The sequence below is a fragment of the Enterobacter sp. 22499 genome (assembly GCF_052044815.1).
GTDB classification, from domain to species: domain Bacteria; phylum Pseudomonadota; class Gammaproteobacteria; order Enterobacterales; family Enterobacteriaceae; genus Enterobacter; species Enterobacter bugandensis.
In genome coordinates this window covers 1-57,671 of record NZ_JBQENR010000002.1, presented here as the reverse complement: position 1 = coordinate 57,671, position 57,671 = coordinate 1, and the positions used below count along the sequence as shown (strand labels likewise).

56 protein-coding genes (1 of these 56 running past the window's edge) are annotated in these 57,671 nt (G+C 56.4%); 39 read left to right on the top strand and 17 right to left on the bottom strand.

Translation table 11 applies throughout. The annotated features are described in order from the left end of the window. The 4 genes from ACTJI7_RS08195 to ACTJI7_RS08180 all read right to left on the bottom strand — a co-directional run. A protein-coding gene (locus ACTJI7_RS08195) for an ATP-binding cassette domain-containing protein (RefSeq protein WP_045260336.1) crosses the window boundary here: on the bottom strand, positions 1–798 show its 5' portion. The gene continues 78 nt to the left of window position 1, outside the view; 798 of the gene's 876 nt are visible here — the first part of the coding sequence; its start codon is at positions 796–798; the stop codon falls past the left edge of the window. Further along, on the bottom strand, positions 795–2,069 hold the full coding sequence (livM, locus tag ACTJI7_RS08190) for a high-affinity branched-chain amino acid ABC transporter permease LivM (protein WP_248177128.1): 1,275 nt from the start codon (positions 2,067–2,069) through the stop codon (positions 795–797). The genes ACTJI7_RS08195 and livM overlap by 4 nt, the downstream gene beginning before the upstream one ends. Before the next feature lie 11 nt (positions 2,070–2,080). Then, a complete protein-coding gene (locus ACTJI7_RS08185) occupies positions 2,081–2,995 on the bottom strand; it encodes an ABC transporter permease subunit (protein ID WP_048959822.1) in 915 nt (304 codons plus the stop codon). Between the two features lie 99 nt (positions 2,996–3,094). Next, positions 3,095–4,216, bottom strand: coding sequence for a branched-chain amino acid ABC transporter substrate-binding protein (locus ACTJI7_RS08180; RefSeq protein WP_232928108.1), 1,122 nt, complete (start codon positions 4,214–4,216; stop codon positions 3,095–3,097). A gap of 415 nt (positions 4,217–4,631) precedes the next feature. On the opposite strand from ACTJI7_RS08180, the gene ACTJI7_RS08175 reads away from it, so the two are divergent. Then, on the top strand, positions 4,632–5,300 hold the full coding sequence (locus tag ACTJI7_RS08175; RefSeq protein ID WP_028013666.1) for a YecA/YgfB family protein: 669 nt from the start codon (positions 4,632–4,634) through the stop codon (positions 5,298–5,300). 34 nt (positions 5,301–5,334) lie between these two features. On the opposite strand, the gene tyrP is transcribed toward ACTJI7_RS08175, so the two are convergent. From tyrP to yecR, 3 genes are all read right to left on the bottom strand, one after another. Beyond that, the gene (gene tyrP / locus ACTJI7_RS08170) at positions 5,335–6,546 is read right to left on the bottom strand and encodes a tyrosine transporter TyrP (protein WP_041909407.1); all 1,212 of its coding nucleotides are present in this window, start codon (positions 6,544–6,546) and stop codon (positions 5,335–5,337) included. Between the two features lie 244 nt (positions 6,547–6,790). Beyond that, entirely contained in the window at positions 6,791–7,288 is a 498-nt protein-coding gene (ftnA, locus tag ACTJI7_RS08165; protein ID WP_028013664.1) for a non-heme ferritin, read from the bottom strand. Between the two features lie 203 nt (positions 7,289–7,491). Then, the gene (gene yecR / locus ACTJI7_RS08160) at positions 7,492–7,830 is read right to left on the bottom strand and encodes a YecR family lipoprotein (protein WP_063154944.1); all 339 of its coding nucleotides are present in this window, start codon (positions 7,828–7,830) and stop codon (positions 7,492–7,494) included. 254 nt (positions 7,831–8,084) lie between these two features. Between yecR and ACTJI7_RS08155 the strand changes: the two genes are divergently transcribed. The 3 genes from ACTJI7_RS08155 to ACTJI7_RS08145 all read left to right on the top strand — a co-directional run bounded on the left by ACTJI7_RS08155 (position 8,085) and on the right by ACTJI7_RS08145 (position 9,285). Next, positions 8,085–8,723, top strand: a complete 639-nt coding sequence (locus ACTJI7_RS08155; protein WP_028013662.1) for an RpiB/LacA/LacB family sugar-phosphate isomerase — start codon at positions 8,085–8,087, stop codon at positions 8,721–8,723. A gap of 118 nt (positions 8,724–8,841) precedes the next feature. Next, entirely contained in the window at positions 8,842–8,925 is an 84-nt protein-coding gene (gene azuC / locus ACTJI7_RS08150) for a stress response protein AzuC (protein ID WP_014884364.1), read from the top strand. 108 nt (positions 8,926–9,033) lie between these two features. Then, positions 9,034–9,285, top strand: coding sequence for a DUF2766 family protein (locus ACTJI7_RS08145; RefSeq protein ID WP_008500405.1), 252 nt, complete (start codon positions 9,034–9,036; stop codon positions 9,283–9,285). Between the two features lie 40 nt (positions 9,286–9,325). Here ACTJI7_RS08145 and ACTJI7_RS08140 read toward each other — a convergent pair whose 3' ends face one another. Together ACTJI7_RS08140 and ACTJI7_RS08135 are read right to left on the bottom strand one after the other, a co-directional pair. Beyond that, positions 9,326–10,669 (bottom strand): anaerobic C4-dicarboxylate transporter, encoded by a 1,344-nt coding sequence (locus ACTJI7_RS08140; RefSeq protein WP_028013661.1) that lies wholly within the window; start codon positions 10,667–10,669, stop codon positions 9,326–9,328. 163 nt (positions 10,670–10,832) lie between these two features. Further along, positions 10,833–11,336 carry a non-heme ferritin-like protein gene (locus tag ACTJI7_RS08135; protein ID WP_028013660.1) on the bottom strand — a complete coding sequence of 168 codons (504 nt, stop codon included), beginning with the start codon at positions 11,334–11,336 and terminating at the stop codon, positions 10,833–10,835. Between the two features lie 787 nt (positions 11,337–12,123). On the opposite strand from ACTJI7_RS08135, the gene araF reads away from it, so the two are divergent. From araF to otsA, 5 genes are all read left to right on the top strand, one after another. Then, positions 12,124–13,113 (top strand): arabinose ABC transporter substrate-binding protein AraF, encoded by a 990-nt coding sequence (araF, locus tag ACTJI7_RS08130; RefSeq protein WP_008500409.1) that lies wholly within the window; start codon positions 12,124–12,126, stop codon positions 13,111–13,113. 71 nt (positions 13,114–13,184) lie between these two features. Continuing rightward, on the top strand, positions 13,185–14,699 hold the full coding sequence (araG, locus tag ACTJI7_RS08125; RefSeq protein ID WP_063154943.1) for an L-arabinose ABC transporter ATP-binding protein AraG: 1,515 nt from the start codon (positions 13,185–13,187) through the stop codon (positions 14,697–14,699). Positions 14,700–14,713: 14 nt separating this feature from the next. Continuing rightward, positions 14,714–15,694 (top strand): arabinose ABC transporter permease AraH, encoded by a 981-nt coding sequence (araH, locus tag ACTJI7_RS08120; RefSeq protein ID WP_032644894.1) that lies wholly within the window; start codon positions 14,714–14,716, stop codon positions 15,692–15,694. Between the two features lie 176 nt (positions 15,695–15,870). Then, on the top strand, positions 15,871–16,674 hold the full coding sequence (otsB, locus tag ACTJI7_RS08115; RefSeq protein WP_028013657.1) for a trehalose-phosphatase: 804 nt from the start codon (positions 15,871–15,873) through the stop codon (positions 16,672–16,674). Further along, on the top strand, positions 16,649–18,073 hold the full coding sequence (gene otsA, locus ACTJI7_RS08110; RefSeq protein ID WP_028013656.1) for an alpha,alpha-trehalose-phosphate synthase: 1,425 nt from the start codon (positions 16,649–16,651) through the stop codon (positions 18,071–18,073). Before otsB ends, otsA begins: the two co-directional genes overlap by 26 nt. Before the next feature lie 16 nt (positions 18,074–18,089). Here the strand turns inward: otsA and uspC are convergent, their stop codons facing one another. Beyond that, complete coding sequence (uspC, locus tag ACTJI7_RS08105; RefSeq protein ID WP_063437716.1) at positions 18,090–18,518, bottom strand: universal stress protein UspC; 429 nt, start codon at positions 18,516–18,518, stop codon at positions 18,090–18,092. A 795-nt stretch (positions 18,519–19,313) separates the two neighbouring features. Here uspC and flhD point away from each other — a divergent pair. From flhD to cheW, 6 genes are all read left to right on the top strand, one after another. Beyond that, positions 19,314–19,664 (top strand): flagellar transcriptional regulator FlhD, encoded by a 351-nt coding sequence (flhD, locus tag ACTJI7_RS08100; protein ID WP_028013654.1) that lies wholly within the window; start codon positions 19,314–19,316, stop codon positions 19,662–19,664. Between the two features lie 2 nt (positions 19,665–19,666). Beyond that, on the top strand, positions 19,667–20,245 hold the full coding sequence (flhC, locus tag ACTJI7_RS08095) for a flagellar transcriptional regulator FlhC (protein WP_013096051.1): 579 nt from the start codon (positions 19,667–19,669) through the stop codon (positions 20,243–20,245). A 123-nt stretch (positions 20,246–20,368) separates the two neighbouring features. Then, positions 20,369–21,256: a flagellar motor stator protein MotA gene (gene motA, locus ACTJI7_RS08090; protein WP_008500417.1), complete on the top strand. Its 888-nt coding sequence runs from the start codon at positions 20,369–20,371 to the stop codon at positions 21,254–21,256. Then, positions 21,253–22,182, top strand: a complete 930-nt coding sequence (gene motB / locus ACTJI7_RS08085; protein WP_028013653.1) for a flagellar motor protein MotB — start codon at positions 21,253–21,255, stop codon at positions 22,180–22,182. Before motA ends, motB begins: the two co-directional genes overlap by 4 nt. Positions 22,183–22,186: 4 nt before the next feature. Further along, positions 22,187–24,223 carry a chemotaxis protein CheA gene (cheA, locus tag ACTJI7_RS08080; protein WP_136485487.1) on the top strand — a complete coding sequence of 679 codons (2,037 nt, stop codon included), beginning with the start codon at positions 22,187–22,189 and terminating at the stop codon, positions 24,221–24,223. A 19-nt stretch (positions 24,224–24,242) separates the two neighbouring features. Then, on the top strand, positions 24,243–24,746 hold the full coding sequence (gene cheW, locus ACTJI7_RS08075) for a chemotaxis protein CheW (protein ID WP_014884351.1): 504 nt from the start codon (positions 24,243–24,245) through the stop codon (positions 24,744–24,746). 105 nt (positions 24,747–24,851) lie between these two features. On the opposite strand, the gene ACTJI7_RS08070 is transcribed toward cheW, so the two are convergent. Then, on the bottom strand, positions 24,852–26,111 hold the full coding sequence (locus ACTJI7_RS08070; RefSeq protein ID WP_028013651.1) for a dicarboxylate/amino acid:cation symporter: 1,260 nt from the start codon (positions 26,109–26,111) through the stop codon (positions 24,852–24,854). A gap of 431 nt (positions 26,112–26,542) precedes the next feature. Between ACTJI7_RS08070 and ACTJI7_RS08065 the strand changes: the two genes are divergently transcribed. The 16 genes from ACTJI7_RS08065 (at position 26,543) to bglB (ending at position 44,910) form a co-directional block, all read left to right on the top strand. Beyond that, positions 26,543–27,115, top strand: coding sequence for a Csu type fimbrial protein (locus ACTJI7_RS08065; protein ID WP_028013650.1), 573 nt, complete (start codon positions 26,543–26,545; stop codon positions 27,113–27,115). Between the two features lie 8 nt (positions 27,116–27,123). Next, on the top strand, positions 27,124–27,672 hold the full coding sequence (locus tag ACTJI7_RS08060) for a Csu type fimbrial protein (RefSeq protein ID WP_028013649.1): 549 nt from the start codon (positions 27,124–27,126) through the stop codon (positions 27,670–27,672). Between the two features lie 17 nt (positions 27,673–27,689). Continuing rightward, complete coding sequence (locus tag ACTJI7_RS08055) at positions 27,690–28,451, top strand: fimbrial biogenesis chaperone (protein ID WP_045260435.1); 762 nt, start codon at positions 27,690–27,692, stop codon at positions 28,449–28,451. Continuing rightward, complete coding sequence (locus tag ACTJI7_RS08050) at positions 28,427–30,811, top strand: fimbria/pilus outer membrane usher protein (protein ID WP_136431193.1); 2,385 nt, start codon at positions 28,427–28,429, stop codon at positions 30,809–30,811. Before ACTJI7_RS08055 ends, ACTJI7_RS08050 begins: the two co-directional genes overlap by 25 nt. Next, a complete protein-coding gene (locus ACTJI7_RS08045) occupies positions 30,808–31,770 on the top strand; it encodes a Csu type fimbrial protein (protein WP_045260325.1) in 963 nt (320 codons plus the stop codon). The genes ACTJI7_RS08050 and ACTJI7_RS08045 overlap by 4 nt, the downstream gene beginning before the upstream one ends. Before the next feature lie 84 nt (positions 31,771–31,854). Then, complete coding sequence (tar, locus tag ACTJI7_RS08040; protein ID WP_063154939.1) at positions 31,855–33,522, top strand: methyl-accepting chemotaxis protein II; 1,668 nt, start codon at positions 31,855–31,857, stop codon at positions 33,520–33,522. Between the two features lie 44 nt (positions 33,523–33,566). Then, the gene (gene tap / locus ACTJI7_RS08035; protein WP_041909430.1) at positions 33,567–35,168 is read left to right on the top strand and encodes a methyl-accepting chemotaxis protein IV; all 1,602 of its coding nucleotides are present in this window, start codon (positions 33,567–33,569) and stop codon (positions 35,166–35,168) included. A gap of 19 nt (positions 35,169–35,187) precedes the next feature. Then, complete coding sequence (gene cheR, locus ACTJI7_RS08030) at positions 35,188–36,054, top strand: protein-glutamate O-methyltransferase CheR (protein WP_014884342.1); 867 nt, start codon at positions 35,188–35,190, stop codon at positions 36,052–36,054. Beyond that, positions 36,051–37,100 carry a protein-glutamate methylesterase/protein-glutamine glutaminase gene (locus ACTJI7_RS08025; protein ID WP_014884341.1) on the top strand — a complete coding sequence of 350 codons (1,050 nt, stop codon included), beginning with the start codon at positions 36,051–36,053 and terminating at the stop codon, positions 37,098–37,100. The genes cheR and ACTJI7_RS08025 overlap by 4 nt, the downstream gene beginning before the upstream one ends. 17 nt (positions 37,101–37,117) lie before the next feature. After that, positions 37,118–37,507, top strand: a complete 390-nt coding sequence (gene cheY / locus ACTJI7_RS08020) for a chemotaxis response regulator CheY (RefSeq protein ID WP_008500431.1) — start codon at positions 37,118–37,120, stop codon at positions 37,505–37,507. A gap of 10 nt (positions 37,508–37,517) precedes the next feature. Then, positions 37,518–38,162 carry a protein phosphatase CheZ gene (gene cheZ / locus ACTJI7_RS08015; protein WP_028013643.1) on the top strand — a complete coding sequence of 215 codons (645 nt, stop codon included), beginning with the start codon at positions 37,518–37,520 and terminating at the stop codon, positions 38,160–38,162. 148 nt (positions 38,163–38,310) lie between these two features. Then, positions 38,311–39,459: a flagellar biosynthesis protein FlhB gene (gene flhB / locus ACTJI7_RS08010; RefSeq protein ID WP_041909432.1), complete on the top strand. Its 1,149-nt coding sequence runs from the start codon at positions 38,311–38,313 to the stop codon at positions 39,457–39,459. Further along, positions 39,452–41,530, top strand: a complete 2,079-nt coding sequence (flhA, locus tag ACTJI7_RS08005; protein WP_045631222.1) for a flagellar biosynthesis protein FlhA — start codon at positions 39,452–39,454, stop codon at positions 41,528–41,530. Before flhB ends, flhA begins: the two co-directional genes overlap by 8 nt. Next, a complete protein-coding gene (flhE, locus tag ACTJI7_RS08000) occupies positions 41,527–41,919 on the top strand; it encodes a flagellar protein FlhE (RefSeq protein ID WP_028013640.1) in 393 nt (130 codons plus the stop codon). The genes flhA and flhE overlap by 4 nt, the downstream gene beginning before the upstream one ends. A 263-nt stretch (positions 41,920–42,182) precedes the next feature. Then, the gene (locus ACTJI7_RS07995; RefSeq protein ID WP_048960034.1) at positions 42,183–43,766 is read left to right on the top strand and encodes an MFS transporter; all 1,584 of its coding nucleotides are present in this window, start codon (positions 42,183–42,185) and stop codon (positions 43,764–43,766) included. A 4-nt stretch (positions 43,767–43,770) separates the two neighbouring features. Then, positions 43,771–44,910 (top strand): beta-galactosidase BglB, encoded by a 1,140-nt coding sequence (gene bglB, locus ACTJI7_RS07990; RefSeq protein ID WP_194385834.1) that lies wholly within the window; start codon positions 43,771–43,773, stop codon positions 44,908–44,910. 33 nt (positions 44,911–44,943) lie between these two features. Here bglB and argS read toward each other — a convergent pair whose 3' ends face one another. Continuing rightward, entirely contained in the window at positions 44,944–46,677 is a 1,734-nt protein-coding gene (gene argS, locus ACTJI7_RS07985) for an arginine--tRNA ligase (protein WP_440670268.1), read from the bottom strand. A 239-nt stretch (positions 46,678–46,916) separates the two neighbouring features. Between argS and ACTJI7_RS07980 the strand changes: the two genes are divergently transcribed. Next, positions 46,917–47,477 (top strand): VOC family protein, encoded by a 561-nt coding sequence (locus ACTJI7_RS07980; RefSeq protein WP_045631220.1) that lies wholly within the window; start codon positions 46,917–46,919, stop codon positions 47,475–47,477. 78 nt (positions 47,478–47,555) lie between these two features. After that, a complete protein-coding gene (cutC, locus tag ACTJI7_RS07975) occupies positions 47,556–48,299 on the top strand; it encodes a copper homeostasis protein CutC (protein WP_440670270.1) in 744 nt (247 codons plus the stop codon). A 120-nt stretch (positions 48,300–48,419) separates the two neighbouring features. Here cutC and cmoB read toward each other — a convergent pair whose 3' ends face one another. The 5 genes from cmoB to ACTJI7_RS07950 are packed head-to-tail and all read right to left on the bottom strand — an operon-like array spanning position 48,420 to position 52,001. Continuing rightward, entirely contained in the window at positions 48,420–49,391 is a 972-nt protein-coding gene (cmoB, locus tag ACTJI7_RS07970; protein ID WP_028013632.1) for a tRNA 5-methoxyuridine(34)/uridine 5-oxyacetic acid(34) synthase CmoB, read from the bottom strand. Further along, positions 49,388–50,131: a carboxy-S-adenosyl-L-methionine synthase CmoA gene (gene cmoA / locus ACTJI7_RS07965; protein WP_045260318.1), complete on the bottom strand. Its 744-nt coding sequence runs from the start codon at positions 50,129–50,131 to the stop codon at positions 49,388–49,390. The genes cmoB and cmoA overlap by 4 nt, the downstream gene beginning before the upstream one ends. Before the next feature lie 40 nt (positions 50,132–50,171). Further along, positions 50,172–50,567, bottom strand: coding sequence for an MAPEG family protein (locus ACTJI7_RS07960; protein WP_028013630.1), 396 nt, complete (start codon positions 50,565–50,567; stop codon positions 50,172–50,174). Positions 50,568–50,619: 52 nt separating this feature from the next. Next, positions 50,620–51,438 (bottom strand): DUF72 domain-containing protein, encoded by an 819-nt coding sequence (locus tag ACTJI7_RS07955; protein WP_063154938.1) that lies wholly within the window; start codon positions 51,436–51,438, stop codon positions 50,620–50,622. Next, positions 51,435–52,001, bottom strand: a complete 567-nt coding sequence (locus tag ACTJI7_RS07950) for a hydrolase (protein ID WP_063154937.1) — start codon at positions 51,999–52,001, stop codon at positions 51,435–51,437. The genes ACTJI7_RS07955 and ACTJI7_RS07950 overlap by 4 nt, the downstream gene beginning before the upstream one ends. 264 nt (positions 52,002–52,265) lie before the next feature. Between ACTJI7_RS07950 and aspS the strand changes: the two genes are divergently transcribed. From aspS to ruvB, 6 genes are all read left to right on the top strand, one after another. Further along, on the top strand, positions 52,266–54,038 hold the full coding sequence (aspS, locus tag ACTJI7_RS07945; RefSeq protein ID WP_028013627.1) for an aspartate--tRNA ligase: 1,773 nt from the start codon (positions 52,266–52,268) through the stop codon (positions 54,036–54,038). Between the two features lies 1 nt (position 54,039). Next, entirely contained in the window at positions 54,040–54,483 is a 444-nt protein-coding gene (gene nudB, locus ACTJI7_RS07940; RefSeq protein WP_059353978.1) for a dihydroneopterin triphosphate diphosphatase, read from the top strand. A 27-nt stretch (positions 54,484–54,510) separates the two neighbouring features. Further along, entirely contained in the window at positions 54,511–55,251 is a 741-nt protein-coding gene (locus tag ACTJI7_RS07935; RefSeq protein WP_003859747.1) for a YebC/PmpR family DNA-binding transcriptional regulator, read from the top strand. A gap of 34 nt (positions 55,252–55,285) precedes the next feature. Continuing rightward, a complete protein-coding gene (gene ruvC, locus ACTJI7_RS07930) occupies positions 55,286–55,807 on the top strand; it encodes a crossover junction endodeoxyribonuclease RuvC (protein WP_003859749.1) in 522 nt (173 codons plus the stop codon). Positions 55,808–55,887: 80 nt separating this feature from the next. Continuing rightward, positions 55,888–56,502, top strand: a complete 615-nt coding sequence (gene ruvA, locus ACTJI7_RS07925; protein WP_028013624.1) for a Holliday junction branch migration protein RuvA — start codon at positions 55,888–55,890, stop codon at positions 56,500–56,502. An 8-nt stretch (positions 56,503–56,510) separates the two neighbouring features. Next, a complete protein-coding gene (ruvB, locus tag ACTJI7_RS07920) occupies positions 56,511–57,521 on the top strand; it encodes a Holliday junction branch migration DNA helicase RuvB (RefSeq protein WP_028013623.1) in 1,011 nt (336 codons plus the stop codon). Positions 57,522–57,671 lie beyond the last annotated feature (150 nt).

Genomic DNA, 57,671 nt, shown 5'->3' with positions numbered 1-57,671 from the left:
CCCTCTGGCAATAACATCGCCGTGGTCGAGCACGATAATGTCGTCCGAAATCTCCATCACCATCCCCATATCATGTTCAATCAGTAAGACCGTGATGTCATGACGATCGCGCAGGAAACGAATAATGCTGCTCAGCTTATGCGTTTCGACCGGGTTAAGTCCGGCGGCAGGCTCATCGAGACAGATCATCTCGGGCCCGGTACACATTGCCCGCGCGATCTCCAGACGCCGCTGCTGCCCGTACGACATCTCTCCCGCCAGGCGATTGGCGCACTCCACCAGGTCCACCACCTCCAGCCAGTAGAAGGCCCTGTCCAGGGCATCGCTTTCCGCCCGCCGATATGCCGGCGTGTTTAAGATCCCGGCGAGCAGATTGCGGTTAACGCGCATATGCTGCGCGACCAGCAGGTTTTCCACGACAGACATCTCGCGAAAAAGGCGGATGTTCTGAAAGGTGCGCGCCAGCCCGGCGCGGTTCACCAGGTGCGTTCCGCCAAACATTTTGTAGAACAGGCGCTGCCCGAACTGCGCGGGGTTAATCCAGTCGCCAGGCTGGAATTTTTGTCCGAGGACCTGAATAACGTTGGTCGTTTTAGTTCGGGTAGAAAATAAAATATTGCCGCCGGAGGCCTTATAGAAACCCGTCAGGCAGTTAAACACGGTTGTTTTTCCCGCTCCGTTTGGCCCGATAAGGGCGGTAATGGAGCCGCGCTGCACGTCCAGATTAACGTCGTTAAGCGCCTTAATCCCACCGAAGTGCATCATCAAATGTTCCACGCGCAATATCGTTCCGTTCATGGCGCCACGCCCTTACGCACGGCAAACCCGCTGCGGTTAATGCGGATCAGGCCGCGTGGACGCCAGATCATCATCACCACCATCAGCATGCCAAACAGCAGGACGCGGTACTCCGCAAAACTGCGCAGCAGCTCCGGCGTTACCGTAAGCACGAAGGCGGCCAGCACCACGCCAAGGGTAGAGCCCATGCCGCCCAGCACCACGATGGCGAGGATCAGCGCGGATTCAAAGAAGGTAAAGGAGGTCGGATTCACAAACCCCTGATAGGTTGCGAAGAACACCCCGGCAATCCCCGCGGTCGACGCGCCCAGCGTAAAGGCGGAGAGCTTCACCAGGACGTGATTCAACCCCATCGAGCGGCAGGCAATTTCGTCTTCGCGCAGGGCTTCCCACGCCCGGCCAATCGGCATCCGCGTCAGGCGGTGTTTGACGTAGAGCACCAGCATCACAACCAGAAACAGTACCGCGTAGATAAAAATAAACTTCATGTTCGGGTTGTAGGTCAGGTGGAAAAACTCGTGAAAAGGCACGCCGCCCTCTTTCGCGCGTCGTCCAAATTCCAGGCCGAAAAAGGTGGGGGGAGGGGCTGACACGCCGTTTGGCCCCCCCGTGAAGGTCAGCCAGTTGTTCAGGATCAGGCGAATGATCTCCCCGAACCCGAGGGTGACGATCGCCAGATAGTCGCCGTGCATGCGCAGTACCGGGAAACCGAGCAGGGCACCGGCGGCGGCGGCCATGATTGCCGCCAGCGGCAGCATGGTCCAGAAGCCTAACCCCAGATACTGATACCCCAGCGCCAGACCATACGCGCCAATCGCGTAGAAGGCGACGTACCCCAGGTCCAGCAGGCCGGCCAGCCCCACGACGATGTTCAGCCCCAGACCGAGAAGCACGTAGATCAGCCCGAGAATGGCGACGGTCAGTACATATTTGGTGGCGACAAACGGGAAGCAAACCGCAAGCGCAATCACCAGAGGAATAATCCAGCGCATGCGGCTTTTGTAGTCCGGAGCCCTAACATAGACGCCCGCGTTATCGGCTTCGAAGCGCGCCTGGAAACGAGCGCCCGCGGCGGTACCCAAAAAAGCGCTCAAGAGAAAACGCCCCAGCATTACAATGCCGACCATCCAGGCCAGCCGTTGTCCGGCAAAGTTAAAGCTGTACCCGTCCAGCACCACGCCGGCAATCGGGCCGAAGATAATCAGCGCAATCAGCCCGGAAAAAATCGCGTCCAGAACGCAGCGCTTTAGAGAAAAACCGTGCGATGTCATCATTCTCTTCCTCACACTTTGGCCACAACCGGGCGCCCGAGCAGACCCTGGGGCCGGAAAATCAGGATCATGACCAGCAGGCCAAACGAGAAGACATCTTTATAGTCCGAGTTCACCATGCCCGAGAACTGGGCTTCTGCGACGCCCAGGATAAGGCCACCGAGCATGGCGCCGGGCAGGGAACCGATACCGCCGAGCACCGCCGCCGTAAAGGCCTTAATGCCAATCACAAACCCGACGTAGAAATCAAAGGTGCCGTAATTCATGGTGATGAGCACGCCCGCCAGGCCGGCCATCGCCGCGCCGATAACAAAGACCAGGGAGATAATCCGGTCGGTGTTGATCCCCAGAATAGAGGCCATTTTGCGATCCTGCTGCACCGCGCGGCACATCCGCCCCAGCCGGGTATGGTTGATTATCCACGTAAGCAACAGCATGCCGGCAAACGAGGCGAGCAGAATAAACACTTTGGTGTAGGTTATCTGCACGAACCCGTCGCCAAGATGCAGTCGAATCACGCCGTCGAGCATGGTCGGCACCCCTTGCTGGCGCGGGCCCTGGCTTAGCTGGGCGTAGTTTTGCAGGATAAGCGACATCCCGATGGCGGAGATAAGCGGCGCCAGGCGCGTGGAGTTGCGCAGCGGCCTGTAGGCGATACGCTCGATAGTCCAGCCGTACACGCCAGTTACCGCGATGGTGAACACCAGCGTACCCAGAATCAGCAGGGGGAAGGACTCAAGCCCGAAGAAAGAGAGCAGCGCCAGACCAATGGCGCAGAGATAGGCGGAAATCATATACACTTCGCCGTGGGCGAAATTGATCATCCCGATAATGCCGTACACCATGGTGTAGCCGATGGCGATCAGGCCGTAGACGGAGCCCAGCGTTAAGCCATTGACTAACTGCTGCAGGAAGAATGTACTCATCTTAGCGCGCTCGTTTTATAGGCTGCGCGAGGCGCGCAGCCTGATGTTTATTACGCACCGACGGGCAAGCCCGCCGACGTTGAGCGTGATTCCGTCCCGTTACTGCACTTCCTTATATTTTCCCTTGTCGTCCCACTGGTAAACCACGTAGTCAGACACTTTCAGGTCGCCTTTGCTGTCCCAGGCTTTTTTGCCCATCACCGTGTCGACGGAATTGGCTTTCAGCCACTCGCTGGCTTGCGCGGAATCCTTGCCGCCGGTGGCCTTGAAGGCTGCGGCAATGGCCTGTACGGAGGCATAGGAGTAGAGGGTATAACCTTCCGGCTCGAATTTACCGGCGCGGAATTTGTCGATAACCGCTTTACCATCCGGGATCAGGCGCGGATCTTTACCAAAGGTCATGTAAATGCCGTTGGTATATTGCGGGCCGCCCGCTGCCGTCACCATCTCTTCGTTGACAATGCAGTCGCCGGAGAAGAATTTCGCCTGCACCCCCTGTTCACGCATCTGGCGAACCAGCGGGCCAGCTTCCGGGTGACAGCCGCCGAAGAACACCACGTCAGGTTTTTGCGCGCCGATCTTCGTCACCAGCGCGTTAAAGTCTTTTTCACCGCGGGATAAACCTTCATACATCACATCCTTGACCCCGCGCTTCGCCAGCGCCGCTTTGGTGGCATCAGCCAGTCCCTGTCCATAGGTGTCTTTATCGTGAATGATGACCACACGTTTGGCTTTCAGCTTGTCGATGATGAAGTCGCTGGCGACCTGACCCTGCTGGTCGTCGCGGCCGCACATGCGGAACATGTCGCTCATGCCGCGTTCGGTGATCTGCGGGTTAGTTGAGCCGGGAGTAATCGCGATGATGCCCGCGTCGCTATACACTTCGGAGGCGGGCATGGTGGAAGAGGAGCAGAAATGGCCGACCACGGCGTTGACCTTATCCTGGTCGACTAAGCGGTTGGCGACGGCCACCGCCTGCTTAGGCTCGCAGGCGTCATCCCCTTGAACCAGTTTGATCTTCTCACCGTTAATACCGCCTGCGGCGTTAATGTCTTCGGCGGCCTGCGTTGCGCCGTGCCAGTACTGATCGCCGTAGGTGGCATTAGGGCCCGTGAACGGTCCGGCGACACCGATCACGATATCTGCCCGGGCGGAAAATGCCGTTACCAGACAACCGGCCAGCACAAGAGAAACAGGCGTTTTGATAAATTTCAGCGACATTATTATGTTCCTTAGCAAAGAGGTTTTTGCACCACGGCGTAAGCCTGAACGCCCAGGGCGCAGCCAATCCAAAAACACGAGCAAGAACAAAATGCACTAAACGAACAGCATCCTGCGTGATACGGCGAGGTTTCCATGCGCAGCGTCGCGCGAAGAACAGCAAGCAAAAACGTTGCCAGAATGGTTAACCCCTTGACGGGGTTATGACATGTTTGAGTATAGAGCGCCGCGTTATCCCGCCCTGCGCCAGGAGAAGAATTTACAGCGGAGATCACACATCGTTAACAATAAAGCCCATAAGTTGTGCAACGGTCACGATTTGCACACTTTTGCAGCAATAAAGACCTAAACTTCAGCCAGGGCAGGCGTACGATCTGTGGTAGGATCCTTTCCTTTTTTATCAGGAGTGTCCGCGATGACGGAAGGTCCATTAAATGAAAGCGAAATGGCGTGGCTGGAAGAGACATTAATGTCTTACGGTCATGACGATGCGTCCGTGATTGACGTGTCCGAACTGGACGGCATGCTAACTGCAGTGCTTTCCGGCCCTGTTGTCGTTGAGCCAGATGCCTGGCTGGTGGCGGTGTGGGGCGGGGAGAAGTACATCCCGCGCTGGAAAAACGATCGCGAGATGAACCGTTTTATCGATCTCTGCTTTAAGCATATGAACGACATTGCCGAGCGCCTGAGTGAATACCCGGATCAGTTTGAGCCGCTGTTCGGCTATAACGACGTTGACGGGGAGAGTTACACCGTGGTCGAAGAGTGGTGCTATGGCTACATGCGCGGCGTGGCGCTGACGGACTGGTCAGCCTTGCCGGAAGCCCTGAAGGCCGATCTCGACGTGATTGCCCTGCACGGAACGGAAGAGAACAGCGAGAAGCTGGATGAACTGTCCGAAGAGGAGTATATCGCCAGCATCGAGAGCATCCAGCCTGCGGCCCTGCGCTTATACAACTACTGGGTGGAGAACCCGCAGCAGCCGGAAGCGAAGAAGCCTGTCGTGAACGGCACGAAAGTGGGGCGTAACGATCCGTGTCCTTGCGGCAGCGGGAAGAAGTTTAAGAGCTGCTGCCTGCACTGATAAAAAAAGGGGCTGATGATAGCCCCTTTTATCTTTAACCCACTTCCGGCAGCATCCCGGCGGCAATCAACACCTGCACCAGAATAATCATTACCCCGCAGCCAAACACAACGCACAGCAGCGGTTTTCCTCCCGCGACGCGATATCCTTGCTGAGGATGCTGCTGACGGCTTTTCCACGCCAGCAGGGAAGGGAGCAGCAGGGCCAGGACAGAGAGCGCCACCCCCGCGTAGCCCAGCGCCATCACAAACCCGCGAGGGTAAAACAGCGCAAACGCCAGCGGTGGCAGGAAGGTAATGGCTCCGGTCTGTAACCGCCCGGCGGCAGTATTGCGACGCTGGAACAGGTCGGCCAGGTAATCGAACAGGCCGAGCGCTACGCCCAGGAACGAGGTCGCGAGCGCCAGGTCGGCAAACAGGTGAACCGCCAGCTCCACGTGCGGCGAGGTGACCACCTCGCGCAGCGACAACAGAAAACCGTTCAGGCCAGCGTGCTGCGCCATCAGCCCGACGAAGGTTGAAGAGTCAATGCTACCCAGCGTCACCAGCTGCCAGAAAATGTAGGCGATCAGCGGAATGGCGCTGCCGATAACAAACACACGACGCAGCTTGCGGACATCGCCGTTCATATAGCTGACGATGCTCGGCACGCTGCCGTGGAAGCCAAACGAGGTGAAAATGACCGGGATGGCGGAAAGCGCCAGCCCTTGCTCCAGCGGCAGCGTCAGCAGGTTCACCTTGTGCACGTGCGGTGCAAGCAGCGCCAGCATGACAACCAGAAACAGAATTTTGGCGCTGAAGAGAAAACGGTTAAAGAGATCGACCAGCGATGTGCCCACGCAGACCACGCCGCCGCCAATAAGCGCAAAGAAGATGGCCCCCGTTGCAGGGGTAATGTCAGAGCCAAACCAGTCGTTGACGCTGGAGGCGATAAGCTCTCCGGCACCGCTGATATACGCGGCCGTGAGGGCGTACATCAGGAACATCATGCTAAAGCCGGTGATCCACTGGCCGTAGCGTCCCAGATAGCGCGCCGCCAGCGAACCCAGCCCGGTATCGGCGGGCACATGCTGGTAAACCTCAAGCAGCAGCAGTGCGGTATAGCACATTAATGCCCAGAGCGTGCCAAGCAGCAGCAGGGTCATCCCAAATCCCACTCCCGCGGCAGCCAGAGGCATTGCCAGCATTCCTGCGCCAATCGTCGTTCCGGCGACGATAAAAATACTTCCCAGGGTTCTGTTCTTCACGCTTTCCTCTACAACGACGCTTAACCGCAACAAAATCTGCGGCGCAGAGTAAGGCAAAAGCGGTAATTCGTCAAACCACCGTTACAAGGCGTGTAATGAAAGGTTTACGTATTGCGCTACTGCCCATCCTGAGTGGGGCGACGGTCAGGCGTGACGTAAATAGGACGTATGGGGAATAAAATGCGTGTTTTAATGCAGGGAAAGGTAAATTAACGCGGCGCCGGAAACCGGCACCGCGCTGATATTAATTCTGCGTATCGAGAGTCGACAGTTCTTTATCAATAAAGTAAAGTCCTTCGCCGGATTTACCCACCAGGGATAATTTATCCAGCACGGATTTAAACAGCTTCTCTTCTTCGTGTTGTTCCGCAACGTACCACTGCAGGAAATTAAAGGTTGGATAATCCTGGCCGATCATTGCCGCATGAACCAGTTCGTTAATTTTCTGGGTGATCAGCTGTTCGTGCTCGTAGGTGGCGCGGAACAGTTCGTCGAGAGAATTATATTCAGCAAAAGGCGATGCCACGTTCTCGATGCGCGGCAGGCTGCCCGTATCGGTCAGATAATCAAACAGGCGCTGCATGTGGGTCATCTCTTCCTGGGCGTGACGACGCAGAAACGCGGCCGCACCTTCAAAGCTGTGATAGCTGCACCAGGCGCTCATCTGCTGGTAGAGAAGGGATGAATAGAGCTCAAGGTTCATTTGTGCATTGAGCTTGTCGATCATTTCAGTTTTCAGCATGGTGGCGCTCCGGATTATTATTACGGGTTCATAATGAGCGACACTATAATTTGTTATTTAATTATTTGCAAAACGTAAAATTAAATATTTGTTCTTTTAAAATACGAATGGGAATAAAACGCATTGGCGATATTTATTTTTATTAATGCGAATTATTTTTGTTCTTAGTTAAATAAAGCGCCAGCAAACGCTGGCAGCTTTGGTTAATACCAGGGATTATTTGCCTTAGGGTTAACGGCATACCCCATGCACTTATACTGGATAGTAACGCTCTCGTTCAGGCACAAAGAGCCGCTTGTCAGGGTACAGGTTTTGACCGGTTGCCCGTAGGCAGAGGCGGTGGCATAGCCCATGTTCTGACAGGCTTTTACCGCGGTACCGTTATTAACATATTCATCGGACCAGGCGTTTTGCAGCACGGCCTGGCCATAGTCGAGGCGGACAATGCCGTTCGGCGCGTCGAGGCTGCTGATTTCCGCCTGGCGTTTAACGCTGCATCCCGCGAGCAGCAGGAGTGTAGCGGCTACGATGGCTCTTTTCATGGTTCGCTCTGAGTGGATGGAAATACGTTATCGTACCCGCAGATGCCCGCTGCAATGCCAGGAATAGCCGGACGATCTACCCTCACTCTTTGCAACGGACGGCGTAGATCCTCCCCTTCACAAAATTGTGAGCGTGCATTGGATTTTTAAAACTCCATTTCATTTACTTTGAAAGTCTGTTTATTTGATGCCAGAATGAACGGGAATAGGTATCCATGGCGGGGAGCGCCCGCAGCGCATTCTGGAGAGACACGATGAAAATTGCACTGATGATGGAAAACAGCCAGGCGGCTAAAAACCCAGTCATATTAAAAGAGTTGAAAACGGTAGCCGATGAAAAAGGGTTCCCGGTTTACAACGTGGGTATGAGCGACGAAAACGATCATCACCTGACCTACATCCACCTGGGCATTATGGCGAGCATTTTGCTGAATGCGAAAGCGGTGGATTTTGTGGTCACCGGCTGCGGCACCGGGCAGGGGGCGCTGATGTCGTTAAACATCCACCCTGGCGTGATTTGCGGCTACTGCATCGATCCCGCAGACGCGTTTCTCTTCGCGCAAATCAATAACGGCAATGCGCTCTCTCTGCCTTTTGCCAAAGGGTTTGGCTGGGGAGCGGAGCTAAACGTTCGCTTTATCTTTGAAAAGGCGTTTACCGGCCGAAAAGGGGAGGGTTATCCTCCAGAGCGTAAAGAGCCGCAGGTGCGTAATGCCGGTATTCTGAACCAGGTAAAAGCGGCCGTGGTAAAAGATAACTATCTTGACTCGCTGCGAGCCATCGATCCTGAGCTGGTGAAGACCGCTGTTTCCGGCCCGCGTTTCCAGCAGTGCTTCTTTGAAAATTGCCAGGATAAGGCGATCGAGGATTTTGTTCGCAGTATCGTGGGTTAATGCGCACTGCGCAGTTTAAATTGTGATATGCGTCACAAAAATATTGATTTTTGTGACGATGGTCATATTATAGGCACATTGACTATAAAGTTGTATAACAAGTTAATGGAGCATCACAATGAAACTGCGCAAAATCCTGAAAAGTATGTGGGCCAATTACTGCCGCACTTTTAAAGACGTGCCGCCTGGCGCCATGTTCTGATAAAAAAACCTGCTTCGGCGGGTTTTTTTGTGTCCTGCGGCAAGGAAGGGCAGATGTCACGGGCCACGTTTTGATACTATGGCGGCCTTTGAATAAGGAGAAACCCCCATGTCACAAAACCTGAGCGCCGATCAGGAACTGGTCTCTGACGTTGTTGCCTGCCAGCTGGTTATTAAGCAAATTCTTGATGTTCTGGACGTTATTGCACCGGTTGAAGTGCGCGAGAAGATGTCCACGCAGCTGAAAAACATCGATTTTGCCAGCCATCCCGCGGCTGCCGACCCGGTGACGCTTCGCGCGATCCAGAAAGCCATCGCGCTGATTGAACTGCGCTTTACGCCGCAGGGCGAGTCTCATTAAAACGCGAACGGGCGACCGCGCGTGTCGCCCGTTGAAAACGTTAAAAGAAGGTCTGGACCAGCAGGTAGCTCGCCGCGCAGGCGCAGCTCACGCCAATTAGCCCCGGCAGAATAAAGCTGTGGTTAATGATGAATTTGCCGATGCGGGTTGTTCCCGAGCGGTCAAAGCCGATGCAGGCTAAATCACTCGGGTAGGTCGGCAGAACAAAATAGCCGTAGGACGCCGGGAAGAAGGCGATCAGCATTTTTGGATCGATGCCCAGCATCAATCCCATCGGCGCCACGGCCGTCAGGGCCGCCGCCTGGCTGTTTACCAGCTTCGACACCAGGAAAAGCACGATGGCATACGTCCACGGATGGCTTTTCACCACCCCTTCCAGCGCCAGCTTTAACTCATCGAGATGCGCCTGGAAAAAGGTATCGCTCATCCACGCCACCCCGAACACCGAGAAGATCGCCACCATACCGGCCTTGAATACCGCACCGTTTGAGATGGCTGAGGCATTGACCTTGCAGGCCATCAGCATCACGGCACCGGCGATGAGCATCATCATCTGAATGACGAGGTTCATCGACAGGGCCGTCATTTTACCTTTCAGTTCGAAGGCCGGGCGCAGTTCGGGGAAAGCCCCGAGCAGGACTACCACCGCAATACCGGCAAAGAAAATCCATGTCGACCAGTAGGCCTGCTTCGGAAAACGCTGGTTCATTAACGTCTCCGTGCCGCCATAGATAAACTCGCGCTGTTTGGGATCTTTCAGTTTCTCCTGAAACTCCCCGTCATCAGCTAAATCTTTCCCCCGACGTAAACTCCACAGGGCCGCGATCGCGACGCCGAAAAGCGAAGCGGGAACCGATACGGCGAGGATTTCCAGGATCCCCCAGGCGTGCCCAATCCCATGCTGTGCGGCCAGGATGGAGACTAGCGACACAACGGCGACGGAAACCGGAGACGCGGTGATCGCCATCTGGGATGCCACCGATGCCACCGCCATTGGGCGTTCCGGGCGGATCCCTTTTTTCAGGGCGATATCCGCAATGATGGGGAACATGGTGTAGACCACGTGCCCGGTGCCGCACAGAAAGGTCAGCATCCAGGTGGTAAAAGGGGCGAGAAGCGTGATGTGCTGCGGGTGTTTGCGCAGCAGGCGTTCAGCAAACTGCATCATGACGTTGAGGCCACCCGCGGTCTGCAGGGTAGCGGCACAGCCAATCACCGCGAGAATGGTTAACATGACGTCAACCGGAGGCTTGCCGGGCTGGAGCCCAAAGACAAAACACAAAATAAAAAGGCCAATACCGCTGATTAACCCAAGCCCCATGCCGCCGAAACGTGTTCCCGTCAGCAGGCAGAGGAGAATGACAACAAACTCAATGGTGATCATGCTTTTCCCTCGTCAATGATTATGTAATTAAATAAATCATTACATTTTGTAAGGTTAATCATTGAGAGCGAGATCTGATTTGTTAAATTTCAGCAAAAGCAGAGGGTTGGGGAGATAAGAAGGAACCTGCCTCCCTGAACCAGGGCCAAGGCAGGTTAAACGCTTAGTGGTGCTGCACCGTCACAAGATCGAGCAGGTGGCGGTCGGCTTGCTCCGGGCGTAAACCGGCCTGGCGCGCATTGTGGATCTCATCCGCCAGCGTTTTCAGCAGCATACCGTCCTGCTGCTGTTCTTTATCCATATCGCGTAAAAATTTAAGAGTGATGATGTCATGCTGTGCTCTGGCTTCATCGGCCAGCTTGTTGAGCGTCGTACAGCGCTGCTCATGCTCTTCCAGCGTTTTCTGGAACAGTTCTTCCAGAGAAGAGTAATTTTCATTGATCCCATCAAGGGCTTTAACAACCGGGTTAGCCCCCGCGGCCTTCAGGAAGTTAAAGACGCGCATCATATGGGTGACGTTGCTTTGTGCCTGTGAACGAAAGAACGTGGCAGAGCCCGTGAGACTTTTTTCAGAACACCATGCACTTAAGTGAAGGTGCAGGTTCGAGGCGTAGAACTCAAGGTTCATCTGCGCGTTAAGTTTTTGCATCATCGTTTGGGTAGCCATACTCATATCCTTATAGACTGTGGGACGTGATGTCCGCTGCTTAACCTGACAGCCAGGCAAATACGAAGAAAAACAGAATTGCAATTTTTGCAGTGACTAAAATCGATCGAAAATTCACTTCCTGTGTTCGATATAAATAAGCATACCTTTGTCTTATGATTAAGAAAACTCTTAATTAGGCTGTGTTTACCATACATTACAAAGTTTAATATAGTACAAAAATACAAATATATAGCCACCAAATGAAATTTTATTAAGCTGTTGATATTAAAGGCTAAGTGTCTTTATAGGGATACTGATTTACTTTCGTGAACATTTAGCCGGAATAATGCTCTGTAAGAAAAATAAATACAGATTATTCATTTCAAATATATGATGCGTTGCTGAATTTGCGCTAAGTCAATTTTAACGGAATAACGCCTTTTCATGACGCGTTCGTTTTTTTGATGAAAAGCATGAATCCTCGTCAGGGGAGAGCCGCAGCGACATCCGCCGTAAGGCATCAGGGATTTCTTAGCTAATCTTATGGATAATTCTGCTTACCCTGCTTTCATTTGTCAGACAATTCCTGCCTTTTTTATGTCATTTTTCGCTGAATTTATGTACGCAATTACTGTAATTCTGCGGTGTGATGGGGCTCTCTTATGGATGATTAATTTCCCGCTAAAACTATCACCAGCAATAACGCTTATGACGAGGTAAGCGCTAATGCCTTGTTTTAAGTCCGATTAAATAAGAAGCACGCAAATCTTCCCTACAGAAAAGAATGCTAAAGCTGGAGTTTACCATGCACAAATTTACTAAAGCGCTGGCGGCCATCGGTCTGGCTGCCGTTATGTCACAATCCGCTATCGCTGAGAATTTAAAACTCGGTTTTTTAGTAAAACAGCCGGAAGAACCCTGGTTCCAGACCGAATGGAAATTCGCTGATAAAGCCGGAAAAGATTTAGGTTTTGAAGTGATTAAAATCGCCGTGCCGGACGGTGAAAAAACCCTGAACGCCATCGACAGCCTGGCGGCCAGCGGCGCGAAAGGCTTTGTTATCTGCACTCCGGATCCAAAACTCGGATCGGCAATTGCGGCGAAAGCCCGCGGTTACGACATGAAGGTTATTGCGGTTGACGATCAGTTCGTTAATGCCAAAGGCAAACCGATGGACAGCGTTCCGCTGGTCATGATGGCGGCGACCAAAATCGGTGAACGTCAGGGGCAGGAGCTTTATAAAGAGATGCAGAAACGCGGCTGGGATGTGAAAGAGACCGCCGTCATGGCCATCACCGCAGACGAGCTGGACACGGCGCGTCGTCGTACGACCGGTTCAATGGACGCGCTGAAAGCGGCTGGCTTCCCTGAAAAACAGATCTATAAAGTGCCAACCAAATCTAACGACATCCCGGGCGCCTTTGACGCGGCGAACTCTATGCTGGTCCAGCACCCGGAAGTGAAGCACTGGCTGGTGGTCGGCATGAACGACAACACCGTGCTGGGCGGCGTGCGCGCGACGGAAGGTCAGGGCTTCAAGGCGCCTGACGTTATCGGGATCGGCATCAACGGCGTGGATGCGGTGAGCGAGCTGTCCAAAGCGCAGGCCACCGGCTTCTACGGCTCTCTGCTGCCAAGCCCGGACGTTCACGGCTACAAATCCAGCGAAATGCTCTACAACTGGGTCACCAAAGGGGCTGAACCGCCGAAATTTACCGAAGTGACCGACGTGGTGCTGATTACCCGCGACAACTTCAAAGAGGAACTGGCGAAAAAGGGACTGGGCGGTAAGTAATACGCTGTGATTGTGCCCCTTACTCGCCGTAAGGGGCCAGACGTACACACTACAGGAATCACGGAGTCGTTATGCAACAGTCTAATCCGTATCTCTCTTTTCGCGGCATCGGGAAAACGTTTCCCGGTGTTAACGCGCTGACCGATATCAGCTTCGACTGCTATGCCGGCCAGGTTCATGCCCTGATGGGGGAAAACGGAGCGGGGAAATCCACGCTGCTAAAAATCCTCAGCGGCAACTACGCGCCAACAACCGGCACGCTGGCCATTCGCGGTGAAGAGGTGGCCTTTGCCGATACCACGGCGGCGCTCAACGCCGGTGTCGCCATTATCTATCAGGAACTGCACCTCATCCCTGAGATGACCGTGGCCGAAAATATCTATTTAGGCCAGCTTCCGCACAAAAGCGGCGTGGTGAATCGTTCGCTACTTAATTATGAAGCGGGGCTGCAGCTTAAGCATCTTGGTCTGGACGTCGATCCCCAGACCCCGCTGAAATACCTCTCCATCGGCCAGTGGCAGATGGTTGAAATTGCCAAGGCGCTGGCGCGTAACGCCAGGGTTATTGCCTTTGATGAACCCACCAGTTCGCTCTCCGCACGTGAAATCGAAAACCTGTTCCGCGTGATCCGCGAGCTGCGGCAGGAAGGCCGCACCATTTTGTACGTCTCGCACCGCATGGAGGAGATATTTGCCCTGAGCGATGCCATCACCGTATTTAAGGATGGGCGCTATGTGCGCACCTTTACCGATATGCAGCAGGTTAACCATGATCAGCTTGTTCAGGCGATGGTCGGGCGCGATCTGGGCGATATCTATCACTGGAAACCGCGCGAGTACGGCCCCGAGCGCCTGCGTCTGGACAACGTCAAAGCGCCGGGCGTGAGAACGCCGGTTTCGTTATCCGTACGCAGCGGTGAGATCGTCGGTCTGTTTGGCCTTGTAGGGGCGGGGCGCAGCGAGCTGATGAAAGGGCTGTTCGGCGGTACACGCATTACCGCAGGGCAGGTCTCCATTGACGGCGAGCAGGTGGATATCCAGAAACCCGCCCACGCAATCAGGGCCGGGATGATGCTCTGCCCGGAAGACCGCAAGGCGGAGGGGATCATTCCGGTGCATTCGGTGCGCGACAACATCAACATTTCCGCCCGGCGTAAATTTATCCGTGCGGGTTGCCTGATTAACGACGGCTGGGAGTCGAGCAACGCCGACCATCATATTCGCTCGCTGAATATCAAAACGCCGGGACCGGAACAGCTGATTATGAATCTGTCAGGAGGAAACCAGCAGAAGGCCATTTTAGGCCGCTGGCTGTCGGAGGATATGAAGGTCATTTTGCTGGACGAGCCGACGCGCGGTATCGATGTGGGCGCAAAACACGAGATTTACAACGTGATATATGAACTGGCAAAACGCGGCGTGGCGGTGCTGTTCGCCTCCAGCGATCTGCCTGAGGTGCTTGGCGTTGCTGACCGCATTGTAGTGATGCGCGAAGGCGAAATCGCCGGTGAAATACTTCATGAACAGGCGAATGAACAACAGGCGTTGAACCTCGCCATGCCTAAAGTCAGCCAGGCTGTCGCCTGAGTAAGGAGTTAATGATGTCCTCTGTTACTACATCCGGAGCGCCGAAGTCGGCTTTTAGTTTTGGACGCATCTGGGATCAGTACGGCATGCTGGTGGTCTTTGCCGCACTCTTCATCGCCTGTGCAATCTTCGTCCCTAATTTTGCCACCTTCATTAATATGAAAGGGCTGGGACTGGCGATTTCCATGTCCGGCATGGTGGCCTGCGGCATGCTCTTCTGTCTGGCCTCCGGTGATTTCGACCTGTCGGTGGCCTCGGTTATCGCCTGCGCGGGCGTCACCACGGCGGTGGTGATCAATATGACGGAAAGCCTGTGGATTGGCGTTTTTGCCGGTCTGTTGCTCGGCGTGATCAGCGGTCTGGTGAACGGTTTTGTTATCGCACGCCTGAAGATTAATGCCCTGATTACCACGCTTGCAACGATGCAGATAGTCCGCGGTCTGGCCTATATCATCTCCGACGGTAAAGCGGTAGGGATTGAAGACGAGCGCTTCTTTACGCTGGGCTACGCCAACTGGCTGGGCCTGCCTGCGCCTATCTGGCTCACCGTGGCCTGCCTGATCCTGTTCGGCTTCCTGCTGAACCGCACCACCTTTGGTCGTAACACGCTGGCGATCGGCGGCAATGAAGAAGCGGCCCGTCTGGCAGGGGTGCCGGTTGTACGCACCAAGATTATTATCTTCGTGCTCTCCGGGCTGGTCTCCGCCGCGGCGGGGATTATTCTGGCGTCGCGTATGACCAGCGGCCAGCCAATGACGTCTATCGGTTATGAGCTGATCGTCATCTCGGCGTGCGTTTTAGGGGGCGTTTCCCTCAAGGGAGGCATCGGAAAAATCTCATATGTGGTGGCCGGTATCCTGATTTTGGGCACGGTGGAAAACGCCATGAACCTGTTGAATATTTCGCCGTTCTCTCAGTACGTCGTGCGCGGCCTGATCCTGCTGGCAGCCGTGATTTTCGACCGTTACAAGCAAAAAGCGAAGCGTACCGTGTAACCCCAGCGCTGACTTTTTATTGCTCAACTAATAACCATAGTTGACCCCTGAACCGCCTCGCCAGTTTTGCTGGCGGGGCGGTTGTCAAATGGCGAGGCCCATCACACTGTCTATACTTACATGGCTATGAAAGAGGTAAAGGCGTTTACCTCTCGTAAACCGTAAGGAGGATTAGGGTGGCTGACTTGTTAACCGCACCGCCTGTACTGCCCGGAAAATATGCTTTCTTTTTTGACCTCGACGGGACGCTCGCCGGGATCCAGCCGCATCCTGACGACGTGGTCGTACCGGATACGGTGCTAGAGAATTTGCAGCAGCTCTCTCGACTGAACGAGGGCGCATTGGCATTGATTTCAGGGCGCTCAATGGCCGAGCTGGACGTGCTCGCCAGTCCTTACCACTTTCCGCTGGCCGGTGTACACGGAGCGGAGCGCCGCGATATCCATGATCAACTGCATGTTGTATCACTCCCCGATACCTTAATTCAGGCGTTACATACTGAACTCTCCTCGGCGCTCGCGTCGCTCCCGGGCACGGAACTGGAAGCGAAAGGCATGGCGTTCGCCTTGCACTATCGGCAGGCTCCGCATCACGAAGCGGCGATCTTTGCGATTGCCCGCAGCGTTGCCGATGCACATCCGCAGCTCGCGCTGCAGCCGGGGAAGTGCGTCGTTGAGATAAAACCTGAGGGCATCAATAAGGGAGCCGCTATTGCGGCGTTTATGGCGGAACCGCCATTTAAGGGACGTACACCGGTATTTTTTGGCGATGACCTGACCGATGAGGCCGGTTTTCGCGTGGTGAAACAGGCCGGAGGGATCGCCGTCAAGGTAGGGCCTGGTGACACTGTCGCAGAGTGGCGTCTGGCGAATGTCGAGGCCGTCTGGCAGTGGATTTCTGATATCGCTAACCAGCAACAACAACAAATAGCGCAAAACAAAGGGGGAAACCATTATGGGTCGCTTAGTCGTCGTCTCTAACCGAATTGCACCGCCTGATGATAAAAAAGCCAGTGCAGGTGGCCTGGCGGTAGGGGTATTAGGTGCCTTAAAAGCTGCTGGCGGGCTGTGGTTTGGCTGGAGCGGTGAAATCAATGAACAAGAGAAACCGCTTAAAAAGGTGACGCGCGGGAACATTACGTGGGCATCATTTGCGCTCAAAGAGAAAGACTATGACGAGTATTACTCGCAGTTCTCCAACGCGGTCCTGTGGCCTGCGTTTCACTATCGTCTTGACCTGGTGAAATTCCAGCGTGAATCCTTCGAGGGCTACTCGCGGGTGAATGCGCTGCTGGCGGATAAACTGCTGCCTTTAATTGAGGAAGACGATATTTTATGGATCCACGATTATCATCTGCTCCCCTTCGCCAGAGAGCTGCGTAAAAGGGGAGTCAATAACCGGATTGGCTTCTTCCTGCACATTCCGTTCCCGACGCCGGAAATTTTCACCGCGCTGCCGCCGCATGAAGAACTGCTGGAGGCGCTGTGTGATTATGACCTGCTGGGCTTCCAGACCGAAAATGACCGTCTCGCGTTCCTGGACTCCGTGTCAGGCAAAACGCGCCTGGTAACCAACGGCGGCAAAACCCATACGGCGTGGGGCAAAACCTTCCATACCGAGGTCTATCCGATTGGTATTGAACCCGACGAAATTGCGGAACAGGCCTCGGGCCCGCTGCCGCCGAAGCTGGCCCAGCTTAAGAATGAACTCAAGCACGTGAAGAATATCTTCTCGGTAGAGCGTCTGGATTATTCCAAAGGGTTGCCGGAACGCTTCCTGGCGTATGAAACGCTGCTGGATAAATACCCTCAGCACCACGGTAAAATCCGCTATACCCAGATCGCGCCAACGTCGCGCGGGGAAGTGCAGGCCTATCAGGATATTCGTCATCAGCTGGAGACAGAAGCAGGGCGCATCAACGGGCGCTACGGCCAACTGGGCTGGACGCCGCTCTTTTATCTGAATCAGCATTTTGACCGTAAGATCCTGATGAAGGTCTTCCGCTACGCCGACGTTGGCCTGGTTACGCCGCTGCGTGACGGGATGAACCTGGTGGCAAAAGAGTACGTGGCGGCTCAGGACCCGGCGGATCCGGGCGTGCTGGTGCTTTCCCAGTTTGCAGGGGCAGCGAACGAACTGACCTCAGCGCTGCTCGTTAACCCTTACGATCGGGATGATGTGGCAAATGCCCTCAACCGCGCGCTGACCATGCCGCTGACGGAGCGAATTTCCCGCCATGCCGAAATGATGGAGACGATCCGGAATAACGATATAAATCACTGGCAGGCGCGTTTTATTCAGGATCTACGCGAAATAGCCCCGCAAAGTCACGAAGGCGATCTGCAAAAAAAGATCGCGACCTTCCCTAAACTCGCCTGATATTCCTCTGGGGGGGTTAAGCCCCCCCAAGCGGCACTAACAGCACGTCAACCTGGCTTGAGGCGATAATAGATTTTGCCGCGCAGGTAGCCCTTGATATAAAGCTGTGGTTATGGTTCCCGCAAATCACTAAATCAATATTCTGCTTGCGGCACATATTAAGAATATGGGCATTCAGTTCCCCCGTCGCAATAACGGTTTCATCAATGGGGTACTCTGCTTTTTCGACAAGCTCTCGCAGAAACTGCTGCGTTTCCTCCTGCAAAACCTCACGAATATCTTCCAGCATCGGGGCCGCCAGTTGATTGTACATCTCGGGCTCGGCCGCGAGGGTAATGAGGCTGATGCGCGCATTATGCGGCCGGGCGATGGAAACGGCCCGGGCGACAAGCTGGTGGCTTTCGGGGGAAACGGCAACAGAAACAAGAAGATGGGAGTAACTCATGGCGCACTCCTTAGATGTCTGACAGACAGCGTTTCATCACCATTACCGCGAATTTCCTAGTTTCGCAAGACTTGAATACGACATTAGTGTGAAGCTTATCATAATTATTCATTAATTATTCTTATAAGAAGAATAACTGATAAATGCGCCTAAATGAAAAAAATTAACAACTTAACGTAAGTCACACAAATCCTCGATTTCACTATTAAATCGTTCTAACAAGTTATAAACGCATTTCGAATGATCACGCAATGAAACAATTTTTTTGCCAAAAATGCATAACTCTATGTTTTATCGAAGTAATCAAAATGTGTCCCTGACGCATACGTGATGTAAACGATTGCTGATACTGCACGCACGGGTAAAAGCACATTGCGTGCCACTTATTCTCAAGCTTATGCATGAGTATTCGTCGATTAAGAATACAAAACAGTGCTGATTGCTTAAAAAATGAGCAAATTAGAAGTCATACTGATGGATTTATGGGTAACATTCACTTAAATTGTGTGACGTGGATCACATTTTTTTTAAATTTGAGGGTGGCTGCATTGTATGTGTCAAATCTGGCGAGTAGAGTTTGCGTCGAATTAGGAAAAATCTTAGTTATTTGTAAGAAATGATAAAACCTGTAAGAGATGTAACCGCGTTGCATCCCTTACGCGTTTGGATGAATACAAACCTAGATTCAACTATGCATTTAGCCTTTTCTTTTTTATACCGGGTGATTTCCCGGCGACATCACGGGGTGCGGTCTTTCCGCATAAAAATAATAGTTGGTTATTCGGGATGGGAACAATGCATACATCCGAGTTGCTAAAACATATCTATGACATCAATTTGTCATATTTACTGCTCGCGCAGCGTTTAATTAGTCAGGACAAAGCGTCCGCGATGTTTCGTCTGGGTATTAACGAAGAAATGGCAACCATGCTGGGTGGATTAACCCTCCCGCAGATGGTAAAACTGGCGGAAACGAATCAACTGGTGTGCCAGTTCCGTTTTGATAATCCGCAGACGATAACGCGTCTGACGCAGGAATCCCGCGTGGACGATCTGCAACAGATCCATACCGGTATCCTGCTCTCCACTCGCTTGCTTAGCGACATCAGTCAGCCTGATGACGCAGCCCGTAAGAAAAGGGCCTAGCAATGAGCGAAAAAAGCATTGTTCAGGAAGCGCGTGACATACAGCTGGCCATGGAGCTGATTACGCTGGGTGCTCGTTTACAAATGCTGGAAAGCGAGACTCAGCTGAGCCGTGGTCGCCTCATCAAACTGTATAAAGAGTTACGCGGTAGTCCCCCGCCGAAAGGCATGCTGCCGTTTTCTACGGACTGGTTTATGACCTGGGAGCAGAACATCCACGCTTCCATGTTCTGTAATGCCTGGCAGTATCTTCTCAAAACCGGTTTGTGTAGCGGCGTAGACGCCGTGATCAAAGCGTACAAACTTTACCTTGAACAATGCCCACAGCAGGAAGAAGGCCCTCTGCTGGCGCTGACCCGCGCATGGACGCTGGTGCGTTTTGTTGAGAGCGGAATGCTTGAACTGTCGCGCTGCAATTGCTGCGACGGCAATTTTATTACTCATGCTCATCAGCCTGCAGGCAGCTTCGCCTGTAGTTTATGTCAGCCGCCGTCCCGCGCAGTAAAAAGACGTAAACTTTCCCGGGATGCTGCCGATATTATTCCACAACTGCTGGATGAACAGATCGAACAAGCTGTTTAACCCGAACGTGTGGGCAAGATTCCAGCAGCGGTAAGTCATTACCGCTGCTTTTTTTTACCCCGCAAACGGTAAACGCTGCGAGCTGGACGTCCTTGCCATAGTCACTAGCGGAAGGATGATGTCGTGCTTATCTTATTAGGTTACCTGGTAGTTCTCGGTACAGTTTTCGGCGGTTACATGATGACCGGCGGGCACCTTGGAGCACTCTATCAACCGGCTGAACTTATTATCATCGGCGGCGCAGGGGTAGGGGCTTTTATCGTTGGCAACAACGGTAAATCGATCAAGGGCACGTTGAAGGCAATTCCATTGCTTTTCCGTCGCTCGAAATACACCAAAAGCATGTATATGGATCTGCTGGCGCTGCTCTATCGCCTGATGGCGAAGTCGCGTCAGCAGGGGATGTTCTCGCTTGAACGGGATATCGAAAACCCGAAAGAGAGCGAAATTTTTGCCAGCTATCCGCGCATTCTGGCGGACGCCATGATGCTGGATTTCATCGTCGATTACCTGCGTCTCATCATCAGCGGCAATATGAATACCTTCGAAATTGAAGCGCTGATGGACGAAGAGATCGAAACCCACGAAAGCGAATCTGAAGTGCCGGCCAACAGCCTGGCGCTGGTGGGCGACTCCCTTCCGGCGTTTGGTATCGTGGCGGCGGTCATGGGGGTGGTACACGCCCTGGCCTCGGCGGACCGCCCGGCGGCTGAACTGGGCGCGCTGATTGCCCATGCGATGGTGGGCACCTTCCTCGGTATTTTGCTGGCTTATGGTTTTATCTCTCCGCTGGCAAGCGTGCTGCGCCAGAAAAGCGCGGAAACGACCAAAATGATGCAGTGCGTGAAGATCACGCTGCTCTCTAATCTCAACGGTTACGCGCCACCGATCGCGGTTGAATTTGGCCGTAAAACGCTTTACTCCAGCGAGCGTCCGTCGTTTATCGAGCTTGAAGAACACGTGCGCGCGGTGAAAAACCCAAACCAACAGACGACAACTGAGGACGCATGAAAAACCAGTCCCATCCGATCGTCATCGTCAAAAAACGCAAGCACAAGGGCGGTGGGCACGGTTCCCACGGCTCCTGGAAAATCGCGTACGCCGACTTTATGACCGCAATGATGGCGTTCTTTCTGGTGATGTGGCTGATCTCCATCTCCAGCCCGAAGGAGCTTATCCAGATTGCCGAATATTTCCGTACCCCGCTGGCGACGGCGGTTACCGGTGGGCCGCGTATCTCTAACAGCGAAAGCCCGATCCCTGGCGGCGGCGATGATTACACCCAGCAGAAGGGTGAGGTGAAAAAAGAGCCGAACATCGACGAGCTGAAACGCAAGATGGAGCAGGCGCGTCTGAAAAAACTGCGTGGCGATCTCGACCAGCTGATTGAAGCAGATCCTAAACTGCGCGCGCTGCGGCCGCACCTGAAAATCGATCTGGTCCAGGAAGGGCTGCGTATTCAGATTATCGACAGCCAGAACCGCCCGATGTTTAAAACCGGGAGTGCGGAAGTTGAGCCGTACATGCGTGATATTTTACGCGCCATTGCGCCGGTGCTGAACGGCATTCCTAACCGAATCAGCCTTTCGGGCCACACGGATGACTTCCCGTACGCCAGTGGGGAAAAGGGATACAGCAACTGGGAGCTTTCTGCCGATCGTGCCAACGCCTCGCGTCGCGAGCTGGTGGCAGGTGGGCTTGATGATGGCAAGGTACTGCGCGTGGTCGGCATGGCAGCAACCATGCGGGTCTCCGACCGCGGGCCGGATGACGCCATCAACCGTCGTATCAGTCTTTTAGTGCTGAACCAGCAGGCGGAGCAGGCCATCCTGCACGAAAACGCCGAAAGTCAGAATGAGTCACTGGACGATTTAAAACAGCCTGGGGCCGTCCCTGCGGCTGCCGTTCCAACATCGCCACCAGCCAATCCGAGGTGATAGCGTGAGCATGGATATTAGCGATTTTTACCAGACATTCTTTGATGAAGCCGACGAACTGTTGGCGGATATGGAGCAACATTTGCTCGATCTGGTGCCCGAAGCACCGGACTCCGAGCAGCTCAATGCCATCTTCCGCGCGGCGCATTCTATTAAAGGCGGAGCCGGAACGTTTGGATTTACCATCCTGCAGGAAACGACCCATTTAATGGAAAACCTGCTTGATGAAGCACGACGCGGTGAGATGCAGCTCAATACCGACATTATCAACCTGTTTTTGGAAACCAAAGATATTATGCAGGAACAGCTCGACGCCTATAAAAGTTCGGCAGAGCCTGATGCCGCCAGCTTTGAATACATCTGCAATGCGCTGCGCCAGCTCGCCCTGGAAGCAAAAGGTGAGGTCGCTGCAGCCGTTGTCCCTGCGGCAAAGCTGAGCGTTGTCGATGCGGTTGCTGCTGAAGAGGCCGCGCCAGCCGCCGCGCAAGCGGGCAAGCTGCGCGTTGTGCTGTCACGCCTGAAAGAGAGCGAAGTTAACCTGCTGGAAGAAGAGCTGGGTAACCTGGCGAAATTAAGTAACGTAGTGAAAGGCAAAGACAGCCTCGCAGCGACCCTCGATGACGGTATCAGTCAGGACGATATCGTGGCGGTGCTGTGCTTTGTCATTGAAGCCGACCAGATCGCCTTCGAAACGGAAGCCGCCGCGGTAGCAGCTCCGGCTGCAGAAGAAGAGGTTGCCGTCGTTGCCCAGGCCGCCGCACCGGCTGTGGCCCCAGCGGCCCCGGTGCTGAAGGCGGTGCCAAAAGAGTCCGCGGCGCCTGGCCGTGGTGAAAAACCGGCCGCGCGCTCCAGTGAGTCCACCAGCATTCGCGTTGCCGTTGAGAAGGTTGACCAGCTGATTAACCTGGTTGGCGAACTGGTGATCACCCAGTCCATGCTGGCGCAGCGTTCTAACGAACTCGACCCGGTCACGCACGGCGATCTGATCACCAGCATGGGCCAGCTGCAGCGTAATGCCCGCGACCTGCAGGAATCGGTGATGTCCATCCGCATGATGCCGATGGAATATGTCTTCAGCCGCTTCCCGCGCCTGGTGCGCGACCTTGCCAGCAAGCTGAATAAGCAGATTGAACTGACCCTGATGGGCAGCTCAACGGAGCTGGATAAGAGCCTGATCGAGCGCATCATCGACCCGTTAACGCACCTGGTGCGTAACAGCCTCGACCACGGTATTGAACTGCCGGAAAACCGCATTGCCGCCGGGAAATCTCCGGTCGGGAATCTGATCCTCTCTGCGGAACATCAGGGCGGGAACATCTGCATCGAAGTGACCGACGACGGCGCGGGCCTAAACCGCGAGCGCATCCTGGCGAAAGCCATTTCACAGGGGATGGCGGTGAATGAAAACATGACCGACGAAGAAGTGGGCATGCTGATCTTCGCGCCGGGCTTCTCGACCGCCGAGCAGGTGACGGACGTTTCCGGACGCGGCGTTGGCATGGACGTGGTGAAACGTAACATTCAGGAGATGGGCGGCCACGTTGAGATCCAGTCTAAACAGGGCTCCGGCACCACCATCCGCATCCTGCTCCCGCTGACGCTGGCGATCCTCGACGGCATGTCGGTCAAAGTCGCGGACGAAGTCTTCATTCTGCCGCTGAACGCGGTGATGGAATCCCTCCAGCCGCGTGAAGAAGATCTGCATCCGCTGGCGGGCGGCGAGCGCGTTCTCGAAGTGCGCGGTGAGTACCTGCCGCTGGTCGAGCTGTGGAAAGTGTTCGAAGTGGACGGGGCGAAGACCGAGGCCACGCAGGGTATCGTGGTGATCCTGCAAAGCGCGGGCCGTCGCTACGCGCTGCTGGTCGATCAGCTGATTGGTCAGCACCAGGTGGTGGTGAAGAACCTCGAAAGCAACTACCGCAAGGTGCCGGGTATTTCTGCTGCCACCATTCTGGGGGATGGTAGCGTAGCGCTGATCGTCGACGTGTCGGCGCTTCAGGGATTAAATCGTGAACAACGTGTGGCGTACACAGCCGCCTGATTAAGTAGAAGGTAATAACATGACCGGTATGAGTAATGTAACGAAACTGGCGGGCGAGCCATCAGGGCAGGAGTTCCTGGTATTCACTTTGGGCGATGAGGAGTACGGCATCGATATCCTGAAAGTGCAGGAAATTCGTGGTTACGACCAGGTTACCCGCATCGCTAACACGCCAGCGTTTATTAAAGGCGTCACCAACCTGCGCGGCGTGATTGTGCCAATCGTGGATCTGCGCGTGAAGTTCAGCCAGGGCGACGTTGACTACAACGACAATACCGTCGTGATCGTCCTGAACCTGGGACAGCGCGTGGTGGGTATCGTGGTGGATGGCGTATCTGACGTGCTTTCCCTGACCTCTGACCAGATTCGTCCTGCGCCGGAGTTTGCGGTCACGCTGTCGACCGAATACCTGACCGGCCTGGGGGCGCTCGGCGAGCGTATGCTGATTCTGGTGAACATCGAGAAGCTGCTGAACAGCGAAGAGATGGCGCTGCTGGATATCGCGGCGAATCATGTAGCGTAGGTAAATGCAAAACGGCAACCCAGGTTGCCGTTTTTTTTGTTTGCTCCCTCTCCCACAGGGAGAGGGCTGGGGTGAGGGCATCAGGCCTCACCCTTTTTCATGCCATTACGCTTCCTGCTTTACCAGTTCAGCTTCAGCTTCCCGCGCACCTTCATTCTGCGAGAGCATCGCCGTCGCAATCCCGTTCCCCAGCACGTTAATCGCGGAACGCCCCATATCCAGGAAGTGGTCGATCCCCATCAGCAGCAGGATCCCCGCCACCGGAATGTTAAAGCTTGGGATCGTCGCGGCCAGCACCACCAGCGAAGAACGCGGCACGCCCGCAATGCCTTTTGACGCCAGCATCAGGGTTAACATCAGCACCGTCACCTCAGAGAAGCTCAGGTGAATGTTGTACGCCTGCGCAATAAACATCGAGGCAAACGAGCAGTACACCATCGACCCCACGAGGTTGAAGGAGTAGCCAATCGGCAGAACGAAAGAGGCGATATTGCGCGAGCAGCCAAAGCGCTCCAGCTGCTCCAGCGTTTTAGGGTAGGCCGCTTCAGAACTGCTGGTGGTGAATGCGACCAGCACCGGATCTTTCAGCATGCTGACCAGGCGAAACACCTCTTTTTTCAGCACCATGTAACCCACGGCCAGCAGCACCATGCAGGTGAGAAGAATGGCAACGTAGTAGCCGCCAATAAAGGAGGCGTAGTTCAACAGGATGCCCAGACCCTGCGTGGCAATGACGGAGGAGATCGCCGCGAAGATGGCCAGCGGCGCAACGTACATCACGTAACCCGTTACCTTCAGCATGATATGGGAAACCACATCCAGTGCGGCCACCAGCGGCGCGTTGAATTTCTGCCCCAGCGACGCGCCGCCGATGCCGAAGAACATCGAGAACACCACAATCTGCAGGATCTCATTGTTCGACATCGCCCCCGCGATGCTGGTGGGAATGGTGTGAGACAGGAACGCTTTCAGCGTCATCCCGCCCACGGCCAGACCGGTATCCACCGCCTCGGTTGGAATAGTCAGGTTCAGGCCGCTTCCCGGACGCTCCAGCGTAACGATAAACAGTCCGACCAGAATAGAAAGCACGGATGAACTGATGAACCATACCATCGCTTTGCCGCCCACCCGGCCTATGGTGGAGGTTTCTCCCAGCTTCATAATGCCTACGGTCAGCGTGCTGAAGACCAGCGGCGCAATAACCATTTTGATCAGACGGAGGAAAATATCGGTCAGAAGGGTAATATTATCCGACCAGGCTTTGATGGCATCCGCAGATGCGTACTCGTGAATTGCCGCCCCTGAAAGAATACCCGCCAGCATGAATATCACGATGAAGAGTGTAAGTTTGTTTGCACTTGCCACGAAAAAAGACCCTCTATGCGCTATCAGATGTCGCCCGCGCCGATACATATAAATTTTTTATTACTGCGCGGGAAAATATTCGGCACATAAATTGACGCAAAGCGTAGGGGGTTACAACAAGTTTTTAAGTTTTATTGATTTTGTTGTTGGTGGCATAACGATATATTGTGATGGTGATCACACTATAAGGGATATATTCTCTTCTGAAAAAATAAAAATGCGGCCAAAATAATTCTAATTCATTGTTATTTATAAGAATATTAAGTCAATAGGACACAAGGATTATGCGTTTTGGGGCGGGTGGTGGAAGCGATATCCGTAAACTAAATTCTCATTAACCCCTCTCAGAGGAACCTTAAGCGGGGCTAACATCTTGAACAGCATAAATAAAATGTGGCAAGGGAACGCGTTTGACTTCCGGAGGGTGGAAAATGAAAAGAAAACGCCTTTTAATCTGCGCTGGCGCGTTACTGGCGGCGACAACGGTACATCCTGCGCTGGCCGTGACCAGCAGCGGCACCATCGGTGCGACGCTGACCCTCACAAACGGGTGTCTGATTAACGGATCGCCCACGCAAAACGGTATTAACTTCGGGACACTCGATTTTGGTACCCATCCCGCCACGTTTTCCACGCTGACCACCCAGCTCACCGGTGCCAGCGGCGGGAATACGTTCACCATTCAGTGCACCACCGCCAGCTATACGGTGGCGATCACCGGCAACACTAACTCCACCGCACCCGGTACCGTGGTCGGCACGCCGGGCACGCCTGCGCGCTATCTGATCAATACCGCCAATGCGGCGCAGGGCGTGGCTTACAGTCTGTACAGCGACAGCGGATTTAACAACGTCATCGCCAACAACGCGGCGCTGCCGGTCGCGTCGACGGCGGGCGGGGTCAACAGCTACACCCTTTACGGGCGCATCACCGGCGGCGGTAACAGCGTCACGGTGGTGCCGGGCACTTATACCGACACGATCAACGTCAGCGTCACCTACTAGCTCCAGCCATGAAGGCCTCCTTTTTAAGTCTGCGCGCTTGCGCAGAGGGGATTGTGCAGCCTTTTTTTGCGCTAGCGCTGGGGCTGACCCTGGTTTCCGGGGCCGGCGCGGTGACGTCGCAGTCGTTTAAGGTGAGCGCGACCGTCGTGCCGGGATGTTCTGTCACGACGGGGACCGGCGGGATCTTCGGGACGCTGGATTTTGGGACCCATACCGGCGTGGAGAGTGCCCCGGTCAGCACCAGCTTTGTGCCCAACGGGGCGCTGTCCATCGCCTGCACGCCGGGCGTGGCGCTGAGCATGAGCATCAACGGCGGGCAAAACTACGCCTCGGTGCGCCGCATGACGCGTTCAGGCGGCACCGACGTGGTGGGCTACCGGCTTTACAGCAGCAGTTCACTGGCGGCGAACAGTGAGATTGGGGTCAACCAGGCCATCCCGGTGACCTACACCAACAGCAACAATATTGCACTACCACTTTTTGGCGTAGCGCTGCTGACGGGATTTAGCCCGGCAGGCACCTATTCCGATCAGCTCACCGTGACCTTGTCATGGTGAAAAAGGGAGAACATTCGATGAAGCCACTATTCAGGCATTGGTACCTGGTGAGTATGTTGGGCGTGACCGCCATGGCGGCAGGACAGGCGCAGGCGGCGGCGACCATTCTGTTATGGCCCATCGATCCGTGGCTGTCGGCCGACAGCAAAGCGACTGAATTGTGGATCCAGAATCAGGGAAACAGTGCCACAACGATGCAGGTGCGCATTGTGCGCTGGAAGCAGGAGGGGGGCTTTGAGCGCTATACCGCCCAGCAGGACGTGGTCGCCAGCCCGCCCATCGTCACCATCGGCAAAGGCAGTAAACAGCTGATCCGCCTGATCAAACAGGGTACGGTTCCGATGGGCGTTGAACAAGCCTATCGCATTATCGTGGATGAAATTCCCCAGCCGGACGCGAAGGCCGACCCCGCCATCGGCCTTAAACTGCAGATGCGCTATTCCATACCGCTGTTCGTTTACGGACAGGGGATCCCGACAATAAAAGAGGGGGCGCATCATGCCCTCGTGGATACCCGTAACCTAAGCTGGCGCGTCACGCAGGTGGCGGGCCAGCCTGCCATTGAAGTGCGCAATCAGGGCGATGTTCACGTCAGGCTCAGCCAGGTGGCGCTGGAGCAGGGGGGACAAAAGCGCATGATTGCGGATGGCCTGCTGGGCTATGTGCTGCCGGGCAGCACCCGCAGCTGGCCGATTCCGGCCGGGATCCGCCAGCCCAGCCAGATCAGCGCGCAGATTAATGCCAGGGATGCACAATGGCAGTCGACGCCCGTCAACTGAAGCCCGCAATGATGATCCTGCTTTGCGTGAGTACCAGTACCTGGGCCGAACCGGGTGATGACAGCTTACCGCCGCCGCCGCAAGCGCAGGCGATAAACGGGGAGGCGGTTTTCCAGCTCGCCCTGGTACTGAACCACTACGACACCGGGCTGGTGGTTCCCGTGACGCGACGCGACGGCGCTTACTATATCTCCAGCGCCGATTTGCTGCGCGCCGGGCTTCCGCCTGAACATGTGCCCAACGGCGACGTCAATCTCAGCACGCTTCCGGCGGTGCGGGTGGAGTATGACAGTCCCGCGCAGCGTCTGCTGCTGACCGTGCCCCGTGAGTGGATAACCTCCCGCGTCACCCCGTTTGGCGGCCAGCCGACGCAGAGTAAGCCTCACTATGGCAGAGGCGCGCTGCTCAATTACGATTTTTATACCAACCATACCGAGCACGTCGGCGGGCAGGCCTCGCTCTGGCATGAATTCCGCTACTTCAATGAAAACGGTTCATTCTCCTCCACCGGCTACGCCCGCGAAAATTTCACCGGCAACGACGGTCAGCAGGAGGGCTATGTCCGCTATGACACCACCCTTCTGGTGACCAACGAGGAGGACGCCACCACCTGGACCGCCGGGGATGTCATCAGCGATGCCCTGAGCTGGAGCAGCAGCGTCCGCATGGGCGGGATCAGCTATGGGCGTGATTTCTCCCTGCGTCCGGACCTGGTGACCTGGCCGCTGCCGGAATTTTCAGGTGAAGCGGCGGTGCCGACCTCGGTCGACCTCTTCATCAACGGCTACCGCTCCGGGTCCACGCAGCTGCAGCCCGGACCGTTCACCCTGACGAACCTGCCCTACATTAACGGCGCCGGGGATGCGGTGCTGGTCACCACCGATGCGCTGGGGCGCCAGGTGAGTACCACTCTGCCGTTTTACGTCACCAGCGATCTGCTGAAAGAAGGGCTGAGCGATGGGGCCGTTACCCTGGGGAGCCTGCGGCGCAACTACGGCATTAAGAATTTTGACTACGGCCCGGCGGCGGGGAGCGGATCGTATCGCTACGGCCTGACGGACTGGCTGACGCTGGAGGGGCACGCCGAAGGCGCGGAGGAACTGGCGCTCGCCGGTGCGGGGACGGTGGTCAAGCTGGGGCGTTTTGGCGTGGTGAATACCTCGTACAGCCAGAGCCGGATGCGCGGAGATGACGGCGGGCAAATCAACTGGGGCTACCAGTACAGCACCAGCGAGTTCAGCCTCGCCACCCAGCATACCCGCCGCGATCGCGGCTTTGGTAACCTGGCCCTGTATGACCAGCCGACGGTGTACGACGAAAATGACCGCCCCATCGCCAGCTTTAGCCGCAATACCGATCAATATTCCCTGACCTTCAACCTGGGGGAATACGGCAACATCGGGGCGGCCTGGATCGGCGTGGAGAGCTTTGACAGCCAGAAAACCGAGCTGCTTAACCTCTCCTGGAGCCGAAATCTGTGGGGCTCCAGCAGCATTTACCTCGCCGCCAGCCGGGACCAGCAGCGGGGCGACTGGACGGTCGCGATGTCATTCCAGGTGCCGCTGGGCGAACGCGACAGCGCGGCGCTCACCGTGGAAAATACCCCGGATGCAGGCAGCACGCAGCGCATCAACTACAACCACTCGATGCCCTCCGACGGCGGCTTCAGCTGGAATATGGCGTGGGCGAACCAGTCGCGATCGAATAACTACCAGCAGGGAACGGTGGGCTGGCGCAATAACAATATCGAGCTGCAGGGGGGCGGGTACGGCGAGAAGGGCATGATGACCTGGTGGAGCGAAGCGATGGGCTCCCTGGTGCTGATGGACGGCGAACTGTTTGCGGCAAACAAAATCAACGATGCGTTTGTGGTCATCAGCACCGATGGCCAGCCGGATGTCCCCGTCAGCTATGAAAACCAGCCGGTTGGTAAAACCAACCGCAACGGGTATCTGCTGGTGAGCGGCGTCTCGGCCTATTACCCGGCAAGCTACAGTATTAATACCCTGAACCTGCCTGCCGACACCCGGCTGAAAGAGACCGAGCGGCGGGTGGCGATCCGCCGCCACAGCGGTTATCTGGTGGATTTCCCGATGGAACAGGAGCGGGTAGCGAGCGTCATCCTGCACGACGCGCAGGGGGAGGCCATTCCGGTGGGAAGCCAGGTTCGACGCGCCTCGCGCAGCAATGCGGTGGTGGGATATGACGGGATTGCCTGGCTGGAAAACCTCAGCGACGTCAATCTGCTCGACGTCACGACGCCGACAGGCAAACGCTGCAGGGCAACGCTGACCATCGGCGCGAACCCGGACCACAGGCTGCAAACTTACGGCCCGCTGGTCTGCCGGGAGGGGCCATGAAGCGCTGGGTGATGTTGCTCCTGCTGCTGCTCTCCGGCGGCAGCTGGGCGGCCTGTACCGTCAGCACGGTCAATGCGTCGTTCGGCAGCGTCACGTCGTTTGCGCTGAGCGGCTCCGGGGAGGTGGAGACCACCGGCACGCTGGTGGTGGCGTGTGATGCGATACTCAACCTGCTGACGAACGACTCGGTGACGCTGAACTACACCGCAGCAACGATATCGGCCAACAGTCGTGCGACCCTGAAACGCACCGATAATGCCGCCATCACGGACGTGATCCCCACCCGGCTGTGTGGACTTTCGGGTTGCGCGAGCAGCAGTGAGGTACAGATAAGTAAATCGTATACCTGGAGCGGAAATACCTTGCTGGGATTGCTCGGGTCAAAGCAGTACAACATTCCGCTCTATTTCCGCACCGTCGCCGGACAAAACGTCTCTGCCGGGCCGTATCAGGTGCAGTTAACCTTCAGCGTTAACTACAGCGTCTGTTCCGTGGGGGCGCTCGGTATTTGCACCATCAATCAAACGGGAACCGCGACGACCAGTATTCTGCTTAACCTGACCGTCACCAACGACTGCAGCGCCATGACCACGCCGGACGTCAACTTTAGCAGTGCGCCGCTGGTGCAAAATTTCCCCACGGTCTCGCAGGCGATTGCCGTCACCTGTACCAAAGGCAGTACCTATACCATCGGGATTAACAATGGTGCCAACGCGCTGAATAACGTGCGCCGGATGGTGAGCGGCAGTAACTACCTGAGTTATGACATCTATAAAGAAGCCACCACTAACCGCTGGGGCAGCAGCGGCAGCGAACGCTGGACCAGCGCGACCTCCTCGCTGGTCAGCGCCGACGGCCTGCTGCGTACCTATAACTACACCGCCAAAGTCCTGACGAATCAGGCCACGCCACCCGCCGGTACCTACACCGATACGCTGATTGTTGACGTCGCGTTTTAACCCCGCGCTTTTCCCTTTCGCAAATGTAAAGTTCCTGTGGCCTGTGCCGATAACACCGTTAATAAATCTATGAGAAGGTGTTGTATGTTGAACCGTATCCGCGTTGTCACAATGCTAATGATGGTGCTGGTCATTTTCGCACTACTTCAGCTTATCTCCGGCGGGCTTTTTTTCTCGTCGTTAAAACAGAACCAGGACAGCTTCGCCGCCTCGAACGATCTCCGCCTGCAGCAGAGTGAGCTCACGTCGACGTGGGATCTGATGCTGCAAACGCGCATCAACCTGAGCCGCTCGTCCGCGCGCATGATGATGGATCCGAACAATCAGCAGAGCAGCGCGAAAACCGATCTGCTAAAAAATGCCCGGGCCACGCTGGCCGACGCGGCTAAACACTACGCCGCCTTCAGGCAAATCGCACCGCAGCCTGCTATGGCGCAGGTGAGCCAGAACATTGATGAAAAATACAGCGCCTACTATGCCGGGCTGACGGAGCTGATCCAGTTCCTCGAGAGCGGCAACATGGATGCCTACTTCGCACAGCCGACGCAGGGGATGCAAAACGCACTCGGCGCGGCGCTGGGGGAATACGCGAAGGCCAGCGGCAATCTGTATCACTCGGCCTTTACTGAAAGCCAGAATGACTACCGCTTTGCGAAATGGCAGATGGCGGTATTGGCCCTGGCGCTGGTCATTGTGCTGTTCGCTGTGTGGTACGGCATTCGCCACATCCTGCTGAACCCTCTCGGCCGCGTGATTGCCCATATTCGCGAGATTGCCTCTGGCGATCTGACCAAAACGCTGACCGTTTCCGGACGTAATGAGATCACCGAGCTGGCCAACAGCGTCGACCACATGCAGCGCTCATTGATCGAGACCGTCGCCAACGTGCGTAACGGATCCGAGGCGATCTATACCGGCACCAGCGAAATCGCGATGGGGAATAACGATCTCTCATCCCGTACCGAGCAGCAGGCGTCGGCGCTGGAAGAGACGGCCGCCAGCATGGAGCAGCTCACCGCAACCGTGAAGCAGAACGCCGATAACGCCCGCCAGGCGTCTCAGCTGGCGGAAAGCGCCTCCGAAACCGCTCAGCGCGGCGGTCGCGTGGTGGATGGCGTGGTGAAAACCATGCACGAAATCGCCGACAGCTCGAAGAAAATCGCCGACATCATCAGCGTCATCGACGGCATTGCCTTCCAGACCAACATCCTCGCGCTCAACGCCGCCGTGGAAGCGGCGCGCGCGGGCGAACAGGGTCGCGGGTTTGCGGTGGTGGCCGGGGAAGTGCGCAACCTTGCCAGCCGCAGCGCCAACGCGGCAAAAGAGATTAAATCCCTGATTGAAGACTCCGTCTCCCGCGTGGATACCGGCTCCGTGCTGGTGGAGAGTGCCGGGGAGACCATGAATGACATCGTGAATGCCGTTACCCGCGTGACGGACATCATGGGGGAAATCGCCTCTGCGTCCGATGAGCAGAGTCGTGGTATCGACCAGGTTGCCCTGGCGGTATCGGAAATGGACCGCGTGACACAGCAAAACGCCGCGCTGGTGCAGGAGTCCGCTGCGGCGGCCGCTGCGCTGGAAGACCAGGCGAGCCGTCTGAAGATGGCCGTCTCGGCGTTTCGTCTCGCTTCACTCGCTGGAAATACGGTCACTGCGCAAGCTACGTACCGCGCGCCAGCCGCCGACACGGCGGTCACCCGCACGCGTGCTGCAACGACCGGACAAGATGAAAACTGGGAAACATTTTGACTGACAATTAAACCGCGGCTGCTTGCCGCTTGATGGGAGCGTGGATGTTAAATCGTATTCGTATCTCGACCACACTGTTTTTGATTCTGATCCTTTGCGGTGTGTTGCAGGTTGGCAGTAACGGGTTGTCTTTTTGGGCGTTTCGCGATGGCTATCAGAATTTGCAGGACGTTGAGGCGAGTAATCAGCAGCGCTCCGCACTGGCACAAACGCGTGCCGTGCTGTTGCAGGCAAGCACTGCGCTGAACAAGGCAGGAACCTTAACCGCGCTCAGCTATCCGCCGGATGACATTAAGGCGCTGATGGCAACGGCGCGCGACAGCCTGAAGCAGGCAGACGCACAGTTTAAGGCCTTCACGGCGCAGGCGGCTGACGGCGAGAAAGAGAAAGCGCTGAAGGCGGCCATGAAAAAGAACTTTGAGCAGTGGTACAGCGATCTGGACCACCAGGCGACCTGGCTTGAGAACAACCAGCTTTCGGACTTCATGACCGCTCCGGTCCAGGCGTCTCAGGCGGCGTTTGACGGCAGCTTTGACGCATGGCAGCAAGATATCAATCAGTCTGTTCTGCGCGCCGGTGAAGCAAGCCGCACCAGCTATCACATGTCGGGCGTTATCTTTGCCGTCGTTGTGATTCTGGCGGGGCTGCTGACCGGCGGGGCGCTGCTCTGGGCGCGCAGAATGATTGTGCAGCCGCTGGCGATTATCAGCAGCCACTTCGACAGTATTGCGAAGGGAGATCTGGCGCGTCCGGTGGCGGTGTTTGGCAAAAACGAAATTTCGGCGATCTTTGCCAGCCTGAAGGCCATGCAGGGGTCGCTGCGGGAAACGGTATCCGACGTGCGTCAGGGCAGTTACGCCATGCATACGGGGATCTCAGAGATTGCGGCGGGGAATAACGATCTCTCGTCCCGCACCGAGCAGCAGGCGGCGTCGCTGGCGCAGACGGCGGCCAGTATGGAACAGCTGACCGCGACGGTAAGCCAGAACGCCGATAACGCGCGCCAGGCGTCTGACCTGTCAAAACAGGCGGCGCTGACGGCGAAGAGAGGGGGCGATCAGGCCTCTCACGTGGCCAGCACCATGCAGGAGATTGCCGCCAGCTCGCAGAAGATCGGCGACATCATCAGCGTGATTGACGGTATTGCGTTTCAGACCAACATCCTGGCGCTGAACGCCGCCGTGGAAGCGGCGCGCGCCGGCGAGCAGGGACGTGGGTTTGCGGTGGTGGCAGGTGAAGTGCGAAACCTGGCGAGCCGCAGCGCCAACGCGGCGAAAGAGATTAAGTCCCTCATTGAAGAGTCGGTCTCTCGCGTCCAGCAGGGGTCTGCCCTGGTGGATACGGCGGCGCATACCATGCACGAGATCGTCACCTCCGTGACGCGGGTTAACGACATCATGGGCGAGATTGCCTCGGCGTCGGATGAGCAGCGTCGCGGAATAGAGCAGGTTGCTCAGGCCGTCAGCCAGATGGATCAGGTGACGCAACAGAATGCCTCGTTAGTTGAGGAAGCGGCAGCGGCAACCGATCAGCTGGCCAGCCAGGCGGATCGTCTCACCGGGCTGGTCGCGGTATTTAATGTGAAAGAGCACGTTGAAGCAGTAACAGAAGTCGGGCGGTCGCAGGCCGTGCCAGTTGTATCCTGAATGTAATTAAGAAGGCGCTATGACATCACCAATGCCCCCTGGGCAAACGTCATTATTGTTGCAGATGACACAGCGCCTCGCGCTGTCCGACGCGCATTTTCGTCGGATATGTCAGTTAATCTACCAGCGTGCGGGGATCGTGCTTGCGGATCATAAGCGAGACATGGTCTACAACCGACTGGTGCGGCGCTTGCGTACGCTGGGGCTGGATGATTTTGGCCGCTATCTGAGCATGCTCGAAGCGAACCAGAACAGCGCGGAGTGGCAGGCTTTTATTAACTCACTCACGACCAACCTGACGGCCTTTTTCCGCGAAGCTCACCACTTTCCGGTTCTGGCCGAGCACGCGCGCCGTCGCACCGGGGAGTATCGCGTATGGAGCGCGGCCGCTTCAACGGGCGAAGAGCCGTACTCGCTGGCGATCACCCTTGCAGACACGCTGGGTATGGCGCCGGGACGCTGGAAGGTCTACGCCAGCGATATCGACACCGAGGTGCTGGAGAAAGCGCGCAACGGCGTGTATCGCCAGGACGAGCTGAAAACGCTGTCGCCGCAGCAGCTGCAGCGTTACTTCATGCGCGGTACGGGGCCGCATGAAGGCCTGGTTCGCGTACGCCAGGAGCTGGCGAACTGCGTCGAATTCGCGCCCGTTAACCTGCTCGATAAGCAGTACAACGTGCCGGGGCCTTTCGACGCCATTTTTTGCCGTAACGTCATGATCTATTTTGATAAAACGACGCAACAGGACATTCTGCGTCGGTTTGTTCCGTTGCTCAAGCCTGACGGTTTACTGTTTGCCGGGCATTCGGAAAACTTCAGCAACCTCGCGCGTGAGTTTAGCCTGCGTGGGCAAACGGTATATGCGCTGAGTAAGGAAAAAGCATGAGTAAAATCAGGGTATTGTCTGTCGATGATTCAGCGCTGATGCGTCAGATCATGACTGAAATCATCAATAGCCACAGCGACATGGAGATGGTGGCCACTGCGCCGGATCCGCTGGTAGCGCGGGATTTAATTAAAAAATATAACCCCGACGTGCTAACGCTGGATGTCGAGATGCCGCGCATGGATGGCATAGATTTCCTTGAGAAATTGATGCGCCTGCGTCCCATGCCGGTGGTGATGGTCTCCTCCCTGACCGGGAAAGGATCGGAAATCACCCTGCGCGCGCTGGAGCTGGGGGCGGTGGATTTTGTCACCAAACCGCAGCTCGGCATTCGCGAGGGGATGCTGGCGTACAGCGAGATGATCGCCGAGAAAATTCGCACCGCCTCGCGCGCGAAGCTCGCGGCCCACAAGCCGATGGCCGCGCCGGCAACCCTGAAGGCCGGACCGTTACTCAGCTCGGAAAAACTGCTGGTTATTGGGGCGTCAACCGGAGGAACAGAGGCAATTCGCCATGTACTCCAGCCATTGCCGCTTTCAAGTCCGGGTATTCTGATCACGCAGCATATGCCGCCTGGCTTTACCCGCTCCTTCGCCGAACGTCTGAACAAGCTGTGCCAGATCAGCGTGAAAGAGGCGGAAGACGGCGAGCGCGTGCTGCCGGGACATGCCTATATCGCGCCGGGGGACAAGCATATGGAGCTGGCGCGCAGCGGCGCTAACTATCAAATCAAAATTCATGACGGACCGCCGGTTAACCGGCACCGTCCGTCGGTGGATGTGCTGTTTCATTCGGTGGCGAAACATGCGGGGCGCAACGCCGTTGGGGTGATCCTGACGGGGATGGGCAACGACGGTGCCGCCGGAATGCTTGCAATGCACCAGGCTGGCGCCTGGACGATTGCGCAGAATGAAGCAAGTTGTGTGGTGTTCGGCATGCCGCGCGAGGCCATCAATATGGGTGGCGTGAGCGAAGTGGTCGATCTTAGCCAGGTAAGCCAGCAGATGCTGGCGAAAATCAGTGCCGGACAGGCAATACGTATTTGACTCAGGAGTATTATTTTATGGCGGATAAAGAGCTTAAGTTTTTGGTTGTGGATGACTTTTCCACCATGCGTCGCATTGTGCGCAACCTGCTGAAAGAGCTGGGCTTCAACAACGTTGAAGAAGCAGAAGACGGCGTGGATGCGCTGAACAAACTGCAGGCTGGCGGGTTTGGTTTTGTCATCTCCGACTGGAACATGCCGAATATGGACGGTCTGGAGCTACTGAAAACCATTCGTGCGGACGCGGGCATGGCGTCTATGCCGGTGCTGATGGTCACTGCAGAAGCGAAAAAAGAGAACATCATTGCCGCTGCACAGGCGGGCGCAAGCGGCTACGTGGTGAAGCCATTCACCGCAGCGACCCTGGAAGAGAAGCTCGGTAAGATCTTCGAGAAACTCGGCATGTGAGGTGTTGGTGATGATGCAACCTGCAATGAAACCCGTTGAAGAACACTCGCCGAGCGACATCATCGTCCGCATCGGCAGCCTGACGCGCATGCTGCGTGACAGCCTGCGTGAACTGGGGCTGGATCAGGCCATTGCCGAAGCGGCGGAAGCGATCCCGGACGCCCGCGACCGTCTGGACTACGTTGTGCAGATGACCGCTCAGGCAGCTGAGCGTGCGCTGAACAGCGTTGAAGCCTCACAGCCGCATCAGGATGCGATGGAAAAGGGCGCGAAAGCCCTGACCCAACGCTGGGATGAGTGGTTTGAGAACCCCATCGAGCTGGCGGATGCCCGCGAACTGGTGACCGACACCCGTCAGTTCCTGGGGGATGTGCCGGGCCACACCAGCTTCACCAACGCCCAGCTGCTGGACATCATGATGGCGCAGGATTTCCAGGATCTGACCGGTCAGGTCATCAAGCGCATGATGGATGTGATTCAGGAGATTGAGCGCCAGCTGCTGATGGTGCTGCTGGAAAACATCCCGGAACCGGCTGCCCGTCCAAAACGCGAGAACGAAAGCCTGCTCAATGGCCCACAGCTCGACGCCAGCAAGGCGGGCGTCGTGGCAAGCCAGGATCAGGTGGACGACCTGCTGGACAGCCTCGGCTTCTGATTGTCCATTCCGCCTCAGGGGCGTTACGCCGCCTGAGGCGGTTTACGACAAAATCACCGAAAAGAGCCCGAATAAACGGGCTTTTCCCGCCATTGGATTTCCGCTGCGCTGGCATGATACCCGTGACGTAATGGGCTGAGCATGCACTGTGGCAGAAGAGAACGACGACAAAACGGAAGCCCCCACACCCCACCGACTAGAAAAGGCGCGTGAGGAAGGGCAGATCCCCCGATCCCGAGAATTGACCTCCCTGCTGATCCTTATCGTAGGGGTGTGCATTATCTGGTGGGGCGGGGAGTCGCTCGCCCGCAAGCTGGCGGGGATGCTCTCCACCGGCTTACGTTTTGACCACAGCATGGTCAACGACCCGAATCTGATCCTCAGCCAGATTATTCAGCTGATAAAAGGGGCCATGGTTGCGCTACTGCCCCTGATTACCGGCGTGGTGCTGGTGGCGCTGGTCTCCCCGGTGATGCTGGGCGGGCTGGTTTTTAGCGGAAAATCGCTGCAACCTAAATTTTCAAAACTGAACCCGCTGCCGGGCATTGCGAAAATGTTCTCGGCGCAGACCGGGGCCGAGCTGCTCAAGGCTATTCTCAAATCGGTGCTGATGGGCAGTTCTGCAGGGTTTTTCCTCTGGTACCACTGGCCCGAAATGATGCGCCTTATCAGCGAGTCGCCCCTCACCGCGATGAGCAATGCGCTGAACCTGGTTGGGCTTTGCGCGCTGCTGGTGGTGCTCAGCATTATTCCGATGGTGGGTTTTGACGTTATCTTCCAGCTCTATTCCCACTTCAAGAAACTGCGAATGTCACGTCAGGACATCCGCGACGAATATAAGCAGATGGAAGGTGACCCGCACGTGAAGGGGCGCATCCGGCAGATGCAGCGTGCCGCTGCCCGTCGCCGCATGATGGAAGATGTGCCGAAGGCGGACGTCATCGTTACCAACCCGACGCACTATTCCGTGGCGCTGCGCTATGACGAAAACAAAATGAGCGCGCCGAAAGTGGTGGCAAAAGGGGCGGGGCTGATTGCATTGCGCATCAGGGAAATTGGTACCGAAAACCGCGTGCCGATCCTGGAAGCACCTCCGCTGGCGCGAGCCCTTTACCGCCACGCGGATATCGGACAACAGATCCCTGGACAGCTCTACGCCGCGGTGGCGGAAGTGCTGGCCTGGGTATGGCAGTTGAAGCGCTGGCGTCTGGCCGGCGGTCAACGGCCTGTCAAACCTGAGAACCTTCCGGTGCCTGCCGCGCTGGATTTTATGAACGAGAAGGACACTGATGGCTAATCTGGTGGCAATGTTGCGCCTGCCCGGCAACCTGAAATCGACCCAATGGCAGATCCTTGCCGGGCCGATCCTCATCCTGTTAATTCTGTCGATGATGGTACTGCCGCTCCCGGCATTCATCCTCGATCTGCTTTTCACCTTCAATATTGCGCTGTCCATTATGGTGCTGCTGGTGGCGATGTTCACCCAGCGCACGCTGGAGTTCGCCGCGTTCCCGACCATTCTGCTGTTTACCACCTTGCTGCGGCTGGCGCTGAACGTGGCCTCCACGCGTATCATCCTGATGGAGGGCCACACCGGCGCGGCAGCGGCGGGTAAGGTGGTCGAGGCCTTCGGCCACTTCCTGGTGGGCGGGAACTTCGCTATCGGTATCGTGGTGTTCGTTATCCTCGTGATCATCAACTTTATGGTTATCACCAAGGGTGCCGGGCGTATCGCGGAAGTGGGCGCGCGCTTTGTGCTGGACGGGATGCCGGGCAAGCAGATGGCGATCGACGCCGATCTGAACGCCGGGCTTATCGCTGAAGATGAAGCCAAAAAACGCCGTGCGGAAGTGACCCAGGAAGCGGACTTCTACGGCTCCATGGACGGTGCGAGTAAGTTTGTGCGCGGGGATGCCATCGCGGGCATCTTGATCATGGTGATTAACGTGGTCGGCGGCCTGCTGGTGGGGGTACTGCAGCACGGGATGGACATGGGCCACGCGGCGGAAAGCTATACGCTGCTGACCATTGGTGACGGTCTGGTCGCACAGATCCCGGCGCTGGTTATCTCCACTGCGGCAGGCGTTATCGTGACCCGCGTCAGTACCGATCAGGATGTTGGCGAGCAGATGGTGGGCCAGCTGTTCAGTAACCCGCGCGTGATGCTGCTGGCGGCTGCGGTGCTCGGGCTGCTCGGCCTGGTGCCGGGGATGCCAAACCTCGTGTTCCTGCTGTTTACGGCGGGGCTGCTGGGGCTGGCCTGGTGGATGCGTGGCCGTGAGACCAGGCCGGCTGCGGAACCGGTTCCGGTGAAAATGCCGGAGAACACCCAGGCCGTAGAAGCGACCTGGAACGACGTTCAACTGGAAGATTCCCTGGGAATGGAAGTGGGGTATCGCCTGATCCCGATGGTGGATTTCCAGCAGGATGGCGAGCTGCTCGGCCGCATCCGCAGCATCCGTAAAAAATTCGCCCAGGACATGGGCTTCCTGCCGCCGGTGGTGCATATCAAGGACAATATGGACCTGCCGCCTGCGCGCTATCGTATTCTGATGAAGGGTGTTGAAATTGGCAGCGGCGATGCTTACCCGGGACGCTGGCTGGCGATTAACCCTGGCACTGCAGCAGGCACGCTGCCGGGCGAGCAGACCGTCGATCCGGCCTTTGGCCTGGCGGCAATCTGGATTGAAAGCGCGCTGAAAGAGCAGGCGCAAATTCAGGGTTATACGGTTGTCGAAGCCAGTACCGTGGTGGCAACCCACCTTAATCATCTGATTGGGCAATTCTCGGCCGAGCTGTTTGGCCGTCAGGAAGCGCAGCAGCTTCTCGATCGCGTGACGCAGGAGATGCCGAAGCTGACGGAAGACCTGGTGCCGGGCGTGCTGACGTTAACCACGCTGCACAAGGTGCTGCAAAACCTGCTTGAGGAAAAAGTGCCGATCCGCGATATGCGTACCATTCTGGAAACCCTTGCCGAGCATGCGCCGCTGCAGAGCGATCCGCACGAGCTGACGGCGGTGGTGCGCGTGGCGCTGGGGCGTGCGATCACCCAGCAGTGGTTCCCGGGGACCGGCGAAGTCCAGGTGATTGGCCTCGATACGCCGCTTGAACGCCTGCTGCTGCAGGCCCTGCAGGGCGGCGGCGGCCTCGAGCCTGGCCTGGCGGATCGCCTGCTGGAGCAAACTCAGGAGGCGCTGGCGCGTCAGGAGATGCTGGGCGCGCCGCCGGTGCTGCTGGTCAACCACGCGCTGCGTCCGCTGCTGTCGCGCTTCCTGCGCCGCAGCCTGAATCAGCTTGTTGTGCTGTCGAATCTGGAACTGTCGGATAACCGCCATATCCGCATGACGGCAACGATTGGAGGAAAATAATGAAATGGCTATGGATTTTGCTCTTCCCGCTGGCGGCTCAGGCTGCCGGGGAAGGGACCTGGCAGGCAAGCAGCATGGGCGTGACCCTCAGCAACCGGGGTGTCGCCATGTCTTCTAATCCGCTGTCGCCCTCTGAAACGGTTTCTGGTCAAATGGGAATGGTGGTGTGGAACTACAGGCTGATTGGCCCAACGCCAGCCGGACTGCGGGTGCGCCTCTGCTCACAGACCCGCTGCACGGAAATCGACGGCGAAAATGGCACAACGCAGGCGTTCAACGGCGTGCCGGCCATTGAACCTTTACGTTTTATCTGGGAAGTGCCGGGCGGAGGACGTTTGATCCCGGCGCTGAAGGTGCAGAGCAATTCTGTCATCGTCAACTACCGCTAGCTGCCTGCCTTTGTCACCAGCCATCAGTCAATTCTGATGGCTGTCTCGCAAAATTGACCTCACCTTTTGATGCAACAGAAACGCTGTTTTATAAATTAGTGACACGCGTGACGCGACTCTTTGCATTTTTGCCATTTACCCTGCCCGTGATGGCAGAAACAGAAAGGTATCAGGACGTCGTTGCATTTACTGTAGCCGTGTAAAAACTCCCCGATGAGCCTTACTTGCAGGGAGTCTCCCAAATTTGCTTAGGGTTGACGGCAATGAAAACACGTAAAATTGGACTCGCAAATTATCTTGCTTACGGGGCAGGCGATTTTCTCGGGGCTGGTACGACCGCCCTGACGGCGGCCTGGCTTTTGTATTTTTATACCACCTTCTGTGGACTCACACCGATTGAAGCAACCTTCATCTTTGCCGCTGCGAGGGTGCTGGATGCTGTTGTCAGCCCGTTAATGGGCTTTTTGACGGATAACTTCGGTACGACCTGGCCTGGAAAGCGCTTTGGTCGCCGTAAGTTCTTTATCCTGCTAGGCATTCCGTGCGTGTTCAGCTACTCGTTGATGTGGGTGGGGGACATGAATTTCTGGTACTACCTGCTGACCTATCTGGTGTTTGATATTGTCTACACCATGATTCTGGTGCCTTACGAGACGCTGGTGCCGGAAATGACCGACGACTTCAAACAGAAAACCAAGTTCTCCGGGGCGCGTATTTCTATGGCGCAGATGTCAGCGATTCTGGCCTCCTTCCTGCCGGGGATCCTGCTCACCCACTTCGGTAAAGACAACGCCATCTCATTCTTTTACGCAAGCCTGGTTTTCTCCGTGCTTTGCGCCCTGATGCTGACCTTTGTCTGGTTCTTTACCTGGGAGCGCCCGCGTGAGGAGTGGTCTGAAGCGGCGCTGCGTGCCGAAGAAGAGAAGAAGAAACTGACGCTGGGGCAAAGCATCAATCGTCTGTTTGTCGAATTAAGCTCTACGCTGCGCATCAAGATTTTCCGCCAGCATCTTGGCATGTACCTCGGCGGCTACATCGCACAGGACGTATTTAACGCAGTCTTCACCTACTACGTGGTGTTTGTGCTGATGCAGGAAGCGTCAATGGCGTCCAACCTGCTGGGCACGATGGCTATCTTCCAGTTCCTAGCCGTGATCGGGATGATCCCGCTGTGTATTCGCTTCGGACCTGCGCCGTCCTACCGCATGGTGGTGGTGCTGTTTGGCCTGGCGTCTCTCTCTTACGCCATGCTCTATTACGCCGGTCTGAGCGACGTCTACGCTCTGCTGTTGCTGATCTCTGCGGTGGCTGGGCTGGGTCGAGGCGGTATTAACTACGTGCCATGGAATACCTATACCTACATTGCTGACGTGGATGAAGCGATCACCGGCCAGCGCCGGGAAGGGATTTTCGCTGGCATCATGACCCTGACCCGTAAGGCGTCACAGGCCGGTGCGGTGATGCTGGTAGGCATCGTGATGCAAATGTCCGGCTTTGTCAGCGGTCAGAAGGTACAGCCTGCGGAAGTGAGCCACACCATTCTGCTGATTCTGAGCGTGGGCACCATCCTGGTGCTGTTCTGCGGTTTCCTCGTTTCCCTGCGCTTCAGGCTTAATTTGCAGACCCACAGCACGCTGCGTGAGGAGACCGCGAAAATGCGTGAGTATGGTCATGCGATGCCGGAGTCAGCGACGCCACACGCCCGCGCCACCGTCGAGATGCTGGCCGGTATGCCTTATGAGTCACTGTGGGGCAATAACAACATCGGTTATCTGAATCGCAATAAGCCAGCGGCATCTTCGCTGAAGGATCGCGCGGTACTCAATTCGACATACAACAGAGGTTAAGATGATGAAAGTTTGGCCTGTCAAACATAGCCCGCTATTGCGTCAGCCAGAGCGCTTTATCGCCCGGGACGAGCTGAAATCGCTGATTCAAAAAGTGACGCACAACCTGGTCAATATCCACGACAAAACGGGTGAATTTTTGCTGCGGCTGGACGACGGGCGCGTGATCGACACCAAAGGCTGGGCCGGATGGGAGTGGACGCACGGCGTCGGCCTTTATGGCATCTGGCAGTACTACTGCCAGACCGGTGACGAAGGGATGCGCAACATTATCGACAGCTGGTTTGCCGACCGCTTTGCGGAAGGTGCCACCACCAAAAACGTCAATACGATGTCGCCGTTTCTGACGCTGGCCTATCGCTACGAAGAGAGCAAAAACCCGGCCTGGCTGCCGTGGCTGGAAAGCTGGGCGGAGTGGGCGATGACTGAGATGCCACGCACCGAACACGGCGGTATGCAGCACATCACGCTGGCGGAAGAGAATCATCAGCAGATGTGGGACGACACGCTGATGATGACGGTGCTGCCGCTGGCGAAAATCGGCAGGCTGCTGAATAAGCCGGAGTACGTAGAGGAGGCGATCTATCAGTTCCTGCTGCACGTGCAGAATCTGATGGACCGGGAGACGGGGCTGTGGTTCCACGGCTGGAGCTACGACGGCAATCATAACTTTGCCCGGGCCCGCTGGGCGCGCGGCAACAGCTGGCTCACCATCGTGATCCCCGACTTCCTCGAACTGGTGGATCTGCCGGAAAACAACGCCGTGCGCCGTTATCTGGTGCAGGTGCTGAAGGCGCAGGTTGCCGCGCTGGCAAAATGTCAGGACGAAAGCGGGTTGTGGCATACGTTGCTGGACGATCCGAACTCGTACCTGGAGGCATCCGCCACGGCAGGGTTTGCCTACGGGATCCTGAAAGCGGTGCGGAAGCGCTATGTTGAGCCTGAATATGCTGACGTTGCTGAAAAAGCGATTCGCGGTATCGTGAAAAATATCTCGCCGGAAGGGGAGTTGCTGCAAACGTCGTTCGGGACGGGCATGGGCAGCGATCTTGAGTTTTATCGCCAGATCCCGCTGACGTCGATGCCGTATGGCCAGGCGATGGCGATTCTCTGTCTGACAGAGTATTTGCGGAAATACTTCTGATAATAAAAAACCCGGCGTTTGCCGGGTTTCTTTTTACATACGTTCTACGGTTTCGATACCCAGGGTATCCAGACCCAGCTTCAGGGTCTTCGCCGTCAGCTGAGCCAGCTTCAGGCGGCTGTTACGCACCGATTCATTTTCTGCAGACAGAATAGGGCAGTGCTCGTAGAAGCCGGAGAACAGACCCGCCAGATCGTACAGGTAAGCACACATCACGTGCGGCGTGCCGTCACGCGCGACAACCGTCAGCGTCTCTTCGAACTGCAGCAGACGCGCCGCCAGCTGTGCTTCACGGTCTTCCGTGATGGTCACTGTCGCATTCGCCAGCACGCTTTCATCAATGTTCGCCTTGCGGAACACGGAGAGCACGCGGGTATAGGCGTACTGCATGTACGGCGCCGTGTTGCCTTCAAACGCCAGCATGTTATCCCAGTCGAAGATGTAGTCGGTGGTGCGGTTCTTGGAAAGATCCGCGTATTTCACCGCGCCGATACCGACGGCGTTGGCCAGTTTTTCCAGTTCGTCAGCAGACATGTCCGGGTTCTTCTCTGCCACCAGGCGACGGGCGCGCTCTAGTGCTTCGTCCAGCAGATCGGAAAGCTTTACGGTACCGCCCGCGCGGGTTTTGAACGGCTTGCCGTCTTTACCCAGCATCATGCCGAACATGTGGTGTTCCAGCGGCACGCAGTCCGGCACGTAACCGGCTTTACGCACGATAGTCCACGCCTGCATCAGGTGCTGGTGCTGACGGGAGTCGATGTAGTACAGCACGCGGTCGGCGTGCAGGGTTTCATAGCGGTATTTCGCACACGCGATGTCCGTGGTGGTGTAGAGATAGCCGCCATCCTTTTTCTGGATAATCACGCCCATCGGTTCGCCTTCCTTGTTTTTGTACTCATCAAGGAACACTACCGTTGCGCCTTCGCTCTCCACCGCCAGGTTTTTGGCTTTCAGGTCCGCCACAATGCCTGGCAGCATCGGGTTGTACAGGCTTTCACCCATCACGTCGTCGCGAGTCAGGGTCACGTTCAGACGGTTATAGGTAAGCTGGTTCTGGGACATGGTGATGTCAACCAGCTTGCGCCACATCTCGAGGAAGTATTGATCCCCGCCCTGCAGCTTCACCACGTAGCTGCGCGCGCGCTCGGCAAAGGCTTCGTCTTCGTCATAGTTCTTTTTGGCTTCGCGGTAGAACCCTTCCAGGTCCGCCAGCGCCATTTCACCCGCGTTTTCCTGCTGCTGTTTTTCCAGGTAAGCAATCAGCATGCCGAACTGGGTGCCCCAGTCGCCCACGTGGTTCGCGCGGATCACCTTGTGACCGAGGAATTCAAGGGTGCGTACCGCGGCGTCACCAATGATGGTGGAGCGCAGGTGGCCTACGTGCATCTCCTTCGCCACGTTCGGGGCAGAGTAGTCGACTACCACGGTCTGCGCTTCCGGCTGGGAAACGCCCAGACGGTCAGATTTCAGCGCCGCGTCAACGTGGCTCGCCAGGAATGCAGGCTCAAGGAAAATATTGATAAAGCCCGGACCAGCAATTTCGGTTTTGCTGGCAATGCCGGAGAGATCCAGATGCGTCAGTACCTGCTCAGCGAGCTGTCGCGGCGGCATGCCCAGTTTTTTAGCCACTGCCATCACGCCATTAGCCTGATAGTCGCCAAACTGTACTTTTGCTGACTGACGAACCTGCGGTTCGCAATCCGCAGGTGCGCCTGCGGCAATCAGTGCCTGACTGACTTTTTCGGAGAGAAGAGCCTGAATATTCACCTGGATACCTTACGTTTTTGATGCGGGCTTACAACCGCCCGCGCCAGTTAAAGAATTTAGGGCGGGAGTATACTGCAAATGCCTTCTGGCGTCAGCATTGCGGGGCCCGAAGATTGCTCAGAATCCAGGCTAAGAAAGCGTGCATAACCATGCAGTCATAAAAAGCCGGATTCTGCGGTTGGTCAAAACGGGGCAACGGAGTAAATTAGCGGCTTTGCGACACGATAAGAGACTGACTTATGGCGAACTGGCAATCCATTGACGAACTGCATGATATTTCCGCAGATTTACCGCGCTTCACAAAGGCGTTCACAGAACTTGCCACCCGTCTTGGTCTGGATATCGTGCCGCTTGCGGCGGATCACATTTCCTTGCGCTGCCACCAGAATGCCACCGCCGAGCGCTGGCGTCGCGGGTTTGAACAGTGCGGCGAGTTGCTCTCTGAGAACATCATCAATGGACGCCCCATTTGTCTGTTCAAACTGCATGAGCCGGTGAACGTGGCGCACTGGCAGTTCACCGTGGTTGAACTGCCGTGGCCGGGCGAGAAACGCTATCCGCACGAAGGCTGGGAGCATATCGAAATCGTACTGCCGGGTGAGCCGGAAACGTTGAACGCGCGCGCCCTGGCCCTGCTGTCAGACGACGGGTTAAGCAAGCCGGGGATTTTTGTGAAGACGAGTTCACCCAAAGGCGAGCGCGAGCGTCTGCCTAACCCAACGCTGGCAGTGACGGACGGGCAGGTGACCGTGAAATTTCATCCCTGGACCATTGAGCAGATCGTTGCCAGCGAAGCCTGAGAGTTGTGATTCGTCGCTAAGACCCGAACCGAGAGGCGTGCCATGATGGCGCGTTAAGCTGATTTTAAGGAGAAGCAGATGGCGCTGCTGGAGATTTGTTGTTACACCGTGGCGTGTGCCGTAACGGCGCAACAGATGGGAGCTGACCGTATTGAGCTATGCGCCGCCCCGAAAGAAGGGGGGTTAACGCCTTCATACGGCGTGTTGAAGTCTGCCCGCCAGGCCGTCACCATCCCGGTCCACCCGATTATTCGCCCTCGCGGCGGCGATTTTTGTTACACGGCGGGCGAGTTCAGTGCCATGCTTGAAGATATCGCGCTGGTTCGTGACCTGGGCTTCCCGGGGCTGGTGACCGGCCTGCTTGATGAGGATGGTCACGTCGATCTGCCGCGGATGCGTCAGGTGATGGACGCCGCGAAAGGAATGGCCGTCACGTTTCATCGTGCGTTTGATATGTGCAAAGATCCCCTGCAAGCATTTGATACGCTTGCCGAACTTGGCGTGGCGCGCGTCCTGACATCGGGACAGCAGTCTTCGGCGGAAAAAGGTCTGCAATTAATTACGGAACTAAAAGCACATTCCGGTGTTCCAATAATAATGGCGGGTGCGGGAGTCCGTGCCAGCAATCTGGAACGGTTTTTAAACGCCGGGGTGGAAGAGCTTCACAGCTCTGCGGGGAAATGGATACCTTCACCCATGCGTTATCGCAATACAGGGCTGTCAATGTCGACGGATGCTGAAGCGGATGAATATTCTCGCTACGGCGTAGAGGGAGAGTCGGTTGCGGAAATGAAGTCGCTGATTGAGCGTCATCACGTGTAGCAACGTACCGATTTTTACCGCGCATCATGTCGCCCAATATGATGCTTGCTTGTACCAGGCCCCTGCAATTTCAACAGGGGCCTTTTTTTATCCCCTCACCCCACAGGGGAGAGGGAAAAACTACGGCTTGGTCGCAATCAACACCGCACGCATCGGTGCAGGATAGCCTTCAACGGTTTTGCTGTGGTCGGCCGGGTCGAGGAACTGCTCCAGCGATTCGGTGATCATCCAGTCGGTGCGGCGCTGCTCTTCGATAGACGTTACGCAAACATCGGCAATGCGCACATCCACAAATCCGCATTTCTCCAGCCAGTTTTTCAGCGCCAGCGCGGACGGGATGAAGTAAACGTTGCGCATCTGCGCGTAGCGATCGCCCGGCACCAGAACCGCATGCTCATCGCCTTCAATCACCAGCGTTTCCAGCACCAGCTCGCCGCCGCTGACCAGCTGATCTTTGAGCTGCCACAGGTGTTCAAGCGGGGAACGACGATGATACAGCACGCCCATCGAGAAGACGGTATCGAACGCTTTCAGGGCAGGGAGCTGCTCTATGCCCAGCGGCAGCAGGTGCGCGCGCTGGTCGTTGCCGAGCAGTTTTCGCACCGCCTCAAACTGGCACAGGAAGAGCTGCATCGGGTCGATGCCGACCGCCAGATGGGCTCCCGCGCCAATCATGCGCCACATGTGGTAACCGCTGCCGCAGCCTACGTCCAGAATGGTGCGCCCGGTCAGGTCGGAAAGGTGCGGCAGTACGCGATCCCACTTCCAGTCTGAGCGCCACTCGGTATTGATGTTCACGCCGTACAGCGAGAACGGCCCTTTGCGCCACGGCATTAAATTACGCATCAGCGTTTCGATGCGGTTGATCTGCCCGGCAGGGAGCGGCTCTGCGCTTTCCGCCGTCACGCTGTGCAGTAAATCCAGACGATGCGGCGTCAGCTCCGGCAGATACTCCACGGCATTTGACCACTGCTTTAACAGGCCGTGCTGCTGATCGCGTTGCCAGGCGGCAATCTGCGCCGGCAGGGTCTCCAGCCAGTGGGAAAGATGGTTTTTAGCAATCAGCTGATAAAAGTTGCTGAATTCAATCATGCGGCATCCCCGGCTTTTAGCGCCACCAGAGAGCCAAAGTTAAAGCACTGGAACCACAGTTCGCTGTGCTCAAAACCGGCTTTGTGCAGGCGCGCTTTATGGGTTTCCACGGAGTCCGTCAGCATCACGTTTTCCAGCATGCTGCGCTTCTGGCTGATCTCCAGCTCGCTGTAGCCGTTCGCCCGTTTGAAATCGTGGTGCATGTTGAACAGCAGCTCGCCTACTTTGGCATCCTCAAAGCTGAATTTTTCAGAAAGCACCAGCGCGCCGCCGGGATTCAGCCCCTGGTAAATTTTGTCCAGCAGCAGTTGGCGGTCTTCAGGCACCAGGAACTGCAGGGTAAAATTCAGCACTACCATCGAGGCGTTGTTAATCTCGATCTCGCGGATATCGCCTTCCACCACGTCCACCGGAACGGGGGCTTTGTACGCGTCAATATGGCGACGGCAGCGTTCGACCATGGCCGGGGAGTTATCGACGGCAATGATTCGGCAGCCATCGTGATGAATGTTACGACGTACCGACAGCGTTGCCGCGCCGAGCGAGCAGCCCAGGTCATAGACCTGCGTACCGGGTTGAACGAAGCGCTCAGCCAGCATACCGATCATAGAGATAATATTGGAATAACCGGGAACAGAGCGCTGGATCATATCCGGGAAGACTTCGGCTACCCGTTCATCGAAGGTCCAGTCGCCCAGGCTGGCGATAGGCGCGGAAAAAAGCGTGTCGCGATCTGACATAACGTAAAAATCCGGGAAAAATAAAGTGGCGTATTGTGCGCTAATGGAGGGAGAAAACCAACTCCCACGGCATATACCACAGGTTAGCCAGCACCATCAGCAAAAGCGAACACCAGGTCGCGCTCATGCCGGAACGACGCCAGCGGAATAAACGGTGGTGAAAGCCGTAATAATGCATTAACCGGCCAGCAATAAGCATCAGGCCACAAATATGCACCATCCAGGTTTCCGCGCCATTCATCTCCATAAACAGCAGCAGGATGAGAGCAACGGGAATGTATTCCACCGCATTACCGTGAATGCGAATAGCGCTTTGCAGTTCGGAGAAACCGCCGTCGCCGTAAGAGACGCGGTACTGCATCCTGAGGCGCACAACATCAAACGAAAATTTAATCAGCAGTAATGCACCTAACACCGCATACAGCGCGCTGACCATACTAACTCCCTGTTTTTTGGCAGATGGCACTTCACTATGATAGGGGGTGATATCAGAAAAGAGAAGATTGTTGTGGGATGGAAGGGGCGCTGCCCACGGACGGCACCGCGGCCTGCAAGGCCTGCCACAGAGCATCGACCAGTTCGGGCACCTGAGCAATATCCGGCGTGTGCAAAAAGAGGTACGGCGTGGTGGTGTGCTCCCAGCTCGCGAGTTTTTGCAGCCAGACGGCGAACATCGCCTGATTTTGCTGCATATTGTCGCTGCCGATGAACCTGACCATCGGGTTCTGTGCGGTCACGATGGCGTGGACCGGCACTTTCGGTTTTTTACGCTGAGCATCAACGATGGCCTCGTTATGCGGTACCGCGTTGTGCACCGGACGACTGTCGAGGATCACCCGGTTAACGGAACGATCCAGCAGGCCCCGGTTGAGCGCTTTTTCGGCTTCGCCTTTCGCAAAGAAGTCCTGATGTCGGACTTCCACGCCGTAGGTGAATTCGCGGGGCAGGGCATCCAGGAACTGCCACAGGGCGGGCAGATCGCGCGGGCCAAACGTGGCGGGAAGCTGGAGCCAGTATTGTCCAATTCGGTTCGCCAGCGGCGACATGCGCGTGAAAAATTCTTCCGTTAAGTCCCCGCAGTTGCGCAGCGCGGCCTGGTGGGAAATGGTCGCCGGAAACTTAAAGCAGAAACGGAAATCGTCCGTTGTTTGCTCCCGCCAGCGTTCGACTATTTCGGCTTTGGGCAGCGCATACAGCGTGGTGTTACCCTCGACGCAGTTAAAGTGTCGGGCATACTCTTCAAGGCTGGTAATGCCCAGGCGCACCCATTTCGGGTGCGACCACTGGGGCAGGCCCACGTACATCATAGCGCGCTTAAAATCTCATCCGTACTACGCACGCGTCCGATGCGCGGGAAGATATGGGTCATGCTGCCCTGATGCTGCTCCGCGGAAGCCGCGCTGCAGGCATCTTCAGCAATCACCAGATTAAAGCCCAGCTCCCAGGCGTTACGGGCTGTCGATTCGACGCCGATATTGGTGGAAATGCCGCACAGAATAATGGTGTCGATACCGCGGCGGCGAAGCTGCAGCTCAAGGTCGGTCCCGTAGAACGCGCCCCACTGGCGTTTAGTCACTTCGATATCGCTGTCGCGTTTGCCCAGCGACACCGGGTACGTCCACCAGTTTTCCGGCAGGGTATGCGCGGGCGCCTGGGCATCAACGGGCTGTTTTAACGCCTCGGCGAAATCAGCGGACCAGCCGACGCGCACCATGACCACAGGGGCACCGCTGGCGCGGCACTTCTCGGCCAGGCGAGCGGCGCGGCTGACGACTTCATCCGCTGCGTGTGGGCCACCGGCGAAGGGCAGGATCCCTTCCTGTAAATCAATCACAACAAGCGCGGTTTTGCGGGCATCAAGTGTTAACATCGTCACTCCAGGTAAATTAATCACTTCCGTAACACCTTACGACGTGATGACCTGTTATCGGTCGGATAATTTTGTTAATTTTTGTGAGAATGCGCAATAAGAGTGCAGCAAACGACCGTCTGGCGGTGGTTCGCTCTTATCGTCCGGCGGAATTTCCAGTATAATAGCCGCCTTTTTTCATCCAGTTGTGACATACAGAAAGCTGCGACATAGTAGCCTGCATACCAGGCGACATTTAGCCTGCGGCTAATTAAGGGATATCTCATGCGTACAGAATATTGCGGGCAGCTGCGTCAGTCCCACGTCGGACAGCAGGTCACCCTGTGTGGTTGGGTCAACCGTCGTCGTGATCTTGGTAGCCTTATCTTCATCGATATGCGCGACCGTGAAGGTATCGTTCAGGTGTTCTTCGACCCGGATCGCGCAGATGCGCTGAAGCTGGCCTCTGAGCTGCGTAATGAGTTCTGCATTCAGGTCACCGGCACCGTGCGTGCGCGTGACGAGAAAAACGTTAACGCAGACATGGCGACGGGCGCTATCGAAGTGCTGGCGTCCGACCTGGTTATTATCAACCGCGCCGAAGCGCTGCCGCTGGACTCCAACCACGTCAACACTGAAGAAGCGCGTCTGAAATACCGCTACCTGGATCTGCGTCGTCCGGAAATGGCTCAGCGCCTGAAAACCCGTGCGAAAATCACCAGCCTGGTGCGTCGCTTTATGGATGACCACGGTTTCCTCGATATTGAAACCCCGATGCTGACCAAAGCGACGCCGGAAGGCGCGCGCGATTACCTGGTGCCATCCCGCGTTCATAAAGGCAAATTCTATGCGCTGCCGCAGTCACCGCAGCTGTTCAAACAGCTGCTGATGATGTCCGGCTTCGACCGCTATTATCAAATCGTTAAGTGCTTCCGCGACGAAGACCTGCGCGCTGATCGTCAGCCAGAATTTACCCAGATCGATGTGGAAACCTCCTTCATGACCGCCGAACAGGTGCGTGAAGTGATGGAAGCCCTGGTGCGTAGCCTGTGGAACGACGTGAAGGGCGTTGAGCTGGGCGATTTCCCGATCATGACCTTCGCCGAAGCGGAACGTCGCTACGGCTCCGACAAACCAGACCTGCGTAACCCGATGGAGCTGGTGGACGTAGCAGACCTGGTGAAATCCGTTGAGTTCGCGGTATTCGCGGGACCGGCTAACGATCCGAAAGGCCGCGTGGCTGCCCTGCGCGTACCGGGCGGCGCGGCGCTGAGCCGTAAGCAGATTGATGACTACGGCAACTTTATTAAGATCTACGGCGCGAAAGGTCTGGCCTATATTAAAGTGACCGAGCGTGCGAAAGGTCTGGAAGGGATCACCAGCCCGGTGGCGAAATTCCTGAACGCGGACATCGTGGAAGCGATCCTTGAGCGCACCGGTGCGCAGGACGGCGACATGATCTTCTTCGGCGCAGACAACAAGAAAGTCGTTGCGGATGCGATGGGCGCGCTGCGTCTGAAGCTCGGCAAAGACCTGAACCTGACCGACGAAAGCAAATGGGCGCCACTGTGGGTTATCGACTTCCCGATGTTTGAAGACGACGGTGAAGGCGGCCTGACCGCGATGCACCACCCGTTCACCTCGCCAAAAGAGATGACGGCGGCAGAGCTGAAAGCGGCGCCGGAAGAGGCAGTGGCAAACGCTTATGACATGGTTATCAACGGCTATGAAGTGGGCGGCGGCTCCGTGCGTATTCACAGCGGTGAAATGCAGCAGACCGTGTTCGGCATTCTGGGTATTAACGAGCAGGAACAGCGTGAGAAGTTTGGCTTCCTGCTGGACGCCCTGAAGTACGGCACACCGCCGCACGCGGGTCTGGCCTTCGGTCTCGACCGTCTGACCATGCTGCTGACCGGCACCGATAACATTCGTGACGTTATCGCCTTCCCGAAAACCACTGCCGCAGCGTGTCTGATGACCGAAGCGCCAAGCTTTGCCAACCCGGCAGCGCTGGCCGAGCTGGGCATTGAAGTGGTGAAGAAGGAAGAGAAAAACTGATATGGCATATAAGCTTCCCGTTTCTGTCCTGGTGGTCATTTATGCAGAAGACACGAAGCGGGTGCTGATGTTGCAGCGGCGCGACGATCCTGATTTCTGGCAGTCGGTTACCGGCAGTCTGGAAGAGGGGGAGACCGCGCCGCAGGCCGCCGCGCGTGAAGTAAAGGAAGAGGTCACCATTGACGTTGCTCATGAGCAACTGACCCTGAAGGACTGTCAGCGCACGGTGGAGTTTGAAATTTTTAGCCATTTACGTCATCGCTATGCGCCGGGCATTGAGCGCAACACAGAGTCGTGGTTCTGTCTCGCGCTCCCCCATGAGCGGGAGATCGTGTTTACCGAACACCTGAACTACCGCTGGGTGAACGCGGCGGATGCCGCCGCACTGACCAAGTCGTGGAGCAACCGGCAGGCGATTGAAGAATTTGTAATTAACGCGGCCTGAGAAGGCGCGATTTTTGGAGAACTTTTTATGGCAGGTCATAGTAAGTGGGCCAACACCAAACACCGTAAAGCGGCACAGGATGCCAAGCGCGGTAAGATCTTTACCAAAATCATTCGCGAGCTGGTGACAGCAGCGCGTCTGGGCGGCGGCGACCCGGCTTCTAACCCACGCCTGCGCGCGGCGGTAGATAAAGCGCTGTCTAACAACATGACGCGTGACACCCTGAACCGTGCTATCGCACGCGGCGTGGGCGGTGATGAAGACGCGAACATGGAAACCATCATTTATGAAGGTTACGGCCCTGGCGGTACTGCGGTGATGGTTGAATGCCTGTCTGACAACCGTAACCGTACCGTTGCGGAAGTGCGCCACGCGTTCACCAAAACCGGTGGCAACCTGGGCACTGACGGCTCCGTAGCTTACCTGTTCAGCAAAAAAGGCGTCATCTCTTTCGAGAAAGGCGACGAAGATGCGATCATGGAAGCGGCGCTGGAAGCGGGTGCGGAAGACGTGGTGACCTACGATGATGGTGCCATTGACGTCTACACCGCGTGGGAAGAGATGGGTGCCGTGCGCGATGCGCTGGAAGCGGCGGGCCTGAAAGCGGACAACGCTGAAGTCTCCATGATCCCGTCCACCAAAGCGGATATGGATGCAGAAACCGCACCGAAACTGCTGCGTCTGATCGACATGCTCGAAGACTGCGACGACGTGCAGGAAGTGTACCACAACGGTGAAATCTCTGATGAGGTTGCAGCGACTCTCTGATGAGAGCCTGTAAACCGTTTACGGGAGACGCGTGATGTCGATTATCCTCGGGATTGACCCCGGCTCACGCGTCACCGGGTATGGCGTTATCCGTCAGGTGGGACGCCAGCTAACCTACCTCGGCAGTGGATGCATTCGCACCAAAGTGGACGATCTGCCGTCGCGCCTCAAGCTTATTTATGCGGGCGTATCGGAGATCATCACCCAGTTTCAGCCAGACTATTTCGCCATTGAGCAGGTCTTTATGGCGAAGAACGCGGATTCGGCGCTGAAGCTCGGTCAGGCGCGTGGGGTGGCGATTGTTGCCGCTGTGAACCAGGATCTCCCGGTGTTCGAATACGCCGCGCGCCAGGTTAAGCAGACGGTGGTGGGCATCGGTAGTGCGGAGAAGAGCCAGGTGCAGCACATGGTGCGCACCCTGCTGAAGCTTCCCGCGAACCCGCAGGCCGACGCCGCCGATGCGCTGGCGATTGCAATTACCCACTGCCACGTCAGCCAGAACGCGATGCAAATGAGCGAGTCGCGGCTCAATCTGGCGCGAGGCAGGTTACGATAATCAGAAATCAGGCTGGATAAACATCCAGCCTTTTTTTATTATGTCGGCAGTTAATTTCTCCCAGAACGCAGGAGCGTCACGTGATAGGCAGACTCAGAGGCATCATCATTGAAAAACAACCCCCGTTAGTGCTGCTGGAAGTGGGTGGCGTGGGCTATGAAGTCCATATGCCGATGACCTGTTTCTACGAGCTGCCGGACGCGGGCAAAGAGGCGATTGTCTTTACCCAGTTTGTGGTGCGTGAAGATGCCCAGCTGCTGTACGGCTTTAACAACAAGCAGGAACGTACCCTGTTCCGCGAGCTGATTAAAACCAACGGTGTGGGGCCTAAGCTGGCGCTGGCGATTTTGTCCGGCATGTCCGCTCCGCAGTTTGTGAATGCCGTTGAGCGCGAAGATCCCGCGGCGCTGGTTAAGCTTCCGGGCATTGGTAAGAAAACCGCAGAGCGTCTGATTGTTGAGATGAAAGACCGCTTTAAAGGTCTGCACGGCGATCTGTTCACTCCGGCTGCCGATTTGGTTCTGACTGCTCCGGGTGCGCCTGCCTCTGATGATGACGCCGAGCAGGAAGCGGTTGCCGCGCTGGTGGCGCTGGGCTATAAACCTCAGGAGGCCAGCCGGATGGTGAGCAAAATTGCCAAACCGGACGCCAGCAGTGAAACTCTGATTCGTGAAGCGCTGCGCGCTGCATTGTGAGGTAAAGGATGATTGAAGCAGACCGCCTGGTATCGGCAGGCACCCTTCAGGCAGAAGACGTGGTGGATCGTGCGATCCGCCCGAAGCTGCTTGATGAGTACATCGGCCAGCCGCAGGTACGTTCCCAGATGGAGATTTTCATCCAGGCGGCAAAGCTGCGCGGCGATGCGCTCGATCACCTGCTGATTTTTGGCCCGCCGGGGTTAGGTAAAACCACGCTGGCGAATATCGTCGCCAATGAAATGGGCGTCAACCTGCGCACCACCTCCGGCCCGGTGCTGGAGAAAGCGGGCGATCTGGCGGCGATGCTGACCAACCTTGAACCGCATGATGTGCTGTTTATCGATGAGATCCACCGCTTGTCGCCGGTGGTGGAGGAAGTGCTCTATCCGGCAATGGAGGATTACCAGCTGGATATCATGATCGGCGAAGGCCCGGCCGCGCGCTCCATCAAAATCGATCTGCCGCCGTTTACCCTGATTGGCGCCACAACCCGCGCCGGGTCGTTGACCTCTCCGCTGCGCGACCGCTTTGGCATCGTTCAGCGTCTGGAGTTTTATCAGGTACCCGATCTTCAGCATATCGTGGGGCGCAGCGCGCGCTACATGGGGCTGGATATGAGCGAAGAGGGGGCATATGAAGTGGCGAAGCGTTCCCGCGGTACGCCGCGTATTGCCAACCGCCTGCTGCGCCGCGTGCGTGACTTTGCTGAAGTGAAGCACGATGGTTCGATTTCCGCCGAGATCGCCGCTCAGGCGCTGGATATGCTGAACGTCGATGCTGAAGGCTTTGACTATATGGACCGCAAACTGCTGCTGGCGGTGCTGGACAAGTTCTTCGGTGGCCCGGTTGGGCTGGATAACCTGGCGGCGGCAATTGGCGAAGAGCGTGAGACGATCGAAGATGTGCTGGAGCCGTATCTGATCCAGCAGGGCTTCTTACAGCGTACCCCACGTGGTCGTATGGCGACGGTGCGGGCGTGGAATCATTTCGGTATTACGCCGCCCGCGATGCCGTAAGTAGCGATAAATTGTAGCCCCGGTAAGCGAAGTGTATGACCGGATACATAGGTGACAGATCAGACCGGGGACATAGGTAACACTTTTAGTCTATCCGGAGCACACTCTGGGTTTTTCGGTCGTAGTACGCAAGCGTTATTCCGTTAAAGA

Bases quoted from the DNA above. Each gene is read 5' to 3' on its own strand.
- livM (WP_248177128.1), bottom strand. From the start codon at position 2,069: ATGACATCGCACGGTTTTTCTCTAAAGCGCTGCGTTCTGGACGCGATT.
- ACTJI7_RS08185 (WP_048959822.1), bottom strand. From the start codon at position 2,995: ATGAGTACATTCTTCCTGCAGCAGTTAGTCAATGGCTTAACGCTGGGC.
- ACTJI7_RS08180 (WP_232928108.1), bottom strand. From the start codon at position 4,216: ATGTCGCTGAAATTTATCAAAACGCCTGTTTCTCTTGTGCTGGCCGGT.
- ACTJI7_RS08175 (WP_028013666.1), top strand. From the start codon at position 4,632: ATGACGGAAGGTCCATTAAATGAAAGCGAAATGGCGTGGCTGGAAGAG.
- ftnA (WP_028013664.1), bottom strand. From the start codon at position 7,288: ATGCTGAAAACTGAAATGATCGACAAGCTCAATGCACAAATGAACCTT.
- yecR (WP_063154944.1), bottom strand. From the start codon at position 7,830: ATGAAAAGAGCCATCGTAGCCGCTACACTCCTGCTGCTCGCGGGATGC.
- ACTJI7_RS08155 (WP_028013662.1), top strand. From the start codon at position 8,085: ATGAAAATTGCACTGATGATGGAAAACAGCCAGGCGGCTAAAAACCCA.
- azuC (WP_014884364.1), top strand. From the start codon at position 8,842: ATGAAACTGCGCAAAATCCTGAAAAGTATGTGGGCCAATTACTGCCGC.
- ACTJI7_RS08145 (WP_008500405.1), top strand. From the start codon at position 9,034: ATGTCACAAAACCTGAGCGCCGATCAGGAACTGGTCTCTGACGTTGTT.
- ACTJI7_RS08140 (WP_028013661.1), bottom strand. From the start codon at position 10,669: ATGATCACCATTGAGTTTGTTGTCATTCTCCTCTGCCTGCTGACGGGA.
- ACTJI7_RS08135 (WP_028013660.1), bottom strand. From the start codon at position 11,336: ATGGCTACCCAAACGATGATGCAAAAACTTAACGCGCAGATGAACCTT.
- araF (WP_008500409.1), top strand. From the start codon at position 12,124: ATGCACAAATTTACTAAAGCGCTGGCGGCCATCGGTCTGGCTGCCGTT.
- araG (WP_063154943.1), top strand. From the start codon at position 13,185: ATGCAACAGTCTAATCCGTATCTCTCTTTTCGCGGCATCGGGAAAACG.
- araH (WP_032644894.1), top strand. From the start codon at position 14,714: ATGTCCTCTGTTACTACATCCGGAGCGCCGAAGTCGGCTTTTAGTTTT.
- otsA (WP_028013656.1), top strand. From the start codon at position 16,649: ATGGGTCGCTTAGTCGTCGTCTCTAACCGAATTGCACCGCCTGATGAT.
- uspC (WP_063437716.1), bottom strand. From the start codon at position 18,518: ATGAGTTACTCCCATCTTCTTGTTTCTGTTGCCGTTTCCCCCGAAAGC.
- flhD (WP_028013654.1), top strand. From the start codon at position 19,314: ATGCATACATCCGAGTTGCTAAAACATATCTATGACATCAATTTGTCA.
- flhC (WP_013096051.1), top strand. From the start codon at position 19,667: ATGAGCGAAAAAAGCATTGTTCAGGAAGCGCGTGACATACAGCTGGCC.
- motB (WP_028013653.1), top strand. From the start codon at position 21,253: ATGAAAAACCAGTCCCATCCGATCGTCATCGTCAAAAAACGCAAGCAC.
- cheW (WP_014884351.1), top strand. From the start codon at position 24,243: ATGACCGGTATGAGTAATGTAACGAAACTGGCGGGCGAGCCATCAGGG.
- ACTJI7_RS08065 (WP_028013650.1), top strand. From the start codon at position 26,543: ATGAAAAGAAAACGCCTTTTAATCTGCGCTGGCGCGTTACTGGCGGCG.
- ACTJI7_RS08060 (WP_028013649.1), top strand. From the start codon at position 27,124: ATGAAGGCCTCCTTTTTAAGTCTGCGCGCTTGCGCAGAGGGGATTGTG.
- ACTJI7_RS08055 (WP_045260435.1), top strand. From the start codon at position 27,690: ATGAAGCCACTATTCAGGCATTGGTACCTGGTGAGTATGTTGGGCGTG.
- ACTJI7_RS08050 (WP_136431193.1), top strand. From the start codon at position 28,427: ATGGCAGTCGACGCCCGTCAACTGAAGCCCGCAATGATGATCCTGCTT.
- ACTJI7_RS08045 (WP_045260325.1), top strand. From the start codon at position 30,808: ATGAAGCGCTGGGTGATGTTGCTCCTGCTGCTGCTCTCCGGCGGCAGC.
- tar (WP_063154939.1), top strand. From the start codon at position 31,855: ATGTTGAACCGTATCCGCGTTGTCACAATGCTAATGATGGTGCTGGTC.
- tap (WP_041909430.1), top strand. From the start codon at position 33,567: ATGTTAAATCGTATTCGTATCTCGACCACACTGTTTTTGATTCTGATC.
- cheR (WP_014884342.1), top strand. From the start codon at position 35,188: ATGACATCACCAATGCCCCCTGGGCAAACGTCATTATTGTTGCAGATG.
- ACTJI7_RS08025 (WP_014884341.1), top strand. From the start codon at position 36,051: ATGAGTAAAATCAGGGTATTGTCTGTCGATGATTCAGCGCTGATGCGT.
- cheY (WP_008500431.1), top strand. From the start codon at position 37,118: ATGGCGGATAAAGAGCTTAAGTTTTTGGTTGTGGATGACTTTTCCACC.
- cheZ (WP_028013643.1), top strand. From the start codon at position 37,518: ATGATGCAACCTGCAATGAAACCCGTTGAAGAACACTCGCCGAGCGAC.
- flhA (WP_045631222.1), top strand. From the start codon at position 39,452: ATGGCTAATCTGGTGGCAATGTTGCGCCTGCCCGGCAACCTGAAATCG.
- ACTJI7_RS07995 (WP_048960034.1), top strand. From the start codon at position 42,183: ATGAAAACACGTAAAATTGGACTCGCAAATTATCTTGCTTACGGGGCA.
- bglB (WP_194385834.1), top strand. From the start codon at position 43,771: ATGAAAGTTTGGCCTGTCAAACATAGCCCGCTATTGCGTCAGCCAGAG.
- ACTJI7_RS07980 (WP_045631220.1), top strand. From the start codon at position 46,917: ATGGCGAACTGGCAATCCATTGACGAACTGCATGATATTTCCGCAGAT.
- cutC (WP_440670270.1), top strand. From the start codon at position 47,556: ATGGCGCTGCTGGAGATTTGTTGTTACACCGTGGCGTGTGCCGTAACG.
- cmoB (WP_028013632.1), bottom strand. From the start codon at position 49,391: ATGATTGAATTCAGCAACTTTTATCAGCTGATTGCTAAAAACCATCTT.
- cmoA (WP_045260318.1), bottom strand. From the start codon at position 50,131: ATGTCAGATCGCGACACGCTTTTTTCCGCGCCTATCGCCAGCCTGGGC.
- ACTJI7_RS07960 (WP_028013630.1), bottom strand. From the start codon at position 50,567: ATGGTCAGCGCGCTGTATGCGGTGTTAGGTGCATTACTGCTGATTAAA.
- ACTJI7_RS07955 (WP_063154938.1), bottom strand. From the start codon at position 51,438: ATGATGTACGTGGGCCTGCCCCAGTGGTCGCACCCGAAATGGGTGCGC.
- ACTJI7_RS07950 (WP_063154937.1), bottom strand. From the start codon at position 52,001: ATGTTAACACTTGATGCCCGCAAAACCGCGCTTGTTGTGATTGATTTA.
- aspS (WP_028013627.1), top strand. From the start codon at position 52,266: ATGCGTACAGAATATTGCGGGCAGCTGCGTCAGTCCCACGTCGGACAG.
- nudB (WP_059353978.1), top strand. From the start codon at position 54,040: ATGGCATATAAGCTTCCCGTTTCTGTCCTGGTGGTCATTTATGCAGAA.
- ACTJI7_RS07935 (WP_003859747.1), top strand. From the start codon at position 54,511: ATGGCAGGTCATAGTAAGTGGGCCAACACCAAACACCGTAAAGCGGCA.
- ruvC (WP_003859749.1), top strand. From the start codon at position 55,286: ATGTCGATTATCCTCGGGATTGACCCCGGCTCACGCGTCACCGGGTAT.
- ruvB (WP_028013623.1), top strand. From the start codon at position 56,511: ATGATTGAAGCAGACCGCCTGGTATCGGCAGGCACCCTTCAGGCAGAA.